General features: G+C 68.3%; 51 protein-coding genes and 1 tRNA gene (1 of these 52 only partly in view). 24 read left to right on the forward strand and 28 right to left on the reverse strand.

The window, feature by feature from the left end:
* Positions 1–191: 191 nt before the first annotated feature.
* From AC1DR7_RS08065 to AC1DR7_RS08075, 3 genes are read left to right on the forward strand one after another with little or no spacing between them, the layout of a single operon-like run.
* Positions 192–770 (forward strand): RNA polymerase sigma factor, encoded by a 579-nt coding sequence (locus AC1DR7_RS08065; protein ID WP_457321197.1) that lies wholly within the window; start codon positions 192–194, stop codon positions 768–770.
* Entirely contained in the window at positions 767–1,309 is a 543-nt protein-coding gene (locus tag AC1DR7_RS08070; RefSeq protein WP_457321199.1) for a hypothetical protein, read from the forward strand. Before AC1DR7_RS08065 ends, AC1DR7_RS08070 begins: the two co-directional genes overlap by 4 nt.
* 12 nt (positions 1,310–1,321) lie before the next feature.
* Positions 1,322–2,206 (forward strand): DUF4097 family beta strand repeat-containing protein, encoded by an 885-nt coding sequence (locus tag AC1DR7_RS08075; protein ID WP_457321201.1) that lies wholly within the window; start codon positions 1,322–1,324, stop codon positions 2,204–2,206.
* 45 nt (positions 2,207–2,251) lie between these two features.
* On the opposite strand, the gene AC1DR7_RS08080 is transcribed toward AC1DR7_RS08075, so the two are convergent.
* The 3 genes from AC1DR7_RS08080 to AC1DR7_RS08090 all read right to left on the reverse strand — a co-directional run bounded on the left by AC1DR7_RS08080 (position 2,252) and on the right by AC1DR7_RS08090 (position 4,845).
* Positions 2,252–2,431, reverse strand: a complete 180-nt coding sequence (locus tag AC1DR7_RS08080) for a hypothetical protein (RefSeq protein ID WP_256775876.1) — start codon at positions 2,429–2,431, stop codon at positions 2,252–2,254.
* Between the two features lie 17 nt (positions 2,432–2,448).
* Positions 2,449–2,742, reverse strand: a complete 294-nt coding sequence (locus AC1DR7_RS08085) for a YkgJ family cysteine cluster protein (RefSeq protein WP_345779496.1) — start codon at positions 2,740–2,742, stop codon at positions 2,449–2,451.
* A gap of 747 nt (positions 2,743–3,489) precedes the next feature.
* Positions 3,490–4,845, reverse strand: a complete 1,356-nt coding sequence (locus AC1DR7_RS08090) for an Hsp70 family protein (RefSeq protein ID WP_478052731.1) — start codon at positions 4,843–4,845, stop codon at positions 3,490–3,492.
* 115 nt (positions 4,846–4,960) lie between these two features.
* On the opposite strand from AC1DR7_RS08090, the gene AC1DR7_RS08095 reads away from it, so the two are divergent.
* A complete protein-coding gene (locus AC1DR7_RS08095; RefSeq protein ID WP_478051890.1) occupies positions 4,961–5,296 on the forward strand; it encodes a zinc ribbon domain-containing protein YjdM in 336 nt (111 codons plus the stop codon).
* 7 nt (positions 5,297–5,303) lie between these two features.
* On the opposite strand, the gene AC1DR7_RS08100 is transcribed toward AC1DR7_RS08095, so the two are convergent.
* Positions 5,304–6,440 carry a tetratricopeptide repeat protein gene (locus AC1DR7_RS08100; RefSeq protein WP_256775880.1) on the reverse strand — a complete coding sequence of 379 codons (1,137 nt, stop codon included), beginning with the start codon at positions 6,438–6,440 and terminating at the stop codon, positions 5,304–5,306.
* Positions 6,441–6,675: 235 nt separating this feature from the next.
* On the opposite strand from AC1DR7_RS08100, the gene AC1DR7_RS08105 reads away from it, so the two are divergent.
* The 4 genes from AC1DR7_RS08105 to AC1DR7_RS08120 all read left to right on the forward strand — a co-directional run bounded on the left by AC1DR7_RS08105 (position 6,676) and on the right by AC1DR7_RS08120 (position 9,576).
* The gene (locus tag AC1DR7_RS08105) at positions 6,676–7,275 is read left to right on the forward strand and encodes an HD domain-containing protein (RefSeq protein WP_478051891.1); all 600 of its coding nucleotides are present in this window, start codon (positions 6,676–6,678) and stop codon (positions 7,273–7,275) included.
* 27 nt (positions 7,276–7,302) lie between these two features.
* A complete protein-coding gene (locus AC1DR7_RS08110) occupies positions 7,303–7,488 on the forward strand; it encodes an oxidoreductase-like domain-containing protein (protein ID WP_256775882.1) in 186 nt (61 codons plus the stop codon).
* Positions 7,489–7,499: 11 nt separating this feature from the next.
* Positions 7,500–8,153, forward strand: coding sequence for a DUF998 domain-containing protein (locus tag AC1DR7_RS08115; RefSeq protein WP_478051892.1), 654 nt, complete (start codon positions 7,500–7,502; stop codon positions 8,151–8,153).
* Positions 8,154–8,232: 79 nt separating this feature from the next.
* Complete coding sequence (locus AC1DR7_RS08120) at positions 8,233–9,576, forward strand: virulence factor family protein (RefSeq protein ID WP_457319400.1); 1,344 nt, start codon at positions 8,233–8,235, stop codon at positions 9,574–9,576.
* Between the two features lie 40 nt (positions 9,577–9,616).
* On the opposite strand, the gene mprF is transcribed toward AC1DR7_RS08120, so the two are convergent.
* Positions 9,617–12,181: a bifunctional lysylphosphatidylglycerol flippase/synthetase MprF gene (mprF, locus tag AC1DR7_RS08125; RefSeq protein ID WP_478052732.1), complete on the reverse strand. Its 2,565-nt coding sequence runs from the start codon at positions 12,179–12,181 to the stop codon at positions 9,617–9,619.
* A 196-nt stretch (positions 12,182–12,377) separates the two neighbouring features.
* On the opposite strand from mprF, the gene AC1DR7_RS08130 reads away from it, so the two are divergent.
* Positions 12,378–12,725: a RidA family protein gene (locus AC1DR7_RS08130; protein ID WP_038687069.1), complete on the forward strand. Its 348-nt coding sequence runs from the start codon at positions 12,378–12,380 to the stop codon at positions 12,723–12,725.
* Positions 12,726–12,767: 42 nt separating this feature from the next.
* On the opposite strand, the gene rnfB is transcribed toward AC1DR7_RS08130, so the two are convergent.
* The 8 genes from rnfB to AC1DR7_RS08170 all read right to left on the reverse strand — a co-directional run bounded on the left by rnfB (position 12,768) and on the right by AC1DR7_RS08170 (position 21,321).
* Positions 12,768–13,184 (reverse strand): Rnf electron transport complex subunit RnfB, encoded by a 417-nt coding sequence (gene rnfB / locus AC1DR7_RS08135; protein ID WP_256775886.1) that lies wholly within the window; start codon positions 13,182–13,184, stop codon positions 12,768–12,770.
* 25 nt (positions 13,185–13,209) lie between these two features.
* The gene (locus tag AC1DR7_RS08140; protein ID WP_457319402.1) at positions 13,210–13,800 is read right to left on the reverse strand and encodes an HAD family hydrolase; all 591 of its coding nucleotides are present in this window, start codon (positions 13,798–13,800) and stop codon (positions 13,210–13,212) included.
* Positions 13,801–13,860: 60 nt separating this feature from the next.
* Entirely contained in the window at positions 13,861–15,927 is a 2,067-nt protein-coding gene (metG, locus tag AC1DR7_RS08145) for a methionine--tRNA ligase (protein WP_457319403.1), read from the reverse strand.
* 607 nt (positions 15,928–16,534) lie between these two features.
* Positions 16,535–16,978 carry a DUF2147 domain-containing protein gene (locus AC1DR7_RS08150; RefSeq protein WP_256775889.1) on the reverse strand — a complete coding sequence of 148 codons (444 nt, stop codon included), beginning with the start codon at positions 16,976–16,978 and terminating at the stop codon, positions 16,535–16,537.
* Between the two features lie 98 nt (positions 16,979–17,076).
* Positions 17,077–17,496, reverse strand: coding sequence for an SMU1112c/YaeR family gloxylase I-like metalloprotein (gloA2, locus tag AC1DR7_RS08155; protein WP_457318909.1), 420 nt, complete (start codon positions 17,494–17,496; stop codon positions 17,077–17,079).
* A complete protein-coding gene (locus tag AC1DR7_RS08160) occupies positions 17,493–18,575 on the reverse strand; it encodes a serine hydrolase domain-containing protein (protein WP_457318910.1) in 1,083 nt (360 codons plus the stop codon). The genes gloA2 and AC1DR7_RS08160 overlap by 4 nt, the downstream gene beginning before the upstream one ends.
* A 20-nt stretch (positions 18,576–18,595) precedes the next feature.
* Entirely contained in the window at positions 18,596–20,521 is a 1,926-nt protein-coding gene (locus AC1DR7_RS08165; RefSeq protein ID WP_457318911.1) for a DUF885 domain-containing protein, read from the reverse strand.
* Positions 20,522–20,643: 122 nt separating this feature from the next.
* Complete coding sequence (locus AC1DR7_RS08170) at positions 20,644–21,321, reverse strand: DUF502 domain-containing protein (protein ID WP_478076442.1); 678 nt, start codon at positions 21,319–21,321, stop codon at positions 20,644–20,646.
* A 77-nt stretch (positions 21,322–21,398) separates the two neighbouring features.
* On the opposite strand from AC1DR7_RS08170, the gene AC1DR7_RS08175 reads away from it, so the two are divergent.
* On the forward strand, positions 21,399–22,706 hold the full coding sequence (locus AC1DR7_RS08175; protein WP_478052733.1) for a hypothetical protein: 1,308 nt from the start codon (positions 21,399–21,401) through the stop codon (positions 22,704–22,706).
* Between the two features lie 40 nt (positions 22,707–22,746).
* On the opposite strand, the gene AC1DR7_RS08180 is transcribed toward AC1DR7_RS08175, so the two are convergent.
* The 5 genes from AC1DR7_RS08180 to trxA all read right to left on the reverse strand — a co-directional run bounded on the left by AC1DR7_RS08180 (position 22,747) and on the right by trxA (position 28,420).
* Entirely contained in the window at positions 22,747–23,490 is a 744-nt protein-coding gene (locus tag AC1DR7_RS08180; RefSeq protein WP_457318913.1) for a hypothetical protein, read from the reverse strand.
* Between the two features lie 24 nt (positions 23,491–23,514).
* Positions 23,515–23,994: a DUF4442 domain-containing protein gene (locus AC1DR7_RS08185; protein WP_256775895.1), complete on the reverse strand. Its 480-nt coding sequence runs from the start codon at positions 23,992–23,994 to the stop codon at positions 23,515–23,517.
* Positions 23,995–24,062: 68 nt separating this feature from the next.
* The gene (locus AC1DR7_RS08190) at positions 24,063–25,688 is read right to left on the reverse strand and encodes a CHASE2 domain-containing protein (RefSeq protein WP_457318914.1); all 1,626 of its coding nucleotides are present in this window, start codon (positions 25,686–25,688) and stop codon (positions 24,063–24,065) included.
* Positions 25,685–27,334 carry a FecR family protein gene (locus AC1DR7_RS08195; RefSeq protein ID WP_457318915.1) on the reverse strand — a complete coding sequence of 550 codons (1,650 nt, stop codon included), beginning with the start codon at positions 27,332–27,334 and terminating at the stop codon, positions 25,685–25,687. Before AC1DR7_RS08195 ends, AC1DR7_RS08190 begins: the two co-directional genes overlap by 4 nt.
* 228 nt (positions 27,335–27,562) lie before the next feature.
* Positions 27,563–28,420: a thioredoxin gene (gene trxA, locus AC1DR7_RS08200; protein ID WP_457318916.1), complete on the reverse strand. Its 858-nt coding sequence runs from the start codon at positions 28,418–28,420 to the stop codon at positions 27,563–27,565.
* A gap of 130 nt (positions 28,421–28,550) precedes the next feature.
* Here trxA and AC1DR7_RS08205 point away from each other — a divergent pair, with 130 nt between their 5' ends.
* A complete protein-coding gene (locus AC1DR7_RS08205; RefSeq protein WP_457322018.1) occupies positions 28,551–29,168 on the forward strand; it encodes a DUF998 domain-containing protein in 618 nt (205 codons plus the stop codon).
* Positions 29,169–29,181: 13 nt separating this feature from the next.
* Here AC1DR7_RS08205 and AC1DR7_RS08210 read toward each other — a convergent pair whose 3' ends face one another.
* The gene (locus AC1DR7_RS08210; RefSeq protein ID WP_256777755.1) at positions 29,182–29,406 is read right to left on the reverse strand and encodes a hypothetical protein; all 225 of its coding nucleotides are present in this window, start codon (positions 29,404–29,406) and stop codon (positions 29,182–29,184) included.
* A 328-nt stretch (positions 29,407–29,734) separates the two neighbouring features.
* On the opposite strand from AC1DR7_RS08210, the gene leuS reads away from it, so the two are divergent.
* From leuS to AC1DR7_RS08245, 7 genes are all read left to right on the forward strand, one after another.
* A complete protein-coding gene (leuS, locus tag AC1DR7_RS08215; protein WP_478052734.1) occupies positions 29,735–32,374 on the forward strand; it encodes a leucine--tRNA ligase in 2,640 nt (879 codons plus the stop codon).
* Between the two features lie 91 nt (positions 32,375–32,465).
* Positions 32,466–33,074 carry an LPS-assembly lipoprotein LptE gene (locus AC1DR7_RS08220; RefSeq protein WP_457318753.1) on the forward strand — a complete coding sequence of 203 codons (609 nt, stop codon included), beginning with the start codon at positions 32,466–32,468 and terminating at the stop codon, positions 33,072–33,074.
* A 29-nt stretch (positions 33,075–33,103) separates the two neighbouring features.
* The gene (holA, locus tag AC1DR7_RS08225; RefSeq protein WP_457318755.1) at positions 33,104–34,141 is read left to right on the forward strand and encodes a DNA polymerase III subunit delta; all 1,038 of its coding nucleotides are present in this window, start codon (positions 33,104–33,106) and stop codon (positions 34,139–34,141) included.
* A 5-nt stretch (positions 34,142–34,146) separates the two neighbouring features.
* Positions 34,147–34,812, forward strand: a complete 666-nt coding sequence (nadD, locus tag AC1DR7_RS08230; protein ID WP_457318757.1) for a nicotinate-nucleotide adenylyltransferase — start codon at positions 34,147–34,149, stop codon at positions 34,810–34,812.
* Between the two features lie 97 nt (positions 34,813–34,909).
* On the forward strand, positions 34,910–35,311 hold the full coding sequence (gene rsfS, locus AC1DR7_RS08235) for a ribosome silencing factor (RefSeq protein ID WP_256775905.1): 402 nt from the start codon (positions 34,910–34,912) through the stop codon (positions 35,309–35,311).
* Between the two features lie 83 nt (positions 35,312–35,394).
* Positions 35,395–35,865 carry a 23S rRNA (pseudouridine(1915)-N(3))-methyltransferase RlmH gene (gene rlmH, locus AC1DR7_RS08240; RefSeq protein WP_457318760.1) on the forward strand — a complete coding sequence of 157 codons (471 nt, stop codon included), beginning with the start codon at positions 35,395–35,397 and terminating at the stop codon, positions 35,863–35,865.
* A gap of 81 nt (positions 35,866–35,946) precedes the next feature.
* Positions 35,947–36,023: transfer RNA gene (locus AC1DR7_RS08245), tRNA-Asn, on the forward strand.
* Between the two features lie 573 nt (positions 36,024–36,596).
* On the opposite strand, the gene AC1DR7_RS08250 is transcribed toward AC1DR7_RS08245, so the two are convergent.
* The 3 genes from AC1DR7_RS08250 to AC1DR7_RS08260 form a co-directional block, all read right to left on the reverse strand.
* A complete protein-coding gene (locus AC1DR7_RS08250; protein ID WP_256775907.1) occupies positions 36,597–39,422 on the reverse strand; it encodes a TonB-dependent receptor in 2,826 nt (941 codons plus the stop codon).
* Between the two features lie 180 nt (positions 39,423–39,602).
* Positions 39,603–40,265: an energy transducer TonB gene (locus tag AC1DR7_RS08255; protein ID WP_457318762.1), complete on the reverse strand. Its 663-nt coding sequence runs from the start codon at positions 40,263–40,265 to the stop codon at positions 39,603–39,605.
* A 223-nt stretch (positions 40,266–40,488) separates the two neighbouring features.
* Positions 40,489–41,223: an SIMPL domain-containing protein gene (locus AC1DR7_RS08260; protein ID WP_457318763.1), complete on the reverse strand. Its 735-nt coding sequence runs from the start codon at positions 41,221–41,223 to the stop codon at positions 40,489–40,491.
* Positions 41,224–41,353: 130 nt separating this feature from the next.
* Between AC1DR7_RS08260 and AC1DR7_RS08265 the strand changes: the two genes are divergently transcribed.
* Genes AC1DR7_RS08265 through tldD form a run of 4 tightly spaced genes read left to right on the forward strand, consistent with a single transcriptional unit; the run spans position 41,354 to position 48,838 of the window.
* A complete protein-coding gene (locus AC1DR7_RS08265; RefSeq protein WP_457318765.1) occupies positions 41,354–41,935 on the forward strand; it encodes a Maf family nucleotide pyrophosphatase in 582 nt (193 codons plus the stop codon).
* Positions 41,928–43,415, forward strand: coding sequence for a ribonuclease G (rng, locus tag AC1DR7_RS08270; RefSeq protein ID WP_478051352.1), 1,488 nt, complete (start codon positions 41,928–41,930; stop codon positions 43,413–43,415). The genes AC1DR7_RS08265 and rng overlap by 8 nt, the downstream gene beginning before the upstream one ends.
* 45 nt (positions 43,416–43,460) lie before the next feature.
* Complete coding sequence (locus tag AC1DR7_RS08275; protein ID WP_478052735.1) at positions 43,461–47,339, forward strand: YhdP family protein; 3,879 nt, start codon at positions 43,461–43,463, stop codon at positions 47,337–47,339.
* Between the two features lie 53 nt (positions 47,340–47,392).
* The gene (gene tldD / locus AC1DR7_RS08280) at positions 47,393–48,838 is read left to right on the forward strand and encodes a metalloprotease TldD (protein ID WP_256775913.1); all 1,446 of its coding nucleotides are present in this window, start codon (positions 47,393–47,395) and stop codon (positions 48,836–48,838) included.
* A gap of 80 nt (positions 48,839–48,918) precedes the next feature.
* Here tldD and yjgA read toward each other — a convergent pair whose 3' ends face one another.
* Complete coding sequence (gene yjgA, locus AC1DR7_RS08285; RefSeq protein ID WP_478051354.1) at positions 48,919–49,518, reverse strand: ribosome biogenesis factor YjgA; 600 nt, start codon at positions 49,516–49,518, stop codon at positions 48,919–48,921.
* Positions 49,519–49,586: 68 nt separating this feature from the next.
* On the opposite strand from yjgA, the gene pmbA reads away from it, so the two are divergent.
* Both pmbA and AC1DR7_RS08295 read left to right on the forward strand, forming a co-directional pair.
* Positions 49,587–50,954, forward strand: a complete 1,368-nt coding sequence (gene pmbA / locus AC1DR7_RS08290) for a metalloprotease PmbA (RefSeq protein ID WP_256775915.1) — start codon at positions 49,587–49,589, stop codon at positions 50,952–50,954.
* A 76-nt stretch (positions 50,955–51,030) separates the two neighbouring features.
* On the forward strand, positions 51,031–51,408 hold the full coding sequence (locus AC1DR7_RS08295; RefSeq protein ID WP_256775916.1) for a DUF4870 domain-containing protein: 378 nt from the start codon (positions 51,031–51,033) through the stop codon (positions 51,406–51,408).
* 616 nt (positions 51,409–52,024) lie between these two features.
* Here AC1DR7_RS08295 and AC1DR7_RS08300 read toward each other — a convergent pair.
* From AC1DR7_RS08300 to AC1DR7_RS08320, 5 genes are all read right to left on the reverse strand, one after another.
* Entirely contained in the window at positions 52,025–52,903 is an 879-nt protein-coding gene (locus AC1DR7_RS08300; protein ID WP_457319596.1) for a polyprenyl synthetase family protein, read from the reverse strand.
* Positions 52,893–53,153, reverse strand: coding sequence for an exodeoxyribonuclease VII small subunit (locus tag AC1DR7_RS08305; protein WP_256777517.1), 261 nt, complete (start codon positions 53,151–53,153; stop codon positions 52,893–52,895). The genes AC1DR7_RS08300 and AC1DR7_RS08305 overlap by 11 nt, the downstream gene beginning before the upstream one ends.
* 36 nt (positions 53,154–53,189) lie before the next feature.
* Entirely contained in the window at positions 53,190–54,476 is a 1,287-nt protein-coding gene (gene tilS, locus AC1DR7_RS08310) for a tRNA lysidine(34) synthetase TilS (protein WP_457319595.1), read from the reverse strand.
* 66 nt (positions 54,477–54,542) lie between these two features.
* Positions 54,543–55,103 carry a WG repeat-containing protein gene (locus AC1DR7_RS08315; RefSeq protein WP_457319597.1) on the reverse strand — a complete coding sequence of 187 codons (561 nt, stop codon included), beginning with the start codon at positions 55,101–55,103 and terminating at the stop codon, positions 54,543–54,545.
* Positions 55,100–56,316: the 3' portion of an alkaline phosphatase gene (locus AC1DR7_RS08320; RefSeq protein WP_478051872.1), read on the reverse strand. The gene runs 493 nt beyond the window's last position; the window shows 1,217 of its 1,710 coding nt (coding positions 494–1,710); the start codon falls outside the window, past its right edge; it ends in the stop codon at positions 55,100–55,102. The genes AC1DR7_RS08315 and AC1DR7_RS08320 overlap by 4 nt, the downstream gene beginning before the upstream one ends.

Here is a 56,316-nt window from a genome sequence, read left to right on the forward strand (position 1 = left end):
GGCGTCGGCCTGCGGCCGCCCCCTCCCCCTTTATTTCGCCTCCAAGGGCATGGGCGCCCAGCGCCCGACCCACCAACGGCCGCGCCTGGAAAGGTCAACGCACGCTTCCACTTGTCCCGCATAGGGGCGAAGAACCACAAAATCGCCCGGGGCCGTTTAAACCTTTTCGATGGACCGCGCATCCAACGGATATGCTCAACGCCACCATGCCCGCATCCCGCGCCCCGACCGACGCTGTCGACGACCACGCCCTGGTCCGCGCGGCGGTCGGCGGTGATATGGCCGCCTATGAACGCATCTACCGACGCCACTCGCCGCGCATGTATGCGGTGCTGTGGCGGTTGTGCGGCGGCCACGCGGCACGCGCCGAAGATGCGTTGCAGGAAGCGTTCCTGCAGGCCTGGAAGGCACTGCCGGGCTTCCGTTTCGACAGCAGCCTGGGCACTTGGCTGCATCGGCTGGGGGTCAACGCGGCGCTGATGGAACTGCGGGCCAATTCCGTCGAGCAGGCCTGCGACGCCGGCGAGGCGGGCTGGGACAGCGTGGCCACGTTGGCCTCGGTGGACCGTTGCGCGGGCACCAGCATGGACCTGGAGCGCGCGCTGGAAACACTGCCGCCGCGCGCCCGTGCGGTGCTGGTGCTGCACGACATCGAAGGCTGGAAACACCATGAGATTGCCGAGCAGCTGCAGATGGCCGTGGGCAGCTCGAAGGCTCAGTTGCACCGTGCGCGTGGACTGTTGCGCGCACGCTTGGGAGAAACCGCATGAACGACCGTATCGACAACGTCAACGACAACGACAACGACAACGACGGACTGCAGGCGCAGCTGCGCGCACTGCCGGGCGAACGCCTGCCGCCAGCGCGGGTGTGGCAGGGCATCGCCGCGCGCTTGCCGGCCATGCCGTTGCCGGTCGCTGCACCACTGCCGGCCGCATCGGTGACGGCGATCGTGCCGCGCCGGCGCTGGCCGCTGCACATCGGACTGGGTCTGGCTGCGGCATTGGGCCTGGTCATGGTGGTGCCGATGCCGGCACCGCAGACGCCGCCACCCACGCTGGTGCAGCGGCAGGCCGATGCCATGGTCGCCGAGTACCAGCAGGCGATGGCCGCGTTGCCGGCCGCGCAGGTGGGCGGGGATTGGCAACCGGCGCTGCGTGAGCTGGACAGCAGTGCCGACCACATCCGCGCGGCGATCGCCGAAAACCCGCGCTCCCGTTCGCTGCTTGCGCAGCTGCAGCGCACCTATGCGCTGCGTCTTGAACTTACCCAGCAGGCGGTCATGGCCGCCGCTGGCCTGCCATCCTGAAGGAGATACACCATGCACACATCACTACGTCTGATCGCCGCCCTGGGCCTGCTGCTGCCGCTGGCGGTGCAGGCTGCCACCCGTGTCGATGAGCGTGCGCCGCTGGGCGCGGGCGGTCGGGTGGAGCTGAGCAACATCGCCGGCAAGGTCAGCGTGCGCGGCTGGGACCGCAACGAAGTGGCGCTGAGCGGCTCGATGGCCGACGGCTTGACCCTCAAGCAGGACCGCAGTACCAACCGGGTGCGTTGGGAAGTGGTCTATCCGCGCAACAGCAACAACGGCGGGGCCACGCTGGAACTGCGTGTGCCGCGTGCGGTGGAGGTGCAGCTGGGCACGGTGAGCGCGGACATCGACGTGGCCGATGTGGATCTGCGCCGGCTGCAGGCCAATGCGGTCAGCGGCAGTGTGTCGGCGGCCGGCCGCAGCGGCGAGACGACGTTGAGCACGGTCAGCGGCGGGATCCGTTCGCAGGTGCAGACGCCACGCCTGGACCTGCGCGCAGTCAGCGGGTCGGTGCAGGCCGCTGGCGGGGTGTCGGGCGAGGTGGCGGTGGAAACGGTGTCGGGCAGCATCAAGGTGGACGCGGGCCGGGTACAGCGTCTGGCCGCCGAAGCGGTATCGGGCAGCTTGAACATCGCCGCATCCGGCGTGGCGCCGGGCGGGAAGGTGACGTTGCAGACGGTGAGTGGTTCGATCGGGCTGCAGTTGCCGCGGTCGGTGTCGGCACAGCTGAGCGTGAAAACGTTCAGTGGCGATATCCAGTCCGATGCGGGTACGGTGGAGCGGCCGCGTTATGGGCCGGGCCGTACGCTGGATACGAAGCTGGGCGGTGGCGATGGGGACATCGCGATCAATGCCCATTCGGGCAATGTGCGGGTGGGGCTGGGCGGACGTTGAGTGCGGCCACCGCACCGGCACAGGGCCGGTGCGGACGGCTGCAGGTCAGCCGGCTCTCTTCAGTGCCAGGGTGTTGCCGAGCACTTCGATCTTGCCACCACTCTTGCGGAACGCGGCCAGGTCGGCTGCGATGCTGGCGCTGTTGACTGCGGTGCTGGAACCTTGCTTGCGGTCAACGCGAACGGTGTTGCCTGCCTTGGGGGAGGTCTTTGGCGTACGGGCCATGGATGCTCCTGTCATGGTTAACACGTGGATAAAATCGCCGACAGGTCGTGCTGTTGTCGACGGTAGTCCTGCCGCACATGGCGGCAGTCATCGCCGCCCATGTCAAACTGGCGGCAGATGGCGGGACGCTGCGAATAGATCGTGCAGCGCAGGTGATAGGGGTCGATGGCGGCACACCAGCCTTCGTCGTTGCGCGCCATGACGGTGCGCCCGGCCTCGTCGCGGTCCAGCAGGTAGCCGGGAACGGCGTCGCTGGGCATGACGGTGACCGACATCCGGCAACACACCGCGTCACAACGGCGGCAGTCGATGGGGTCGGGTTCGGCAGCGGAAACYGGGGCTGGTACAACCAGGCGTTCGCCCAATCGAATCTCTCTTGGCGGCTCAGGGGCGGTGCGCTGGGAACGAGCCGGATCACAGCGTAAAAGCGATCCCGGCGCCCGGGACGGATCCGAAGGCGGCAGCATCGAGAAGGACGGTGGCCTGTACCAGGCCCGGGATGACATGCGCGTTGCGCACTGAAGCAGAAAGATGATAGCGCTTTTGGCGTAACGTTTTGTTAATGCCGTCCCGGAATGGGGCGGAAAGCCTTGTGCCGCCTGGATTTCCCGCTACTGCCGAGGTCTCTATCTGGGGCCGAAAGGTCGAAGTTCAAGTGCACAACCCAGGGCCCAGGCTCTGGTCCAGCCACCGTCATCAGGGAACGTTCGGGACGGGCGCGCCACAGGGCCGGAGCGCACCGACCATCAAAAACCGGTGAGCCGACCGTTGGTCGGCTGCGGCGGCGCAGCCATCTGCGGTACAGAGCCAAGCGCTGGACGTTCTGCGCTGCCATCGGTAGTGCCGAGCCACGCTCGGCACCTCTCCATCCAACCAGAACGGCGGCGCTTTCCATGGGAACCGACGCACTGTCGAGGGGCGGGGGGTGTGGGGGCCGGGACCGTCAGGCGCCAGGGATGGCGCCTGCGAGCTTACAGGGACGTACGTGCAGCGTGTCCGGGCCACCCACACCCCCGCACCATGCCAGCGAAACCAACGGCTCCAGACGCGCCTCGGATTCAATCAGCCGCCGCCCACGCCAACCCATGCACCACGCCGAAGGACGGATTGCCACGCACCAGCGTCGCGCCCGGGAATGCAGCGGCCACCGCATCCTGCAGATAACCGGCGCGCGACATCCCGCCGGTGAGGAACACCGCCGCCGGATCGTGGCCGATGTCGGCACGGACCTGCTCCAGCAGCGTCCGCAGTTCGCCCAGGTAGTTGCCCGCAGAGGCTTCCAGGCGTGCGCGCTCCACCTGCACGGCCATGCCGCGCTCGATGAAATCCAGCGCACTGTCGTGCGCGGCGGTGCTGCTCAGCGCGATCTTGCAGCGTTCCACCTCGCGGTACAGGCGCGCCGTGTTGCCGGTGTCCTGCAGCGCCTGCATGCGCTTGCCCCACGGCTGCTCGGCGTCGCGGTAGCTGTGCTGGCGGAAATCGCGTTGCCGGGTCATGTCCTGCACCATCGCCGCCTCCACGTAGTGGTGGGCGGGGATACGGCTCACGCCGCGACCGAACAGCGGCATGTATGCGCCCAGACTCAGGGCCAGGTCGATATCGGTACCGCCGCGCGCGATGCCCCAGGCGCGATGGATCTTCGGTGCCTGCGTGCCGCCCACGCGCGCATGCGCGATGTCGGTGGTGCCGCCGCCGATGTCGACCACGATCGCCTCGTGTTCCTGCGTGCTTTCGGCGTGGTAATGCATCGCCGCCGCCGCCGGTTCCTCGAGGAAATCGACGTCGTCGAAACCGGCGGCGATCGCCGCGGTGTGCAGGATCTCCAGCGCCTGGTCGTTGCCGGCTGCGCCGATCGAACTGCGGAACTGCACCGGCCGGCCCAGCGTGGCCGTGCGTACCGGCCGGTCGAGCTGGCGTGACGCGGTCAGGCGGATGTGTTCGAGGATGTGGGTGGCGATGCCGGTGATGGTCTGGCGCGCGCGCGGATGCAGGTTGTAGCCGAGCATCGATTTGGGGCTCTGCACCAGGTTGCCTTCGTTCTCTTCGAAGTAGGCTTCCAGCGCATCGTCGCCGTAGACGGCGTTCTGCAGCAGCTTGGTGGAGGTGAGCGGGGCGCGCATCTGCTCTTCCATCCACTGCCGGCGCACCACGCGCAGGGCTTCGCGGCGCAGCGCATCGGGCGCGCGCTCCTGGCCGGCGGCACGCGCATCGCGTGCGGCCGCGTCGATCAGGCGGGCCAGCTCGTGCTCCAGCGCCGGGGTCAGCTCGAAATCGTTCGGGTCGCGCATCACCTCCGGGAAATACACCGTGGTGCGGAACTGCTCGGCCTGGCCGAACTGGATCGGCACCACCCTGCCGTCCACCACCGCAGCGGCGGCGGAGTTGCTGGTGCCAAAGTCGATGCCGATTTTCATGCAGGCCGGGCCGGAGGTCAGGGGGCGCGCACTTTGCGGCAAGCGGGCCAGCGGTGCAAGGGCCGGGGGGCCGGGCGGTTACAATAGGGGTTGTTCAGTTTACGAAGGCCTCACCATGTCCACCGCTCCTGCCTGCCCGCAATGCTCCCTGGAAAACACCTATGCCGATGGCGCGCTGTGGATCTGCGCCGACTGCGGGCATGAGTGGACCGCGGCCGAGGCCGGCGGTGAGGCGCTGGTGGTGCGCGACAGCAATGGCAACGTGCTGGCCGGCGGCGATACGGTCACGGTGATCAAGGACCTGAAGGTGAAGGGCTCGTCGATCCCGCTCAAGCAGGGCACGGTGATCCGCAACATCCGCCTGGTCGACGATGACGCCGAACACATCGAAGGCAATTCGGACAAGATCAAGGGTCTGGTCCTGAAGACCTGCTTCCTCAAAAAGGCCTGAAACCGGCTCAGTTGACCGCGGCGCTGCGCTGGCGCCAGCGGTTCAGGCTGTCCAGCTTGGCCTGGTACTGGGCCTTGAGCACATCGGCGTTGTCGCCGGCCAGGTCGCGTGCGCGGGCCATCTCCTTCGACGCCCGTGCGTTGTCGCCGGCCAGGAAGTACGCCCGCGCCAGCCCGAAGTGGAACGGGTGCGCGGTGGGATACAGGCTCACCGCGCGGCGGTAATAGCCGACGGCCGCCGCGTAGTCCTGGCGCTGCTCAGCCTCGTTGCCGAAGCGGAACTGTGCGAACGGATCGCCGCGTTGCACCTGCTGCAGGCGATTGGCCAACTGCGCGGCCTGGCGGGTGTCGCCCAGGCGCCGATACAGCGCGCTGGCATTGGTCAGGCTGGCGGCGTTGCGCGGCTGCAGCGTCAGCGCGGTGCGGTAGTCGCGCTCGGCCTCGGCGAGATTGCCGCTGCGTGCGTCGAGTACGCCCAGATTGTTCCAGCCGGCGACGAAGGTGGGGTCCAGCGCCAATGCCGCCTGCAGATAGGTGCGGGCCTGTGCCAGATCGTCGGCCATCCACATCGCGCCGCGATTGTTGTAGAAGTGCGCCAGCGCGCGCTTCTGCTCGATCGGCTGCGGACCGTAGCGGTCGTAGAGCACGTTGCGGTCCAGGTCGACGACGGCGGTGTTGCCATTGAGGGTCACCCCCGCGTTGACGTGCCCCACGTTGTAGATCACGCCCTGGTCCTCGTACCAGGTGACCACCTGGGCCACTTCCTGCACGCGCGCGTCGATGCCGGCCGCGCGCGCCAGGGTCACGAACAGCAGGGTGAAAGACAGGCAGTTGGCGCGGTGGGTCTGCCAGGTTTCGGTCAGGGTGTGGGTGGCGTAGGGGTCGTAGGACAGCTGCATGCCGTCGTCGTCGAAGATCAGATGCACCAACCGCTGTACGCGCTGTTCGCGCGAGAAGCTCGGGGCGATCACCCGTTGTTGCAGCAGTGCGCGCAGTTCGGGGGGAATGGCAAGAATCTGTTCCGGGGTGGGGGGCGGCGGGGGCGCAGGCGACACCGCAGCGGCCGGTTCTGCCGCACCGGCTGACAGCGGCACCACCGCCGCTGCCAGCAGGGTCAGCACCAGCAGGAATCTCCAGGCGGACATCGCGTTTACCTCGCAGGGATACCGACGTAGCCGCCCCAGTCTAGGCCTGGGCCGGGAGGATGGGGTGCCGCTTGTCGGCCCGATCGGCCATCCACAGCCGGTGTGGATCAGCCCCGGGCAAACCTGTGGATAAGCACGCGCACGCGCCGTACAACAGGCGTGGCGCGTGGCTGGTCAAAAAACCGCCAATGACGATCCGCTTGCCAGTTGCCGCGGCGGCCGTCACTGTTTGCCCATGCGCTTTGAACCGATGCCCCTGCCGGCGGCGATGCAGGCCGACCTGGAAGCCGCCTACGCGATGCCGCCGCGGGCATACCACAACTTTTCGCACGTGCAGGCGGTGCTGCAGCATTGCCAGGCGGTTGCCGACGGCCCGGGCTGGCAGCAGCCGCGCGAGGTGCAGCTGGCCGCGCTGTACCACGATGCGATCTACGACGCCGGGCGCAGCGACAACGAAGCGCGCTCTGCCGCATTGGCGCGCGAAGCGATCCTGCGCTGGCTGCCCGCCGAGGGCATCGACGTGGCGCGGGTGGTGCAGCTGATCGAATTGACTGCCCGGCATGGCGCGYTGGCCGCAACCGACATCGACGCCGAAGCGGCGCTGTTCCTGGATTGCGACATGGCCATCCTCGGCGCGCCGGCGGCGGTGTTCGATGCCTACGACCAGGGCATTGCGGAGGAATATGCCGGCCATGTGCCAGGATTCCTGTTCCGGCTCAACCGGCGCCGCTTCCTCAAGCAGCTGCTGCTGAAGCCGCGGATCTTCCTGAGCGGGTTCTTCCACCAGCGGCTGGACGGCGCGGCGCGCGCCAACCTGCGCCGCCGCATTGGATAATGGTGGCTCTCCGCCCCCTTGATGCCCATGTCCGAGCTCGTCGCGCTTCCCGACCCCGATCCACGCCCGCAGCCACCGGAAGAACCCGGCCCGAACGAGTGCTGCGGCAGCGGCTGCCCGCTGTGCGTGCTGGATCTGTACAGCGATGAGCTGCAGCGTTACCGGGCCGCACTGGCGGCGTGGACGCTGCGTCATCCGGATGCGATCGACTGAGTACGGCGCCGATGAATGATGGCGCCTCGGCACGCTCGTCCACGCGGCCGCAGGCCAGGGCCGCGCTGCTGGCCATGCTCGCGTTGGTGGTGTTCATCGCCACGGCGCTGTGGACCCAATGGGTCCGCCAGGACCTGGATTGGGTGCAGGCCACGCTGAGCCTCTACCTGCACGGGCCATGGGGCCTGGCATTGCGGTGCGCCTATGGCGCGCTGGCACTGGCGATCATGCTGCTGGCGTACGCGCTGCACGTCGACAGTCGCTCGCCACGGCGCAGCGGGGCGGCGCCGGGGCTGTTCTGGGCGGGCGCACTGGGCCTGCTGGGTGTGGCCATCGGCGACAGCTGGCTGCCCCAGCGGGCGCCGCTGCTGGCCCCACTGGTGCATGGGCTGGCGGCGAACACCGCCTTCCTGTGCGTAAGCGTGGCGATGCTGCTGCAGAGCTGGTACCTGCGCGCCGACCCCCGCTGGTCGCGTTGGGCCGGCCTGGCCTGGGCCTGGGCATGGCTGTGCTTCGTGCTGCTGTGGCTGCACGTGCTGTGGCGTGGTCCGCCACGCGGCGCGGGGCAGAAGCTGGTGATCGCCGTGCTGGTGCTGTGGCTGCTGGCGGTGGCCGGACGGCAATGGCGGACGACGCGGGAGGCCCGGGTCGCTTCGCTTGGCTGAGCGGTGCTGCCAGTCTGTGTACATGCCGTTGGCGGGGGACCGGCGTATCGTGGGCGGGACTCTTTTGGGATGCGTGACGATGCGGCGAGCCGGGTGGGGGAAGGTACTGGGTCTGGTGATCGGTGGATGGGCGTCGATGGCCGCGGCCGCGACACCGCAGCAGGTCAGCCATGGGCGGTTCCAGCAGGTGCCGGTGTTCCTGCCGGAAGGACACCTGCAGCGGGTGGTGGTGTGGTTCGACGGCGGCCGCGAGCACGAACGCACCCGTCAGCGCATCGATGCGCTGCGTGCGCGGGGCGCGCTGGTCGCCCAGGTCGACGTCGCCCGGCTGCGCAAGGAACTGGCCCGCGAAGGCGGCGGTACCTGCGGGTTCGGCGCCGGCGATGTGGAGAATTTCTCGCGCTGGTTCCAGGCCTACCTGCATCTGCCCGGCTACCGCCTGCCGCTGATCGGCGGCGACGGGGAAGGTGCCGAGCTGGCCTATGCGGTGGCTGCGCAGGCCGACACCCAGGTCTTCGCCGGCCTGCTGACCACCGACTTCTGTCCGGACCGGGCGCGCGAGCGCATGGTCTGCGGGGCCGGCGTCAGCCACGGCCGACTGCAACCGGCCGACCTCAATTTCCCGTGGCTGAACGCTGCCGGCGACGCACGCTGCAAGGTCGGCGATGCAGCCGCGTTCGTGCGCAAGGTGAGCATGGGCCGACAGTTCGAGCGCAGCGCAGAGGGTGGCGACCTGCCCGGGCTGCTGGCGGCGGCGCAGGTGATCGGTGCGCAGAAGGGGGTGAGCCTGGCGCCCCCGCCCGATGACCTCAAGGGCTTGCCGGTGATCGAAGTGCCGTCCAGCAAGCCGGGCGACACGTTTGCGATCTTCGTGTCCGGTGACGGCGGCTGGGCCGGGCTGGACAAGGAAGTGGCCGCCGCCCTCAGCGAGGGCGGGGTGTCGGTGGTGGGCGTGGATTCGTTGCGCTATTTCTGGACCGCCCGTGATCCGCAGGGCTTCGCCCGCGACCTCGAGCGCATTGCCGCGCATTACAGCCGGCAATGGCAGCGCAAGCGGGTGGTGCTGGTCGGCTTCTCGCAGGGCGCCGACGTGCTCCCGGCGGCGATCAATCAGTTGTCACCGGCGATGCGCGACAGCGTGGCGATGATCGGGCTGATGTCGGTGGGCAAGACCGCCGATTACGAGTTCCATGTCAGCAACTGGCTGGGCGGCGGTGGCGACGGCCTGCCGATCGCGCCGGAGATCGCCAGGTTGCCGGTCGGCAAGACGCTGTGCCTGTATGGCGAGGACGACGATGATGCGCTGTGCCCGGACCTGCCGGGAGGCAATGCGCAGGTGGTGAAACTGCCGGGCGACCATCATTTCAAGGGCGATTACGATCGCTTGGCGCAGACGTTGCTGGAGCATCTGCCGGCGCGGTGACGCGTGCGGTGGGGGATCCATGCCGGATCCCCCACCAGGGTCAATCGTGGCGGCGCGGATCCAGCGAGATCAGCCGGGTGGCATCAAGCAGTGCAGCCGGCAGGTGCACGCCGCCGGGCGCGGCCAGGTAACGGGCACGCCACTGCGGGGCGAACTTGGACTTGAAGCGGCGCAGACCGCTGAAGCCGTAGAAACGCTCGCCATGCCGGGCCACGATATTGGCAAAGCGGTTCCAGCGCCCGGCCAGGCGATGCTGGGCCAGTCCCGACAGTGGCGCCATGCCGAGCGAGAACCGGTGGAAGCCGTTGGCGCGGCCCCACAGGAACAGCTCGATGAACAGGAAATCCATGGTGCCCTTGGGCGCATCGTCGATATGTCGCATCAGATCCACCGACAACTCGTGCCCGGCCGGCGCCTGCCACAGGTTGGCGAAGGCGACGATGCGGCCCTCCGCTTCCACCAGCGCCATCGGGAAGCGCACCAGGTAGTCCGGATCGAAGCTGCCCAACGAGAAGCCCTTTTCATCGCCGGCCTTGTCATCCAGCCATTCCTGTGAGATCGCTTCCAGCGCCGGCAGCAGGGCGGGCACCTCGGCCGGGGTGGCCACGCGGAAGCTCAGGCCGCTGCGCTTGCCGCGGTTCCAGGCCTGGCGCAGGTCGGCACGCTCGCGTCCTTCCAGGCCGAAGTCCTGCAACGGCACCATCGCCTCTTCGCCGAGCTTGACCAGGGTCAGGCCGAGGTCGAGGTAGGTCTGCCAATGCGCTTCGCCGACCTGGTAGAACACCGGGCGCAATCCGAGCCGGTCGGCTTCCTCGCGGAAGCGCCAGATCAGTCCGCGCACCACCTCCGGCGGACCGACCGGGTCGCCCATCGCGATCAGCGAGCCGCCGTAGCGCTGCATCATCACAAAGCCGCGCTGGTCGGCATCGCGCAGCACCGCCTTGTCGGCGGTGAGGACCAGGCACGCCTGGGTGTCTTCGGCGGCAGCCAGAATCGGGGCCAGTGCGTCCAGGGTCGGGGCGTCGGCGGCCGGCAGCGGGCTGCGCGTGCTGTGCAGCAGCCGGGCCAGGCCGAAGATGGTCAGCGCGATGGCCACCACCAGCAGCGCCCGCAGCGCACGCGGGGCGTTGCCCTGCAGCGCGAACTGCCACCACAGCTCGTTCTGGTATTCGACGTGGCTGTAGACGAAGAACAGCAGCCAGATCACCGCGACCAGGACCAGGCCGAGATTGCGGATCCACGGCCACGACCAGGCTTCGTCGAGCAGCGCCCCTTGGCGGTAGAACTCACGGCGCGAGGCCCACAGCGCCATCGCCACCAACAGTGCCGACAGCGCGATCAACACCTGGCCGCCGCGCAGCCAGATCGGCAGCGGCGCGATCACGCAGATGCCCAGCGCGAGCATCCAGGCCGCGTGGCTGCGTCGTTGCAGTCCCTGCCCGATCAGCAGCAGGGCCACGCCACCAAGACTGCCGAGCAGGTGCGAGGTTTCCAGGATCGGCAGCGAGGCGTTGACCAGGTGCCGGCGCGGGGTCGGCAGGGTGCCGTCGATGACCAGTGCGGCACCGACGCTGAACACCGCCAGCGCGATGATCTGCGGCAGCCACGGACGCAGCGCGGTCCAGCCGGCGCGGGTGGCCCCGGCGCCGACCCGCAGCGGCTTGCGCATTGCCGGGCCCAGGGCCAGCAGCGTGGCCAGCAGCAGCGGCAGCACGTAATAGGTGACGCGGTAGATCAGCGCGGCGGCCAGCACCGACGCCGGTGCCACCTGTGGCAGCAGCTTGAGCAGGCTCCACTCGAACACGCCCAGCCCGGCCGGCACGCTGGAGATCAACCCGGCCAGCACCGCCACCAGGTACAGGCCGACAAAGCCGGGCAGGCCGGTGGGGGTATCCATCGGCAGCAGCACGTAGAACGCGGCGCTGGCCAGGACCAGTTCCACTACGCTCAGCGCGGTTACGCCAAGCATGGTGCGGCGGTCGGGCAGCCACAGGCTGTGGCCACGGATCTGGAAGGTACGTCCGTCGCGACCGACCAGCAGCAGCGTGCCGAGGTAACCGAGCAGGCCGACAATGCCGAACACGCGCACCGCCTGCACCGACACCGGCAGCGCCAACGCGGCCGCACCCGGTTCGAGGATGAAGGCCAAGGCCAGCAGCAGCCACGCGCCGAACACGAAGCCAAGCGTGCTCATCAGCACCACCTGGCCGATTTCGCCCAGGCTCAGCCCGGCCCCGCCATAGCCGCGCAGGCGCACGGCGCCGCCGGTGAGCGCGGCAAACCCCAGCGTCTGGCCGAGCGTGTGGGCCAGGAAGGCGGTGATGCCCACACGCGCCGGGTGCAACTGCTTGCCGCTGCGACGCAGGCCAATGGCATCGAAACCGATCAGGCAGGCGTAACTGGCCAGGCCGAGCACCACGGTCAGCGCGATCTGGCCGGCACCGAGGTGGCGGAACGCTTCGCGGATGGCGCGGTAGCCGTGTTCGTCGAACTCGTTGGCCAGCCCGCGCAGCGCCAGGGCCAGGATCGCCAGGCTGAAGATGACGGTGGCGGCGCGGCGCCAGGCCAGGCGTGCCGGGGCGGGAGCAGGGGTCGTTTCGGTCATCGGTGTAGCGTGCTCCGTGGGGGGGCGATGAAAGAGTCAAGGCAGGAGGCGGTGCAGGGTGCGGGCGCATCGTGCGCCTGATGCGCACGCTTGCCAAGGGTGCGCGCTGTGCACGCCGTGGCGGCAAGGACACCGGGCACGGACAGGCGCACACCGCATCGGTGACAATGTCCCTTCATCCAGAGGAGAAAGCGCCATGTTGGAACGTTTCGATGTCGGTCCGCGCATGTCCGAAATGACCGTGCACAACAAGGTCGCCTATCTGTCCGGGCAGATTCCCGAAGACACCAGCCAGGACATCACCGGCCAGACCCGGCAGGTGCTGGAAGAGATCGACAAGCTGCTGGCGCTGGTGGCCAGCGACAAGCAGCACGTGTTGCGTGCGGAAGTGTTCCTGGCCGACATCAACGATTTCGCCGGCATGAATGCCGCGTGGGATGAGTGGGTGGTGGCGGGCATGACGCCGGCACGCGCGACGGTGGAGGCCAAGCTGGCCGATCCGAGCTGGAAGGTGGAGATCGTGATCACCGCGGCACTGCCGTAACGGGCCGAATGGCAGCCGGGCATATCGCTCGGCTGCACGGCATCAGCGCGCTGCGATCAGGTCGATGCAATCCACCGGGCACGGTGGAATGCACAGCGCGCAACCGGTGCACAGGTCGGCGATGACGGTGTGCATGTACTTGGCACCGCCGACGATGGCATCCACCGGGCAGGCCTGGATGCACTTGGTGCAGCCGATGCAGTCCGCCTCGATGATCAGCGCCACCTGCGCGGGCGTATATTCGCCCCGGCTGCGGTCGAATGGCACTGCAGGTACACCCAGTACACGCGCCAGTGCCCGCGCGCCGTCATCACCGCCGGGTGGGCAGTGGTCCACGCCGGCCTCGCCGCGGGCCATGGCCTCGGCATAGGGACGGCAACCGTCATAGCCGCATTGACCGCATTGGGTCTGCGGCAGCAGGCGGTCGAGGCGTTCGGTCAGGGACGTTGGGGTGATCATGCGTGGCGTCGGCTGCGCGGGGTCTTCATTTCAAGGGTTTGCCGCGATACCAGCGATCGTGGGCGAGGGCCAGCATCGGACGGTCTTCCGCGCTGTCGCCGTAGGCGTGGATGCGCTGGAAGCGTGACAGGTCGTAGCGCTGGCGGATGTGTTCGACCTTGCGTGGGCCACAGTCGCCATCGGCGTAGCGGCCGGTGAGGCGTCCATCGCGACTTTCCAGACGGTTGCAGATCAGGCCCAGACCAAGCGATTCGCACCACGGGCGCAGGTACAGATCCAGCGAGCCGGACACGATCACCACGGTATGCCGTTGCTGCAGGTGCCAGTGGATCTGTTCCAGCATCTGCGGGCGCACCACGTCAGGCAGCACATCGCGCGCATAGCCGGCGGCCTGGGTGGCGATGTCATCGCTGTGACGGTTGCTGAAGGTCAGGCGGGTGACGCGGGCGCGGATGCGCGCGGCCGATATCAGCTTGAGCCGGTAAGCCAGCAGCCACGGCCCGACTTTCCACCAGGCCTGGGCGAGCTGCTCCGGCGTCGCCACGCGGCGCAGGAAACGGCCGTACGTGTCGCAGGTGGTGACCGTGTGGTCGAAATCGAACAGGGCCAGTTCCAAACCGCAGCTTCCTCCGTGCAGGCCAGCAGGACGGGGCGGCAAGGCCGCCCCTCGTTGCGATCAGCGCACCGGCATGCCGGGCTGGGCGCTGCTGTCGGCATCGAGCAGGGCCAGGTCGCCGCCGTCGAAACCGGCCGAGAGGATCATGCCCTCGCTCAGGCCGAAACGCATCTTGCGCGGGGCCAGGTTGGCGATGAACACCACGCTGCGGCCGACCAGTTTTTCCGGCTCGCCGTAGCTGGCGCGGATGCCGGAGAAGATCTGGCGCTTGCCGAGATCACCGGCGTCCAGTTCGAAGCGCAGCAGCTTGTCCGAGCCTTCGACGAACTCGCAGGCCAGCACCTTGCCGATCCGCAGGTCGAGCTTGGCGAAGTCGTCGATGCCGATATAGGCCGTGCCGTCGGTCGGGGCGGCGGCTACCGCCGGTGCGGGCGCCGGCTTGGCAGGCTTCGCCGGGGCGACGGGGGGTGCGGCGGCGAGGGTGTCTTTGGAGGCGTCGGTCATGGCGTCGATCATTTTCGGGTCGATTCGGGTGAACAGCGGTGCGTACACCGCGATGGTGTGTGCGGTCAGCGGGCGGGCGATGTCGGTCCAGTCCTGCACCGGTGCGGCGAGGAAGGTTTCGGCCTGCGCGGCGGTGGCCGGCAGGATCGGCCGCAGTGCGGTGACCAGCACGCGGAACAGGTTCAAGCCCTGGGTGCAGACCGCCTGCAGCTGCGCGTCGGCGCCGTCCTGCTTGGCGATCACCCACGGCTTCTGGTCGTCGATGTAGCGGTTGGCTTCGTCGGCCAGGGTCATGGTCAGGCGCACGGCGGCGGCCGGGTCGTTGCGCTCGTACGCCTCACGGATCGGGGCGAGGGCGGCGACGAAGCGGTCGTACTGGGCGGCATCGGGCAGGCTGTCGGCCAGGCGGCCATCGAAGCGCTTGCTGATGAAGCCGGCGCAGCGGCTGGCCAGGTTGACGAACTTGCCGACCAGGTCGGCGTTGACGCGCGCGATGAAGTCGCCCAGGTTGAGGTCGAGGTCTTCAACGCCGCCGCCGGACTTGGCGGCGAAGTAGTAGCGCAGCGCTTCGGCTTCCAGGCCGACATCCAGGTAGGTACGCGCCATGACGAAGGTGCCGCGCGACTTGGACATCTTGGCGCCGTCGACCATCAGGTAGCCATTGACGTGCAGGCGCGTCGGCGCGCGATGGCCGGTGCCGTGCAGCACCGCCGGCCAGAACAGGCCGTGGAAATTGACGATGTCCTTGCCGATGAAGTGGTGCAGTTCGGTGCTGGAACCGGCGCGCAGGTGGGCGTCGAAATCTTCCCCGTTCTTGGCGCACAGGGTCTGGAAGCTGGACAGGTAGCCGATCGGCGCATCCAGCCAGACGTAGAAGTACTTGCCGGGCTGGCCGGGGATTTCGAAGCCGAAGTACGGCGCGTCACGGGAAATGTCCCAGGCGCGCAGGCCGCCTTCGGCATTGAGCCATTCGCCGAGCTTGGCCTTGACGCCGGGCAGGGCGACGTCGCCGGCCAGCCACTCGCGCAGGAAGCCTTCAAAGCGGCCGACTTCGAAGAAGAAGTGTTCGGAGTCGCGCATTTCCGGGGTGGCCCCGGAGATGACCGAGCGCGGGTCCTTGAGTTCAGTGGGGCCGTAAGTGGCGCCGCACACTTCGCAGTTGTCGCCGTACTGGTCAGGGCTGCTGCAGACCGGGCAGATGCCCTTGATGTAGCGGTCGGGCAGGAACATGCCCTTGGCCGGATCGTAGAACTGGGCCACGGAGCGGCGCGCGATGTGGCCTTCGGCCTCAAGCTTGAGGTAGAAGGCTTCGGTCAGGGCTTTGTTGGCGGCCGAGTTGGTGGAGTCGTAGTGGTCGAAGGCGACGCCGAAGGCGGCAAAGTCGCGTTCGTGACTGGCCTGGATGTTGGCGATGAAGGCTTCCGGGCTGACGCCGGCCTTTTCGGCGGCGAGCATGATCGGGGTGCCATGGGTGTCATCGGCGCAGACGAACCAGGTCTTGCCGCCGCTCATTCGCCGCGCGCGCACCCAGATGTCAGCCTGGATGTAGCCGACCAGGTGGCCCAGGTGGAGCGGGCCGTTGGCGTAGGGCAGGGCGGTGGTGACGAGAGCGGTGCGGGTCATGGTCTGCGTTGTTGCTTTGGGGACTGGGGATTATCGCATGGAGGGGGTGGGCGCCTGCGGCGGGCTTTTTTTCGAAACTGGAGCCAGGGCCACAGCCGAAGCCGAAGCCGAAGCCGAAGCCGAAGCCGAAGCCTATTGACCGGTCTGCTGGGGGAGGGCTGGGGTGGGTGAGGCCGCGGGGCACGCTGCAAGTCCCGCTCCGCGGCCCGGCCCAGCCGCTGGCGGCTGTGCGTTCGGACGCATGCGAGGCAGTGCCTCGCAAGCAATGCGCCCTCACCCATGTAAGCTCCGCCACCGCATCCATGCGGTGGAGGGCCCCGCAACCTCAACCACCCCAACCCTTCCACAGTTGGCTGGTATGCATGGGAACGGCGGGGGCAGAGGCCGACGCCGACGCCTAAGCGAGGCGAACTTGGCCGAACGAATCGAACCGAAAGGAGCTTCTTCCTGCCGAGACCGAAGCCAGAGCGGTTTGGTTCGGGGTGTGGGGGGAGTTGAAATGCAAAAGGCCGAAGCGGCGCAGCCGCTTCGGCCTTTCTCTTCCTCCCAACCGGCGATGCACACGCCTCGACCACACCGGAGCAATGACTAGACAAACAGCGCCAGATTACTCACGCACCCATGTCTGGGAGCGGCAGATGAAGGCGATGCAGCCGGAGACGTCGAGCTTGGCGCCGCCGGTCTGGAGCTTGGCCTTGGACTTGTAGGTCTTGCCGTTGCCCGGGTCCAGGATGGTGCCGCCGGACCAGGCGTTGGCGCCGTCGGCCTTGAGGTTCCACAGGATCGTCATGCCCTTGACCGGCTTGTTCTTGTTGGCGCCTTCGCAACCGTCGCAGACCGGATTGGGGCCCTTGTCCGAATGCAGGATCTCCACCACCTTGCCGGTCAGGGTGCCGTTGGTGGCCTGGGTGATCTCCACGATCGACTTTACCTTGCCGGTCTTGTCGTCGATGGTCTTCCAGCGGCCGACCGCACCATCGGCCGCACTGGCCGACATGGCGGCCAGCATCAGCGGCAGTGCCAGCAGCAGGGTCTTCAAAGTCTTGCGCATGTTTCCCCTCCCAGGGAGTTCGTGAATGCCGGCGCAGGGCCGGTACAGCCCGACTGTATACCCATTCGCTCCGGTACGGAACGCACCGCCGACCCTGTTCAGCCGCCCTCGGCCGGGATCTCGTACAGCTCCAGCGGCAGTCCGTCCGGGTCGGCGAAGAAGGTGAAGCGGCGGCCGGTGTATTCGTCGGTACGGATCGCCTCGCAGGCGACATCGGCCGCGGCCAGGCGCGCGATCATCGGCTCCAGCGCCGCTACCCGGAACGCGAGATGACGCAGCCCCTGGGCTTCCGGGCGGCTTGGGCGGGGCGGGGCGTGCGGGAAAGAGAACAGCTCCAGCTGGCTGCCGTCGGGCAGGGCCAGGTCGAGCTTCCAGGAATCGCGCGCGGCGCGGTAGTTTTCGTCCAGCACCCGCAGGCCAAGGACCTCGGTGTAGAACGCCCTGGAGCGCGCGTAGTCCGAACCGATCAGCGCCACATGGTGGACGCCGAGCAGCGGGGTGCCGTGGTCGTGGGTCATTGCAGGGTGTCCAGCCAGCGTCGTGCGATCTGCAGCGCCAGCGGATAGGGTTCGGGGCCGTCGCGGTTGCTCAGGATGATCACCGTCAGGCGGTGTGCGGGATAACGCAGGATCACATTGCGGAAGCCGATGCTCTCCCCGCTGTGCCATTGCGCCTGGCCGTTGAGGCGCCAGCCGAAGCCGTAGAACGGCACGTCCGGTTCCTCGGTGGCGGTGGCCGGCGCGAATGCCTGGCGCAAGGACGCTGCCTTCAGCAGACGCGTGTCGTACAGTGCCGCGTCCCATTTGGCCAGGTCGGTCAGCGAGGAATAGATGCCGCCGTCGCCGAGTACCGCGCTGGTGGGGCTCTGGTCCGTGCGCTGCCAGCGTCCGTCGATCTGGCTATAGCCGTACGCGCGATGCGCCACATCGTCCACGCCGTCCTGGTGGGCGACGCTGGCATCCATCCCCAGCGGGCTGAAGATACGCGCCTTCAGAAAACTGGCGAAATCCTGCCCGGACGCCTTGGCCACCACCAGCGCCAGCAGCGCATATCCGCTGTTGCTGTAACGGTAGCGGCTGCCGGGGGCGAAGCGCGTGCGGTCCTGGGTTTCCAGCAGGTGCAGCACGTCGTTGTCGTGCACCTGTGCCGTCGCACCGGGCGGCAGCAGGTCTTCGTAGTCGAGCAGGCCGCTGGTATGGCTGAGCAGTTGGCGCAGGGTGATCGCATCGGCGGCGCGCGGCAGCGAGGGCAACCAGCGCTTGAGCGGGTCATCCAGGGTCAAACGGCCATCCTCGGCCAACAGCAGGATCGCCGCCGCGGTGAACTGCTTGCTCAGCGAGGCCAGGCGGAAGTTGCTCTGTGCGGTCACCGAGGTGCCGTCCTCGAGGACGGCCAGGCCGTAGCCGCGCTGGAACACCGGCTGTCCGTCGTGCAGCACCAGCACCGCCGCGCCGGGCACCTGGCCGTCGTAGCGCTGCAACAACGCATCGATGCCCGGGTCCGGCGGCGTCAGCACCGGCGCGGCGAAGACGTTGCCGGCCGCGAGCAGGCCGATGCACATCGCGTTGATCCAGCGCGGACGCGGTGTCATGTGCATGGCCGGCTCCCGGGGCGAGGTCAGGGACTGGCGGCGGGCGCCGGCGTGCCGGCGGTTTCACTGGCGATCCAGCGCTGCAGCTTGGCATCGAGGATATCGAGCGGCATCGAACCGTCGCGCAGCACTTCCTCGTGGAAGCGACGCAGGTCGAAACGCGGCCCCAGTGCAGCCTTGGCACGGTCGCGCAGCTCGAACATCTTCAGTTCGCCCAGGCCATTGGGCAGCGTCTGCCCGGGCAATGCCATGAAGCGTTCCACTTCAGCCGTGGCATCTTCGGCCGGGATGTCGGCGGTCTTGACCAGGTAGTCCACCGCCTGGCGCTTGCTCCAGCCCTGCGCATGCAGGCCGGTGTCGGCGGCCATGCGCGCGGCGCGGGTCAGCGCGGCCTGCAGGTAGCCGATGCGTTCATAAGGATCCTGGTAGACGCCGAGTGGGTCACCCAGCGATTCGGCATACAGGCCCCAGCCTTCGATGAAGGCGATGTCGCCGCCCAGGCGACGGAAGCGCGGCAGCTTGTCCAGTTCCTGCTGCAGGCCCAGCTGCACGTGGTGGCCCGGGATGCCTTCGTGCAGGAACTGCATCGGTGTGGCCCAGCGCCGCCGGCTTGCCAGGTTGCCGGTGTTGACATACAGGATGCCCGGGCGCAGGCCATCCGGCAGCGGCTGCTGGTAACTCACCGCCGAGGCGGCTGCAGCGCGCTCGGGTTCGACCGCGTGTATTTCCATCGGCGCCTTCGGCAGCGTGCCGAGCAGGGCCGGCAGGCGGCCGGCGACCTGGGTCTGCAACTGCCGGTAGCGGTTGAGCAGAGCCTCGCCATTGGCGTACTGGAAGCTCTTGTCCGTGCGCATGTTGCGCAGCACTTTCTGTTGCGAGCCGCGGATCCTGTTGTCCTTCAGAATGCCCGCGATCTGCGCCTGCAGGGTGGCCACGCGTTGTTCGGCCATGCGGTGGATCTGCTGCGCATCCAGGGTGGATGCGGTGCTCTGCACGATGTTCTGCCCATACCAGGCCTGGCCCTTGGGCAGCGCGCCCAGGCCATCGCTGCTGCGCGTGGCAGGCAGGTATTCGGTGGCGATGAAGCCGCGCAGGGCGCGGTAGGCCGGCATGATCCGGTACTCGATCATGCGTTTGTATTCGGCGGTGATGCGGGTCTTTTCCGTGTCGGCAATGTCGGCGGGCAGGTTGCGCACCGGCGCCCAGAACAGGGTTTCCTCGGCAGTGGGCTTGATCACCGCATCCAGCTGCGGCAGCACCTTTTCCATCAGGTCGCGCGGCTGCACGACGCCGGCGGCCATGCCCTGGCGCATGTTGGCGATGGCCTGGTCGAACAGCGGGCCGATGCCCAGCGAACGCTTGGACCAGTTGTCGTAATCCTTCACCGTGTTGAACGGCTGGGCGCCCGAGCCGGAGCCGAGGATCGCCATGATGCTGCCCAGGTTGTAGTACTGGCTGACCGGCAGCATCCAGCTGGGATACTGCTCGGCGGCGACGGACATGCGCGCGTCGCGTACGAAAATCTCGTAGCTCAGCAGGTCCTGGCCGGTGAGGCCATCGGGGCCGATCTTCTCCACTTTGCCCAGCCATTCCACGGTGAAGTCGTGCGACTGCTGGCGGTAGGCGGCCGAGAGAATGTTGGGCAGTTGGTCGTTGTGGCGGCTGTCGCCCTGGAAGGTGGCCTGCAGCGGATTGAGCCGCATCGAGGCATCCCAGTATTCATCGTAGATGCGGTTGAGCTGGGCGGCCTTGGTCTGCTGGCGCACGAGGGGCTGGCGGGCCGGCGCCGCGGCGGGGCGCGCGCGCGGTTTGGCCTTGGGTTTGGCGGCCTGCCGGGTCTGCGCGGCGGCCGGCCGGTTGGCCTTCTTCTTGGCGGCTTCTGCCGGTGCGGCGGTGCTGAACACCAGCAGGGCGGCGATGGCGAGCGCCAGGGCGCGGGCGGGGTGGGGCATCGGCGGTATCCGTAACACTACACAGACCGGGGAGCTTGCCCGATCCGCGCGCGTACGGCCAGCGCCGCACCACCGCGCGTCAGCAGGGGTAAAGACCCGCTGCCGTCACTGGTGGCGCGCCTCTAGCGGTCTCCGGCGCGGGTGAACGGCACGGTTTCCGGGGCGACGGCGCCGCCGGAGATGATGAAGCTCATGGCCTGGTCGACGGTCCAGTCGGTGGGCGTGAGCAGTTCCACCGGCACGATTTCCAGGTAGCCGGAGGTCGGGTTGGGCGTGGTCGGCACGTACACCGCAGCCAGCTCGCGACCGGTGCCCTGTTCGCGGATTACCCGAGTGACCAGCCCGACCGATTTCATGTCGCGGTGCGGGAAATCGATCAGCACCACGCGCTGGGTGCTGCCCGGCTCGGTCTGAAGCATGTCCAGCAGCTTCTTGGCGCTGTCGTAGATGATGCTGGCCAGCGGAATGCGCTTGATCACCGCGCCGAACCAGCGCAGCAGGCGCTGGCCGATCACCCGGCGGCYGAGCACGCCCACGCTGAGGATCACCAGCAGGGTGGCGGCCAGGCCGATCACGTTCTGCATCCACTCGACCTTGACCCAGCCCAGGTAATGGGGGAACGAGGCGGCGATCTGCTCGGACAGGGGCACCACCACCGGGCTGGAAATGCCCGACAACAGCACGAAGACGAATTTGACCACCACCCAGGTTAGCCAGATCGGCAGCAGGGTCAGCAGGCCGGTCAGGAACAGGCGCTGCAGGGAGGGGCGCGGGACGAGTTGGGGGGCTTCGGGCGACATGCCGCATTGTAGCGGTGCCGCCGCCCGGATTACCCTGCCGGCCACCGCAGGAAGCGGCGCGCTGGAGGAATGCTGTGTTGAACGGAGTGAAGTGGGTGGGCATGGCCGTGCTCGGGATGGGCGCGCTGCTGCTGGTGGTGGTGCTGGTGTCCTGGCTGCTGCCGGTGCCGGCCGCCGAGCGTGCGGCGCTGGCGGCGATGGAGGCCGCGCCGCGCGACCAGGTGCCCGAGCGCAATGCGTTCCCGCCGCTGTGGCTGTTGCCCTATGACGGCATCGATCCTGCTCGGATGCGCGCGCTGACCACACGCGATACGCAGGCGTTCGCGCAGGCGATTGCCGCGGAAACCTCGCAGCCGTGGACGGCCAGCGTCGCCGAAGGGCGATACCCGAAGGCCACGCCCGCCCACGGCTGGTGCGGGCGCGCCACCGACAGTTGCCTGGACGACGTACGCGCGCATGCGGCGGAGGTGGCCCAGGCGCATCGCGGGCATGACGGGCTGCACGCGCGCATCAGCGCGTTGGGCCGTAACGACCATTACCGCAATCTGTTCGCCAGTGACGTGTCGATGCCGTTTCCGCCGATTCAGGCGTTGATGGAGCGGCTGTCGCTGCACGCGCTGGAACAGGTGCGCGGCAACAGCAGCCAGGCCCTGCAGGGCGTCTGCGAGGACATCGGCACCGGGCGCATGTTGATGCGCAGCAGCGACAGCCTGCTGGTGGCGATGGTGGGCGGTGCCATGGCCAGTCGCAATGCGTCGCTGTTCACCGAGATAATGTCCGAGCTGCCGGCCGATGCATCTCTGCCGACGATCTGCCAGCAGGCCTTGGCCGCACCGACGGTGGCCGAGCTGGACCTGTGCGTGCCCATGCGCGGGGAGTTCGCCTTCCAGCGCGCTGCAACCGCACGCCTGCCGGACGGCCAATCGCGCTGGCTGTACGACACGGAAAAGACCCAGGCACGCAGTGCCGCGCTGCTGTCTCGCAGTTGCGCGACCGAGGTGCAGCAACAGATCCGCGACGACCGCAGGGTGACGCTGGCCACGCCGCCGTCGGTGTGGTCGTTGCAGTGCGTGGCCAATGCGGTGGGCTGCATGCTGCAGGACATCGCCGGGCCGGCGTATGACGAGTACAACTGGCGCATGCAGGACGCGGGCGCGCAGCTGCGGCTGGCCGCGGCGATGCTGTGGCTGCGTGGGCAGCCGAACGACGGCGAGGGTGCGATGGCCACGCTGGCACGATTGCCCGATCCACTCCGCAGCGCGCACCGCCCGCTGCAGCCCAGCGCCGATGGTCGAGGCGTGCAGGTGCGATGCTTTGCGCGGCCTTCCACCGACGCGAGCGCGATGATCCGCGCGCGGCTGCCGTTGGCCTGGCAGCCGCAGTAACGCATGACGTCGGCGCCACGCGGGCGCCGGGCGTCCGTGGCTAGGGCAACGGTTGAAACGCTGCCCCATCACCAATGCTGTTCAGTGTCCAGCGTTTGGCCGACGGTAGCGCTTCCCACTGCACCTGGTCGCGGTCGTCTTCGATGCTGCCATGCGCGCGGCGCAGCTTGCCGGTGGAATAGTTGATGCTCAGCGCCTCGGTTTCCCCGGCGTTGCGCATCAGCGACTGGCTGTCGTAACCGATCAGCGCGAAGGCCTGGTCCTGCCAGCGGAAGGTAAAGGTCGTCGAGCCGGTGGACCAGCTGCCGGCGTTGGAGAAGAAATACAGCTGCACCTGCAACGTGCCGCGCACGATCGATACGCCGCCGGAACCGTCCTCGAATACATCGGACATGTTCGGGTATTCGTGGCGTGGGATGAGGGTGTGGTTCTGCGCTGCCAGCGCATAGCTGCCGTCCGGGTTGGACCATGCGACGGCAAGCAGGCGTGGATTGCTGTCCAGCGGGCTGATGCCCAAGCCCTCATGCTCGACCACGTTGTGCCGGTCCTGCTGACGCAGCACCAGCACCAGGTCGGCGCGCTTGTCCGCGTTGAGGTCGCCGTCCAGGCGCTGTTCGATGCGCCACCCGTCTGGAACGAAGCCTTCAGCACTGCTGGCGACAGTCGGCAGACGCGGATACGCCACCGGCGGAACCTCCAGGGCCAGCGCAGGCATGGGCAGGCACAGCAGGGGCAGGGCAGCAGACAGCAGGCGCATGAGGTCGTCGGTGAAACGCAGGGGCACCGAGAATAGCAACCACGTGCCGGATCAACCCTTGCTGTCGGGCGCCTTGGGGCTGCGCGCGTCAGGCTTGAGCCGCAGGTAGACCTGCTTGCGCACGCGTGCGACCACCTCGCCCTGCGCATCGAGGATGTCGTTGCTGAACCAGTGCAGGTACTTCTCGCCACCGGCGGTCGCCGCGCGCAGCTGGTCGAGCAGTGCATCATCCAGGCGGAACTCGGCCGTCACCGTGCCACGACCGGGCTTGATGAACTCGATGGCACCGGCGCGGTCCCATACGTAGTAATCGCGGCCCAGGTTCTGCATCACGGTAAGCATCCAGAACGGATCGGTCATCGCAAACAGGCTGCCGCCGAAATGGGTGCCCACGTAGTTGCGGTTCCACGGGCGCATGCGCAGTTCGACGCGCACGTGGCGGTAGTCGTCGCTGACCTCGGTGACGTGGATGCCGGTAAACAGGAATGGCGGCCACAGGTTGATGCCATGGCGGAAAACGGTGGCCTTCATCGGGACGGGCTACGCAGGGGAAGGTGGCCGGAGTCTAACATTCGCCTGCGTATGGTGTGCGCGTGGGCTCAGCCGCCGTCATCGGCCGCATAGCCGTCGCGGCCTGCCGCCTTGGCCCGGTACAGCGCCGCATCGGCGCCTTCAAAGTAATGGCGCGGCTCGCTGTCGCTGGCAGGTACGCGGGTAAAGATGCCCACGGTCAGGGTGATCTGCAGGGTCTGCCCCGGCCCGGCCGGGACCTCCATGGCCCGCGTCCGCGCCAGCAGATCCTCGACCACCTGCACGGCGCCCTCGGCGCTGGTGTCGGGCAGGATCAGGGCGAACTCGTCACCGCCGAAGCGGGCGGCCATATCGCGCGGGCGGCGTGCATGGGCGCCGATTTCGCCGGCGATCTGGCGCAGCACACTGTCCCCGGCATGGTGGCCGTAGAGATCGTTGTGGTGTTTGAAATGATCCACGTCGATCAGCACCAGGCTGAGCGGGCGGCCACTCCGGCGGCCGGCCTCGTGTTCCTGCTGCAGGGTCTGCTCGAAGCGCAGCCGGTTGCCCAGCCCGGTCAGTGCATCGCTGTTGGCCTGGCGTCGCCATGCGCTGATGCGCCACAGCACCCAGGCGGCAATCACCGCGAGCATGCCGGTGAGTGCGGCGGCCGGGGCGAACCACACGTTGCCGGCACGCAGCGCCACGAAACTGATCAGCAGGGTAACGGGCAGGGCGAGCAGGGCGCTGGCCGCCGCCCGCGGCAGGGTCAGGCCGAGGCAGCACAGCGCCACCAGCACCCCGCTGAGCAGGTCCTGCCACAGCGTGGGCAGCAGCCGGATGACCTTGTCATCGAGCAGCATCGAGGCCACGTTGGCCTGGTATTCGCTGCCGCTCATCCAATGCTCGCGGGTGGTCGGGGTGAGCAGGCGCGGGGCGATGCCGCTGGCGGTCATGCCGACCAGCACCCGCCGCCCATGCAGCAGTGCCGGATCGACCTCGCCGTTGAGCACGTCCACGTAGGACACCTGCGGGAAGGTCTCCGGTGGGCCGGCGTAACGCACGCGCACGTAGTGGTTGCGGCGCCACTGGTAGGGCGAAAACTGCGCCGGATCGGGATCGCGCAGGCCCGGCAGCGGGCCGGGCGTGTCGGCCAGCGCCAGCCCCAGGGCCGGCCAGTGCGGTGAGCCGATCCCGGCGGTGAGGTACAGTCCACGCGCGACGCCATCGGCATCCACTTCGACGTCGCTGTGGCCGAGCGTGGCCGCGTTGGCGGCAATCAGCGGGATCGGCAGCAGTTCCTCGGCCATGCGTGGGCCACTGGCCGGGGCGGCCAATACCGGCAACACGACATGCCCGTTGCGGCGGATCGCCGCGGCCAGGTCGGCGTCCTGCGCCGCATCCTGGCGGTCCGGTTCGGACAGCATCAGATCCAGCACCACCCGCGCGCTGCCGGCTTGGGTGAGACGGTCCAGCAGTTGGGCGTGGGTGGCGCGTGGCCACGGCCATTGGCCGATCTGCTGCAGGCTGTTGTCGTCGATCGCCACGATCAGCAGGCGTGGGTCGGGACGGTATTCCCAACGGCCGACGTAAGCGTCGTACACCGCTTCATCCTGCTGCCAGAACCACTGCAAATGACTGGCCGCCGCCGCCAGCGCGCCGACCAGGGTCGACAGCACGATGCGTTGCGGCCAGGACAGCAGCAGGGGTTTCACAGCAGCAACCACAACAGCAGCGCGCCGCCGCCAGCGCCATAGCAGGTACGGCAGGGCAATTTGATCTGCTGCGCCGGCGAGAACGGGCCGGCGTAGCCATCGTCGTCGATGTACTGCACGCGCACGTGCAGGGCACCGTGCCACGGACGTTTGAGCGAGACCTCGGGTTGATCGACGTCGCGGTCCAGCAGCGGCTGGGCGAAATCGCCCTTGCGGTCCAGCTGCACGCGATAGCGCTGGCCGGGCGCGCCGGCCTGCCAGCGCAGCGTCAACTGGCCCTTGGCGGCCTGCGGCGGCTGAAGTGCCGGATCGACCGGGGCATCACTGAGGGTGAGCGCCACCGTTTGGCCGAAACGGCCGCGGTGGCCGGCGGCATCGCGCGACGCCACGCGCCAGAAATAGGCGCCCGGCGCCAGCGCCTGGGTCGGGCGCAGATGGGTGCCGCGGCTCTCCTGCTCCAGCACCGGTTCGAGGAACTGCGCATCGCGCGCGATCTGCAGCACGGTGGCCTCGGCGTCGCTGACCTGGCTCCATTCGAATCGCGGCCGCGCGCTGTTGACGGTTTCCTGGTTGACCGGGCGCACCGTCAACGGGGCCACCGGCTGGTCGGGCACCACGAAGTCGCGCTCGGCATCCAGGCCTTCCACGCCATCGGCACTGACCGCGCGCACCAGCAGGCGCAGCTCGCCCGGGGGCAGGTCGGGTACGGTCAGGGTGGTGGCGGCAGTGTCCCGGGCGAACAGCAGGATCTCCGGCTGGTCGGCACGGACCACCTCGACCCGGTACTGAGCGGCGCTACTCACCGCCGACCATGACAGCTGCGCCGGCAGCGGATCCAGGTGCAGCCGCGCGGGGTCCAGCACCGGTCGGGGCAGCAGGGCTTCCACGTCGCCCGGACGTGCATCGGCGGACATGCTGCGGCTTGCCTGGCCACGCGTGACCAGGCGCTGGCCGCGGCGATTGCCGACCTGCACCTTGCCTTCGATCACCTCGGTGGACGCGTTATGGGTGGCATCGCCCGCGCTGACCCGGAACACCGTGCCGCGCACGCTGCTGGTCGCACTGGGGGCGTCGATGATGTACCGCGACGCCGGGCCCTTGGCCGGCGTCACCCGGCTGCTGGTGCGGCCCTGTTCCAGGCGCAGGCGTGTATCGACCATGCCGGTGCGACCGTAGCGGCTCAGCTGGTCCAGGCGCAGGTGCGAGTTCTCGCGCAGTTGCAGCCGCGAGGCATCGGCGAAGGCGATGGTGACACTGGCGTCGGCGCCGGTGACCAGTTGCTGGCCGATCGTCAGCAGCTCACCTTCGATGACCGCACGCAGCGTCGTCCGACCGGCATCGCCAACCTGGACCCGGCCGCGGACGGCCAGCACACGCGCCGGCGCAGGTTGCACGGCCAGCCAGGGGATGGGAAAGCGCAGCTGGGTGCCCGGCGGCAGGCGATACGGATCGGCCACGTGGTTGTGCGCCTGCAACTTTTCCCAGGGCACCGACGGTTTGAGATAGCGCGCGCCGAGGTCCCACAGGGTGTCACCCGGACGGACCCGGTAGGTCCAGTCCTGGGCCAACACGGGCAGGGCGGTCAACAGCAGGGCCGCCAGCATCAGCAGGCGGCCGCTCAGGGAGGGAACGTGTGGCAAGCGCATCGAACTCACGGTCATCTGGCCCAGCAGGGCGGGGCGTAGCCCTGCGACCCCGATGGGCCCRGACCTCATCCCCCCGAATGAATCGCGACGTCCAATACGCCGCGCCGGCATTATTGCCCGGGCGTCGTGCAGGGTTTCTGAACGTGACCGGGATCACGCCCAGGACACGTGGAATCCGTTAGAAGTCGGTGTCGCATCCGGCATCTCCCGGGCGACACCGCGCCGGGATCAGAACAGCAGCGAGGCCATGCGCCGGCGGTAGCGGCCGATCAGGTCATCGTCCCCGATCACCTTGAAGGCATCGATCAGCAGCTTGCGCGGCAGGCCTTCGGCGAAACCGCGGTCGCGGCGCAGCATCTCCAGGAAATGCTCCAGCGCGGCCTCGTCCTGCCCGCCCAGCAGCAGCTGCACACCGCGCAGGTGGCGGGCCTGCAGGTCATCGCCGTTGGCAGCAATGCATGCGTCCAGCACCTCAGGCGCGGGCGCATCCTGCAGGGCAATCGCGAAATCCAGACGCGCACGGGCGCGCACCGCACGGTCGTCGGTGGCCAGGTTGGCGGGCAGCGCGTCGATCAGCGTGCTGGCTTCGGCGCTGGCGCCGGTCTGCAGCAGGGCCAGGGCGAGGTCCAGCTTGAGTTCGTCCTTGTCCGGCTCGGCGGCGATCGCAGCACGCAGCACATCCACCTGGGCCTGGGGATCCAGCGGCTCCGGTTCGGCCACCGCCTCGGTGACCGGCTCGGCCGGGGTAACCCCGTGCTGGGTCAGGAACTCGCGGATCTGGCCTTCCGGCAGCGCGCCGGGGAAGCCGTCGACCAACTGGCCGCCCTTGACCAGGAACACCGTCGGCACCGAGCGGATCTGGAAGGCGGCCGCGATCTGCTGCTCCTGGTCCACATCGACCTTGGCCAGCTCGAATGCGCCGTGGTATTCGCCAGCCAGCTTTTCCAGCATCGGGCCGAGTGTTTTGCAGGGCTCGCACCAGGGAGCCCAGAAATCCACCAGCACCGGCGTCTGCAGGGACTTCTGCAGGACCTCGGCTTCGAAGGTGGCGGTGGTGGCGTCGAAGACGTGCGGCAATTCGCTCATGGTCGGCAATCAACGAGTAAAGATGTACGCAGTGTATGGGTGCGCCGGTTGCGGGACGCAACCCCGACGCACGGGATCGGCGCAAACCGGTGACAATGCGCGGCGTTCCCTTGGGCCCAGGCAGACCTTCATGCACATTTCACCCCGTATCGATCGCGGCATCGGCGCGCTTGCCGCGTTTGTGTTCGTTGTGGCGGTCGCCGGCTTCGGTGCGGCGCTGCCGGGGTACCGCGCGCTGTCGCATCCGGTAGCGCTGCTGGGCGCAACCGGGGTGCCGCATGCGCAGGCGTTCAATTGGCTGGCGCTGGTGCTGCCGGGGGCGTTGGCCTGCGGCGTGGCGCTGCGCCTGCTGCGGCGGGTGCCGCGCACGGCGCCCTGGACGCTGCGCGTGGGCGTCCAGTTGCTTGTGCTGGCCGGGGCCGGCTTCGCCGCGATGGGGCTGCTATCGCTGGATGCCAGCGATATCGAAAGCCCGGCCAGCCAGTTCCACGCCAGTGCGTGGATGGTGTGGGTGCTGGCATTCGCGCCGGGCACACTGCTGTATGGGCTGGGTGCGCTGCGCGTGCCGGGCTGGCGCGCGCAGGCGTTCCTGCACCTCGGCTGCGCGGCGGGGATGGTGCTGGCCGCGTTCGTGCTGCAGGCATGGATGCCGGCGCCGCTGGCGCAGCGGCTGGCCTTCGCCGTCTGGGCGATGTGGCTGGTGGCGGCGCTACCGGTAGCGTTGCGCAAGGTGCGGGGCGCGATTTAGCGCCCCGCTGGTTTCAGTCTTCGTGGCACTGAAGGGTGAAGCCGGCCGTTGGATGGTCCCGACGGATCAGCACAATGGCCTGGTTGGTGGCATCGGTGCCATCGGCCGCCTCCACCGGGTACATCCCGAAACTTCCGTCATCGAGCGTGTAGGCACAATTGAAGCTGGCGGCATGGGCCGAAGCAACCCCGCCGATGGCCATGCCGACGGCAAGAGCCGCCTGAGCAATGCGCTGCATGATGTGTATCTCCTTGATCGGCTCCGAAAGGGCGGCCTTGGCCGTGCAGGGCCGGGAGCCGGGCAACCCCTGCGCCACAAGGCTGCTGCAGGCGGCGGTCGGCCCGGGATAGGGAATCTCCTGTGTCCTTGGCGGGAAAAGCCGCGTTCCAGTCTGAGGTTCTTACCGTGCGGGCGCCCCTGGCACGGCGTCCCGCCCCCCCCGATCAGCGCACCGTGGGGCTTGCGCCGGCGGGAGAGCGAGGCGGGCCGGGCGTTCCGGTGCTCGATTGGAGCGCCTTGCCGCACTGCGGTATCCTCTCCCGCTTTGCCGCCGCACTAGCGTTTCCATGACCAGCGTCGAACCCAACGTTTACGATCCGCAGCAGGTTGAATCCGCCGCCCAGAAGTTCTGGGATGCCACGCGTGCCTTCGAGGTCACCGAGACCTCGGACAAGCCGAAGTACTACTGCCTCTCGATGCTGCCGTACCCGTCCGGTGCGCTGCACATGGGCCACGTGCGCAACTACACGATCGGCGACGTGATCAGCCGCTACAAGCGGATGACCGGGTACAACGTGCTGCAGCCCATGGGCTGGGACGCGTTCGGCCTGCCGGCCGAGAACGCGGCGATCAAGAACAAGACCGCACCGGCCAAGTGGACCTACGCCAACATCGAGCACATGCGTGGCCAGTTCAAGTCCATGGGCTATGCGATCGACTGGTCGCGTGAGTTCGCCACGTGCACGCCGGAGTACTACGTGCACGAGCAGCGCATGTTCACCCGGCTGATGCGCAAGGGCCTGGCCTACCGCCGCAATGCGGTGGTCAACTGGGACCCGGTCGACCAGACCGTGCTGGCCAACGAGCAGGTCATCGACGGCCGCGGCTGGCGCTCGGGCGCCCTGGTGGAAAAGCGCGAGATTCCGCAGTGGTTCCTGCGCATCACCGATTACGCCCAGGAACTGCTGGACGGCCTGGATGAACTGCCGGGCTGGCCCGATTCGGTCAAGACCATGCAGCGCAACTGGATCGGCCGCTCCGAAGGGCTGGAAATCCAGTTCGACGTGCGCGATGCCGACGGCAGCGCGCTGGATCCGCTGCGCGTGTTCACCACCCGTCCGGACACCGTGATGGGCGTGACCTTCGTGTCGATCGCCGGCGAGCACCCGCTGGCCCAGCATGCGGCCAAGACCAATCCCGCGCTGGCCGCGCTGCTGGCCGAGATGAAGCAGGGCGGCGTGTCCGAAGCCGAACTGGAGACCCAGGAAAAGCGTGGCATGGATACCGGCCTGCGCGCCGTGCATCCGGTCACCGGCGCCCAGGTGCCGGTGTGGGTGGCCAACTTCGTGCTGATGGGCTATGGCACCGGCGCGGTGATGGCCGTGCCCGGCCACGACCAGCGCGACAACGAATTCGCCAACAAGTACGGACTGCCGATCCGGCAGGTCATCGCGCTGAAGACGCCGCGCAAGGACGAGGTGGCCTACGACGCCACCCGCTGGCAGGACTGGTACGGCGACAAGACCCGCGATACCGAGCTGGTCAACTCCGAAGAGTTCGATGGCCTGGACTTCCAGGGTGCCTTCGAAGCCCTGGCCGAGCGTTTCGAACGCAAGGCCCAGGGCCAGCGCCGCGTCAACTACCGCCTGCGCGACTGGGGCGTGAGCCGCCAGCGGTACTGGGGCTGCCCGATCCCGGTGATCTACTGCCCCAAGTGCGGCGCGTTGCCGGTGCCCGAAGAACAGCTGCCGGTGGTGCTGCCGGAAAACGTCAATTTCGTCGGCACCGGTTCGCCGATCAAGGCCGACCCGGAATGGCGCAAGACCACCTGCCCGGACTGCGGCGGCGCGGCCGAGCGCGAGACCGACACCTTCGACACCTTCATGGAGTCGAGCTGGTACTACGCGCGCTACACCTCGCCCGGCGCCCGCGATGCGGTCGACAAGCGCGGCAACTACTGGCTGCCGGTGGACCAGTACATCGGTGGCATCGAGCACGCGATCCTGCACCTGATGTACTTCCGTTTCTTCCACAAGCTGCTGCGTGATGCGCGGATGGTGGACAGCAACGAACCGGCGCAGAACCTGCTGTGCCAGGGCATGGTGATCGCGGAAACCTATTACCGGCCCAACCCGGATGGCTCCAAGGACTGGATCAACCCGGCCGACGTGGACGTGCAGCGCGACGAGCGCGGCCGCATCACCGGCGCCACCCTGATCGCCGACGGCCAGCCGGTGGTGATCGGCGGTACCGAGAAGATGTCCAAGTCGAAGAACAACGGCGTGGATCCGCAGGCGATGGTGGGCAAGTACGGGGCCGACACCGTGCGCCTGTTCTCGATGTTCGCCGCGCCGCCGGAACAGTCGCTGGAGTGGAACGAAGCCGGCGTGGACGGCATGGCCCGCTTCCTGCGCCGCTTGTGGGCCCAGGTGCAGAAGCATGCCGCCGAGGGCGTCGCCCCGGCGCTGGACGTGGCTGCACTGAGCGCCGAGCAGAAGGTACTGCGTCGCAAGACCCATGAAACCATCGGCAAGGTCAGTGACGACTATGGTCGCCGCCACAGCTTCAACACCGCCATTGCCGCGGTGATGGAACTGATGAACGCCCTGGCCAAGTTCGACGATGTCAGCGAGCAGGGCCGCGCGGTCCGCCAGGAAGCGCTGCAGGCCACCGTGCTGCTGCTCAACCCGATCACCCCGCATGCCAGCCATGCGTTGTGGCAGGTGCTGGGCCATGGCGAGACGCTGCTGGAAGACCAGGTGTTCCCGCAATCCGATCCGGCCGCGCTGGTGCGCGACGCGGTGACGCTGGCGGTGCAGGTCAACGGCAAGCTGCGCGGCACCATCGAGGTGGCCGCCGACGCCGCGCGCGACCAGATCGAAGCGCTGGGCCTGGCCGAGCCGAACGCGGCCAAGTTCCTGGACGGCCTGACCGTGCGCAAGATCATCATCGTGCCCGGCAAGATCGTGAACATCGTGGCCGCCTGACCGCGGCCGTCTGTCTCAAGTCACGTTCACGCGGCATCGGGCATCTTCTATGCCTGTTGCCGCGCCCGCCCGGCTCCCCCAGACTGTGCCCATGACCCGATTCCTGCTTGCCCTCGTTCTGACCGCGACCCTCGCCGGGTGTGGCTTCCATATGCGCAACAAGCTGATGCTGCCGGCCGACACCGCCGCGGTGCAGGTGGTCTCCAGCGCCCCCTACAGCGAACTGGCCAAGCTGCTGCGTCGCGGGCTGCAGGCGTCGGGCGCGCAGGTCGCCGAGCCGGACAGCGCCGCCGAACCGGGCAGCACCGGCAAGGTCGCGCAGCTGCAGGTGATGTCCGAGCGTTGGGGTGATCTGCCGATCGCCATCGATGCACAGGGCCGCGCCCAGGAATACAGCCTGCGCTACGCGGTGATCTTCAAGTTCCTGCGTGAGGATGGCAGCGAGCTGGTGCCGCAGCAGGTGATCGAGCTCTCGCGCGATTACGTGTCGCCGCCCACCGACGCCACCGGTACCACCACCGAGCGCGAAATCCTGGCCGACGAACTGCGTCGTGAGATGTCGGCGTCGATCATGCGTCGTATCGACAGCGTGGTGCGGGCCGAGATGGAAGGCCGCGTGCCGGCCAAGCCGGCCGCCCCGGCCACCGCACCGGTCGAACCGCCGGTGCCGCCGCCGGCCGCCCCCACCCAGGGGCACTGACCGGTCCGCCCGCGGACCGGCGCGCCAGGATGGAACTGCGACCCGAACAACTCGCCAGTCAACCGGCCAGCCAGGGGCTGTCACCGGTTTACCTGATCGCCGGTCCGGAAACCCTGCGCGTCCTCGAAGCGGCCGATGCGGTGCGTGCCCGCGCGCGTGCCGATGGCATCGACGAGCGTGAGGTGTTCGATGCCGATGGCCGCGATTTCGATTGGGACCAGGTCGGTGCCAGTTTCAATGCGCCCAGCCTGTTCAGCGCCCGCCGGCTGATGGAGCTGCGCCTGCCCAGCGGCAAGCCGGGCAAGGACGGCGCCGAGGTGATCAGCCAGTTCTGCGCCAACCCGGCGCCGGACGTGATCCTGATGATCACCTGCAACGAATGGAGCAAGGCCCACCAGGGCAAGTGGGCCGAGGCGGTCAATCGCGTCGGCGTGCTGTCGGTGGCCTGGGCGATCAAGCCGCATGAACTGCCCGACTGGATCGAGCGCCGCCTGCGCGCCAAGGGCCTGCGTGCCGAGCCGGCCGCGGTGCAGCGCCTGGCCGAGCGGGTGGAAGGCAATCTGCTGGCCGCCGCGCAGGAGATCGACAAGCTGGCGCTGCTGGCCGCCGGCCAGACCCTGGACGTGCAGACGATGGAGTCGCTGGTTGCCGATGCGGCCCGTTACGACGTCTTCCGCCTGCTCGAAGCCAGTTTCTCCGGGCAGCCGGCGGCGGTGCTGAGGATGCTGGCCGGGCTGCGCGGGGAGGGTGAAGCGGTGGCCGCCTTGATGCCGATGGTGATCCGCGAGCTGCTGTCCACCGCCGGACTGGCGCGGGTGCAGGCGCGTGGCGGAAACGTGGCCGCAGAGATGAAGAGCCGTGGCATCTGGGAATCGCGCCAGGCCCCGTTCAAGCGCGCCCTGCAGCGTCATCCCGAGCCCAGGCGCTGGGACCGTTTCGTGGCCGAGGCCGGGCTGGTCGACCGCATGGCCAAGGGGCGCGCCGACGGCGATCCCTGGCTGGGCGTGGAACGCCTGCTGCTGGCGGTGTCCGAAGCCCGCGCGGTGCGCCTGCTGGCCCGCGCCTGAGCGGCATGGGCCTGCGCATCCATTACGGCGGCACCTTCGATCCGGTGCATCTGGGGCACCTGGCCATCGCCCGCGCCGCGCGCGACCAGCTGCAGGTCGCCGTGCGCCTGCTGCCAGCCGCCGACCCGCCCCACCGCGCCCCACCGGGTGCCGATGCTGAACAACGCGCCCACATGCTGGCCCTGGCGATCGGCGAGGAGCCGGGCCTGCTGCTGGATCGCCGCGAGCTGGCGCGGGCGGCACGCCAGCCGGGGGTACCGTCCTACAGCGTGGACACCCTGCGCGAACTGCGCGCCGAGCTGGGCCCGCACCAGCCCCTGGCCTGGCTGGTCGGCGCCGACAGCCTGCTTGGCCTGACCGGCTGGCATGAGTGGGAGGCACTGTTCGGGCTGGCCCACTTCATCGTTGCCGACCGTCCCGGCAGCCCGCTGGAGAAGGACCTGCCGCCGGCCCTGGCCACCGCGCTGGAGGGCCGCTGGGCCCGCCACGAACGCGAGCTGCTGGGCGCGCCGGCCGGGCGCGTGCTGCGGCTGCAGGCCCCGTTGCGCGAGGAATCGGCCAGTGCGGTACGCCAGCGGATCGCGACCGGCGGCGACTGGCGGGCGCTGCTGCCGGCGGTGGTGGCCGACTACATCGCCGAGCGCGGCCTGTACGGCGCCCCTTCACCGTGAATACGCTCGGGCGCCCGGGCCCGTATAATCGGCCCCACATTTATCGAGTCCACCCGCTTTGAGCAACCAAGCCCAGCCCCAGACCATCAAGGTCCAAATGCCGAATCCGGCGCCGTCCACCCTCCAGCTGCTGGAGTGCGTGCGCAAGGCCACCGAAGAACTGAAGGCCAAGGATCTCGTCGAAATCGACGTGATCGGCAAGTCCAGCGTCGCCGATTACATGGTGATCGCCTCGGGCACCTCCAGCCGGCACGTGAAGTCGATTGCCGATGAGGTGGTCAAGTTCGCCAAGCAGCTGGGCATGATGCCGCTGGGCGTGGAAGGCGAGCGCGAAGCCGAGTGGGTGCTGGTCGATCTGGGCGACGTGGTGGTGCATGTGATGCTGCCGCGCGTGCGCGAGTTCTACGCGCTGGAGCGTCTGTGGACGGTCGGCGATCAGCCGCCGAGCCTGCTCGACGACGCTGATGAAGGCGACGAGTACAACCACGACGCGCGCTGAGCGCTCGCGTTGGAGTCACGATGACGGCGCCGATGGCGCCGTTGTCATTTCAACGGCATCGCCCCGATGCCGGGAGAGTGCAGATGAAGGCCAGGTTGATCGCCACCGGCGAGCGCGCCCCTGCGTGGGTGGCGCAGGGATTTGCCGAGTACCAGAAGCGCCTTTCGCACTGGTTGCCGTTCGAGCTGGTGGAGATCGAGCCGGGCCTGCGCGGCAAGGGCCGCGATGCGCGCCGTGCCACCGATGAGGAGGGCAAGCGGGTGATCGCGGCATTGCCGAAGAATGCCTACGTGGTGGCGCTGGACGTGCCGGGTCGGCAGCTCAGTTCGGAGCAGCTGGCGCAGCGTCTGGAGCACTGGCGCGGGCAGGGCAGGGACCTGGCGTTCCTGATCGGCGGGCCGGAAGGACATTCGTCGGAGGTATCGGCACTGGCCGACGAGAAGTGGTCGATCGGTCCGCTGACGCTGCCGCACATGCTGGTGCGGCTGGTGGTGGCCGAGCAGCTGTACCGCGCGGCGGCGATGCTGGCCAACCATCCGTATCACCGGGCCTGATCGCACGCGTTGCAACCTGTGTGAAGAATTTCGCGGGAAACGGGTTACATCCTGTAAAAAACGGGCTACAATGCGCACCCCGCCCGAATAGCTCAGCCGGTTAGAGCACTTGACTGTTAATCAGGGGGTCGTTGGTTCGAGTCCAACTTCGGGCGCCAAGTTTTAAAAGCCTCGCAGCGATGCGAGGCTTTTTTTTTGCTTTTTTCCCCTGCCAAGCAGGACGTGTGCGCTGGACGTTTTCTGACGCGGTAGTCGGTGGGTCGGACGCTGGGCCSCCATGCCCTTTCCGGCGACGCCCCCGGCCGCGGAGCGGCCTCCTCCTTTATTTCGCCTCCAAGGGCATGGCGGCCCAGCGCCCGACCCACTGACCAGCGGCAAAACAGCCTGGCTTCCACCTGCTTAACGCAGCCGAGCCCCRTMGCGGGCGGTAGGCTCCTGGGCAAAATAAAGGAGGAGGCCGCCAGGCCGGGGGACATTTGCGCCAGGGGCCTACCGGCCGCTACGGGGCCCTCACGCTCGCGATAGCCGCAAACGAAGACACCGCCGGATCACGGTGCGCCTTGACCACCGACCACGCGCGGTCGCAGTGCGCAATCTGCTGCATACCTCGGAACAAGACACTGCCCTCCATTGATGGAAGGATCTTGCAGATCGGGTTGGTCACGCAGTGTTGAACCCAAACAAAAAGCCCGGGCAATGCCCGGGCTTTTAGTTCCCCAATGACGGTTACATCAATTGAAGGTGTACTTGGCCCCCACGGTGAAGTAACGGCCGATCGCGCCGCTGAAGTGCAGCGGGTTGTAGTTGACGCCGCCGTAGGTGGTCGGATCCAGCGGAGCGATGCGGTCGAACAGGTTCTGCACCGACGCGTTCAGTTCGAAGGCTTCGGTCACGTTCCAGCGACCGGACAGGTCGAAGGTGGTGAAGGAAGAGATCTTGGTAACGTCGGTACCATCGGCGTAGGAGAACTGGTACGAACCATCCGGACCGCGGAAGTCGGTGTTGTCCATCTTGGAGATGTAGTTGGCCACGCCGCTGACGCTCCACGGGCCCTGCTTCCAGGTGGTGCCGAAGTTGATGCGATCCTTCGGCGTACCGATGCAGTTGGTGACATCGCAGTTACCGTGGGTACCTGCGTAGTCCACGGTCACGTCGGCATCGGTGCGCTCGAACTTGAGCACATGGCTCCACTGCAGGTCCATTTCCAGCTGGCCCGGACCGATGTCGAAGGTCTGGCGGATGTCGGTATCGATACCGCGCACGCGGGTCGAGGCGGCATTGATGTAGTCCGTGTTGACCGCCAGGATGGTGCCGGTGCCTGCGACGCCATTGATCAGGTCGATATCGCGCAGCACATTGCCGGCTGCGATCGCATCCGCAGTGGCACCCTGAGCGATTTCATTGGTGCGCTTGATCTGCCACGCATCCACCGTCAGCGAGGTGCTGGAGGTGGGCTGCAGCACGACACCGAACGAGTAGCTCTTGGATTCTTCCGGCTTCAGGTCCTTGTTCGGACGGGTGATGATGGCCACCGGACGCGAACTGCAGTTGGTGCCGACATCGGCGATCGGGCTGGCGGCGCAACGCACCGGATCGCGGGCGTTGGAGAAGGCGGCCAGGCCACCGTCGCCGTTCTCGGCCGGGTTGGGCGCACGGAAGCCTTCGGCGTAGCTGCCGCGCACCGCGATCCAGTCGGCCGGGGTCCACTTGATGCCGACCTTCGGGGTCGCCTTGCCTTCGCCGCTTTCGTACTTGTCGTAGCGGACCGCGCCGGACAGTTCCAACTGCTCCAGCACCGGCGCGGACAGTTCGACGTAGCCGGCATACACGTTCTGCGTGCCATCGTAGGCCGAGTAGCCCAGGCCGATGATGTCGCCGGCATCGGTATAGGTCTGCGGAGTCAGGCTGTTGCTGGTCTTGCGCCATTCGGTACCCAGCGCCAGGCCAAGCGGACCGCCCTTGAGGTCCATCAGGCTGCGCGAGATGGTGAAGTCGAACATATCCAGGCTGGACTTGGCGCGCGCGCTGATGTCCGGCGAGATGTAGTCATACAGCGCCTGCGAGTTCAGACCGGCGTTGTCGCCGATGCGCCACACGCCGCCCGGGCAGGCCGGGTTGCCGAGCGCGCATTGCACGGCGCTGTAGCGCAGGAAGCCGGTGCGCTTGTTGACCAGATCGGTACCCGAATGCAGCAGGGCGGTGTCGTAGCTCCAATCGCCCCAGTTGCCCTTGACGCCAACCAGGAAACGGTTGAATTCATTGGTGTTGTTGGTGACGCGCGGACCCACGTCCCATGCCGAGTAGCGCAGGCGCGACGCCTGGCCCTGGATCGGGTTGTCCGGATGGGTCGGGCTCAGGACGACGGCGCCGGCGCCGCTGCTGGCGTTGCGCGGGCCTTCCGGATACCCCCAGCTGCCGGACACGCCCGACGGCGTGTTGCTGAAGGTGGTTTCCTTCTTGGAGTAACCGATCTCGGTGTAGATCTCACCGCCTTCGCCGAAGGCGAAGCTGGCGCGACCGAACACATTGACGTACTTCTCTTCCGGGGTCAGGTCACGGTACTGCTGGTTTGGATCCCAGAGGCAGCCCTGCTGCTGTGCGGTTGCGTCGCTCTGACCGGGAATGGTGGTCAGGCCTGCGCAGCCCGGCAGCGCCACCAGCGTCGGCGTGACGCCCGTCGGCACGCGATCGTCGAACACCGAGCCGTTCGGGCCGGCGCCGCCGCTGGTGCCGCCATTGAGGAAGGCGCCACCGAGGAACTGCGCGTTGTTGCCGTAGCCATAGCGCCGGATATCGCCGGTGCCGATCCACTTGCGGTCCTTGCGGTCGCTGATCTTGATCGCATCGGTCTTGCCCACGTCCAGGCTGAAGAACGCATTCCAGCCATCGGTGGCCAGGTCGCCGGTACCGGCGGTCAGCGTGGCCTTCTTGGCATCGCCGTCGCTGTCACCGGACAGGCCGTAGGAGGCGCGCAGGATGGCGCCGTTGAAGTCGCTGCGCAGGATGATGTTGACCACGCCGGCGATGGCATCCGAACCGTAGATCGCAGAAGCGCCGTCCTTGAGGACTTCAATGCGCTCGACCGCATCCAGCGGGATGGTGCTCAGGTCGGTGAAGACCTTCTGCCCGTCATCGGCCAGGCCATAGGTGGCCATGCGGCGACCGTTCAACAGCACCAGCGTGGAGCCGGCGCCCAGGCCGCGCAGCGAGATGCCGGCGCCGCCACCGGCAAAGCCGTTGCCGAACGTCTTGGGAATCGAGCCGGAACCGTCGGCGGTCAGGGTCTGCAGGTATTCGGCGACCGTGGTCTTGCCGGTGCGGTCGATTTCCTGGCGGGTGACCACCTGGACGGGGGAGGGCGTTTCGGTATTGGTGCGGGGGATGTTCGACCCGGTGACCGTGATGCGGTCGAGGTTGGTGGCCTGCTCCTGGGCGAACGCTGCGCCGGAAGCCAATGCGCCGGCCAGCAGCAGCACGCTGCCGGTGAGGGCGAGGGACACGGAATGGGCCAGGGTGTTGCGGCGGCTGCTGGTGAGCCGTTGGATCGGGTGTTTCACAGCTTCTCTCCTGACTGGGAAAACCAACGATGACGATGGATCGGCACGAAAATGAGTGACGACCGCGACAATCTAGGTTTACGGCAGGTGACGTCGCTGTGAAAAATTGCTTAATTCGTAACGTTCTGTATCAGCCGTTCCAACACGGGGAGTCTGAATGGACTCCCCGTGCCGAAGACCTCACTCCGGCAGCGAGAAGCTGACCGGGACCAGCCCATCGGCGGGCACCACCTTGCCGTCTACCATGGCCGGTTCGAAGCGCCAGTGGCGCAGCACCTGCTGGCGTGCGGCGGTATCCAGCGCCCGCGAGCCGCTGCTGCGCTCAATGACCACGCTGGAGGCCTTCCCGTCCGCCTCCACCCGCACCCGCAGCAGCACGGTGCCCTGCTCGTGGTTGCGCAGGGCCGCGACCGGGTAGGCCGGCGGTGGCGCGCTGCGGTACTGCAGTTGTGCGCCTGCACCGCCGGCGGCGGGCGTGGGCACGGCCGGGGCCAGGCTCGGGGTCTGCACGTCGCTGGCCGGCAGCGGCGCTACGGCCAGCGCGTCGTCGGCGCTGGCGGTCGGCGGCGGCAGCGGGGCGACCTGCGGCTTGGGCACGGTGGTCTGCGGCTGGACCAGCTTGGGCGCTTCCTTTTTGACCTCCGGCGGGGTCGGCGGGTTTTCCGCGGCGGGCTCCAGCAGGCGCACCTGCGTCCGCTCCCGTGGCAGCGGCGCGGCCACGTACGCGGCCGGGATCAGCAGCAGCATCAGGGCCAGTACGTGCAGGGCCAGCGCGGTGCTCATGCCAAGCACGCGGGAGGCGTCGATGTGCAGCGGGACTACAGGGGGATGCGTACGGACCATTCGCCACTCTCCTTGCCAGATGTGCGGGAACATCAACGTGCGGGCGCGGCCGATGGGGTTGAGGCGGGGGTGACGACGGGGCCGCGCAATGACAGCAATACCCGAGCCGGGCACGGGCCGGAAGTCAGGGGGCGTGTCGGTGTTTGGCTGGCGCTCAGGAAACCAGCCTGGACAGGACGACGGCGCCCGCAGGCGCCGTCGTCAGGGGATGCCGGGACCGGACTCAGCGGCCCAGGTCGAACACCACGTCAAGGTTGACCGACACCGCCGATTCGCCCGGCGACACCGGGGTGGACACGTCGGCGGCCATCGGCGCGGCTGCGGCGCGCATCATCACCGGGCGGAAGTTGCCGCCGCCGTTCTCGGAGATGCTCACGATGCGGCGCACGCGCAGGCCCAGCGACTTGGCGTAGGTTTCGGCGCGGGTCTGGGCCTTCTTCAAGGCGGCCAGGCGGGCTTCGTCGTAGACCGGCTCGGGCTGGTCGATCTCGAACTGCGGGCCGTTGATCTGGTTGGCGCCCTGCGCGGCCAGCGCGTCGAGCACCTTGCCCAGCTTGGCGATGTCGCGCACCTTCAGGCTGACCGTGTTGCTGGCCTGATAGCCGGTGATCTTCGGCGGCTCGTTGTCCACGTAACGGTACTGCGGGCTGAGGTTGACTCCACTGGTCTGCACGTCACGCTCGGCAATCCCGGCGGCCTTGATCGCGGCCAGTACCTTGACCATCTGCTCGGCGTTCTGGCGCATGGCGCTGTTGCCGTCCACGGCCTGGGTGACCACGCCGGCCGACAGCGTGGCCACGTCGGGCACGCGCTTGGCCTCGGCGTTGGCCGAGATGTTGAGCAGGGTGCTGTCGGCGGCGACGGCAGCGGCAGGCTGGGACTGGGCGTGGGCGGTCATGGAGGTTCCCAGGGCAAGGGAAAGGGCGAGCAGCAACGGGGACAGGGACGGGTGGCGCATGTACATCTCCTTGTGAAGACGTTGAGGTTGGTGTCGGGGCGATGAACGCGTCGTGAGGTTTGACGGGGTTGATCACGATTCGAACGGGTTGCTCGCGATTCAGACAGTGGGCTCAGGTTATGCTTCCTCGATGCTTTATCTTGCCTCTCGATCTCCCCGACGAACCGAACTGCTGACGCGCCTGGACCGACCGTTCCACGCGTTGGACCTTGAGGTGCCTGAAGTCCGTGCCGCTGGCGAATCGGCCACCGCCTATGTGCAGCGGGTGGCCGCCGACAAGGCGCGCGCCGGGCTGGCCCTGGTTGGCGGCGACGCCGACGCGGTGGTGATCGGTTCGGACACCGAAGTGGTGCTCGATGGCCGGGTATTCGGCAAGCCGGTCGATGCCGCCGATGCGGCGGCCATGCTGGCGACCCTGTCCGGGCGCACCCACCAGGTGATGACCGCCGTGGCCGTGGTCGCCCAGGGGCGCCAGGACAGCGTGCTGGTGATTTCCGAGGTGAGCTTCATCGATATCGGGCAGGACGCCATCGCGGCCTACGTGGCCAGCGGCGAACCGATGGGCAAGGCCGGTGCCTACGCCATCCAGGGCGGCGCCGAACGTTACATCCGCCACCTGGCGGGAAGCTATTCGGGTGTGATGGGTTTGCCCCTGCAACAGACCGAGCAGTTGCTGCAGACGTTTGAACTGAAGGGAGTCGCCCATGTCTGAAGAAATCCTGGTCAATGTCACCCCGCGGGAAACCCGTGTCGCGGTCATCGAAAACGGCATGCTGCAGGAACTGCATATCGAACGTGGCTGGCGTCGCGGCGTGGTCGGCAACATCTACAAAGGCAAGGTGCAGCGGGTGATGCCGGGCATGCAGGCGGCCTTCGTCGAAGTCGGGCTGGAACGCGCGGCGTTCCTGCATGCCAACGATGTGATCCGCCCGGCCCCGGTGGCCAGCCCCGATACCGAGGGCACGACCCTGCCGCCGCCGTCCTCGGTGCCGATCGTGGAGCTGCTGCGCGACGGCCAGGACATCGTGGTCCAAGTGGTCAAGGACCCGATCGGGACCAAGGGTGCCCGCCTGACCACCCAGATCAGCATTCCCTCGCGCTACATGGTGCTGCTGCCGCAATCCAAGGTGGTCGGGGTATCGGCGCGGATCGAAGACGAGGCCGAGCGCGCCCGGCTGAAAAGCCTGGTGACCGAATTGTCGGCACAGCACGGCGGCTACGGTTACATCGTGCGCACCAACGCCGAGGGCCAGCCGGCCGAGGCGATCGCCGAGGACGTGGCCTACCTGTCGCGGGTATGGAACGTGGTCGAGCGCCGTGGTCGCGATGCCGCCCCGCTCAGCGTGATCTATGAAGACCTGAGCCTGCCGCTGCGGTCGGTGCGCGACCTGATCCGCAAGGACGTGGACAAGGTCAAGGTCGACTCCAAGGAGACCTTCGGCCAGCTGCAGGCCTTCGTGGCCAAGTACATGCCGGTGCTGGCCGAGAAGATCGAGCTGTACAGCGGCGACCGCCCGATCTTCGACATGTTCGGGGTGGAGGACGAGATCGGCCGCGCGTTGGACAAGCAGGTGCCGCTCAAGTCCGGTGGTTACCTGGTGATCGACCAGACCGAGGCGATGACCACGATCGATGTGAACACCGGTTCGTTCCTGGGCCAGCGCAACCTGGAAGAGACGGTGTTCCGCACCAACCTGGAAGCCGCGCAGGCGGTGGCGCGCCAGCTGCGGCTGCGCAACCTGGGCGGCATCATCATCATCGACTTCATCGACATGGACGATGCCGAGCATCGCCGCCAGGTGCTGCGCACGCTGGAAAAGGCGCTGGCCCGCGACCATGCCAAGACCACCGTCTACGACTTCTCACCGCTCGGCCTGGTCGAGATGACCCGCAAGCGCACCGTGGAAAGCCTGGAGCGGCAGCTGTCCGAGCCGTGCCCGGAGTGCAGCGGGCGCGGCTCGATCAAGACCGCAGAAACGGTCACCTACGAGATCTTCCGCGAGATCACCCGCGCGGTGCGCCAGTTCGATGCGGCACGCCTGCTGGTGATCGCCTCGTCCAAGGTGGTGGCGCGGATCACCGATGAGGAATCCTCGGCGGTGGCCGAACTGGAGGAATTCCTCGGCAAATCGATCCGCTTCCAGGCGGACGAGCAATACCTGCAGGAGCAGTTCGATGTCGTGCTGCTCTGATCTCCACGCGTTGGCGCGCTCGCGCGCCGATGCTTTCGCGTCACGATGAGCACGCCGCTCCGACTGCGACTGCGAAGGATTCGCCGCCATGCCGTATATGCATTGGCGATCGTGCTGGTATGTGTGGCGGTGCTGGTGGGCACCGTCAGCCAAGCGTTGCCGTTTGCCGAGCGTCATCCGGACAAGGTGGCGGCCTGGTTGAGCGCGCGGGCCGGGCAGCCGGTGCGTTTCGATCACCTCGATACCGCCTGGACCCGGCGGGGTCCGTTGCTGCAGCTCAAGGGGCTGCGCATCGGCGAAGGCCAGGGCATCGCCATCGGCGAGGCCGAGGTGCTGGTGTCGATGTACACCGGGTTGCTGCCCGGACATTCGCTGACCGAACTGCGCCTGCGCGGGTTGGCGCTGGTGCTGGAGCGTGCCGACGATGGTCGCTGGTCGGTGCGCGGTCTGCCGCAGTCGGGCAGCGGCGATCCGCTGGACGCACTGCGCCGGCTGGGCGAGCTGCAGGTGATCGGCGGGCGGCTGCGGGTGGATGCGCCGTCGCTGAACCTGCAGGCCGAGCTGCCGCGCATCGATCTGCGCCTGCGCGTGAATGGTCAGCGCCTGCGCGTGGGGGCACGCGCCTGGGCCGATCTCAATGGCTTGCCGCTGACCGCCGTGCTGGATTTCGAGCGCAATCGCGGTGATGGACAGGCCTGGCTGTCAGCCGACCCGGCCGATTTTCGCGCGTGGTCCAAGTTGTTGCAGTTCGCCGGCGTGTCGCTGCAGCAGGGCACCGGTGAATTGAACGCGTGGGTGGACCTGCGCGACCATCGGCCGGTGATGGTCACCGCCGATGCCGACCTGAAGGGCCTGCAGCTGCGCGGCGCGCCGTTGGCCGATGGCACCCGCCCGGCGTTGACGCTGGACACCCTGCAGCTGCGCGCGCGCTGGCGCTGGGTGCAAGGGGGCTGGCGCGCCGATGCGCCGCAGCTGCGCATCGGCCTGGCCGGCACTACAGACATACAACGCCTGGACGGGCTGCTGTTGGCCGGCGGCCAGCACATGGCACTGGCCGGGGACAACATCGATGCCACCGCGCTGCTGCGTGGGCTGGCGCTCAGCGACCGGGTCGAACCGGGCCTGCGCGAGTGGCTGCAGCACGCCGCCCCGCACGCGCGGATGACCCAGGTGCGGATCGCCGCCGAGCGCGACGGCCCGGTATCGATCCAGGGCGAGCTGGCCGACGTCGGCTTTGCCCCGTCCGGGCATGCGCCGGGCCTGAGCGGGGTAGGCGGGCGCTTCAGTGGCGACGCCGATGGTTTCCAGCTGGCGCTGCAACCGACCCGCACCCTGCACTTCGATTGGCCGAGCGGCTTTGGCGTGCGCCACGACGTGCGCCTGGCCGGGCAACTGGTGGGCTGGCGCGACGAGGCCGGCGGCTGGCGCTTCGGCACCCCGGCGCTGCGCGTGCAGGGCACCGACTATGCCGCCGACGTGCGCGGCAGCGTCTGGTTCCAGGGCGATGGCACCCGCCCGTGGCTGCAGCTGGCTGCGCGCATCGACGATGTGCCGATGACCGCGGCCAAGCGTTTCTGGATTCATTCCAAGATGACCAAGGGCGCCACCGACTGGCTCGATGCCGCCTTGGTGTCCGGGCAGGTACGCGGCGGCATCGGCCTGGTCACCGGCGACCTGGAAGACTGGCCGTTCGACCGCAACAACGGCCGCTTCGAGGCCACCGGGCACATCAGCAACGGCACCATCCGCTTCCAGCACGACTGGCCGGCGATGGGCAAGGTGGATGCCGATATCGCCTTCATCGGCCCCGGCTTTGAACTGCATGGCAGTGGCGACCTGGCCGGGGTGGCGGTGAACCATTTCGATGCGGGCATCGTCGATTTCGGCCAGACCCCGCTGTACGTCAAGGCCACCACCCAGACCGACACGGGCACGTTGCTGGCGATGCTCAAGCAGAGCCCGTTGCACGCCACCTACGCCGACACGCTGGACAACCTGACCGCCAAGGGGCCGGCAGCCGTCACCTTCGATCTGCTGCAGCCGCTCCACCACGACCAACCCGGCGGCCACCTGCAGGGTACCGTTGATCTCAACGGCGTGGCCCTGACCGAAAAGCGCTTCGCGCTGACCTTCGACAGCATGCGGGGGCAGGCCCGCTACAGCCGCGACGGCTTCGGCGCCGACAGCCTGAGCGTGCGCCATCTCGGCCAGGACGGGCAGCTCAGCCTGCGCGCCGGCGGCTATGTGCGTGACCCGCAGCAGGCGTTCGAATCGGAACTGAGCGCGGCGCTGGATGCGCATGCGCTGCTGGATCGTGCCCCGGAGTTGAGCTGGCTCAAGCCGTACATCCAGGGCAATTCGCGCTGGACGATCGGGGTGACCCTGCCCAAGGTCGCCGCGGGCGCCAAGACCGAAGCGCCGACCCTGCTGACCCTGCGCTCGGACCTGGTGGGCACCCGCTTGGACCTGCCAGCACCGCTGGACAAGGTGGCCACCATACCGCTGGCGACCACCGTCAATGCGCAGCTGCCGATGGGCAGCGGGCGCGTGGATGTGGCGTTCGGGCAGCGTCTGGCGTTGACCGCGCGGACCCACAACAACCAGACCGGCGTGCAGGTCACGCTGGGCAGCGACAAGGTCGACCGCGAGCCGCCCGCCAGTGGGCTGGCGGTCAATGGCCGCAGTGGTTCGCTGGACGCTCTGGAATGGATCGGCCTGGCCCGCGCACCGGGTGGGGGCGATGACAAGGATCCGATGCCGCTGCGCCAGGTGGATGTGCAGGTGGGGCAGCTGCTGTTGGCCGGCGGATTGTTCGCGCAGACCCGTCTGCAGCTGCGGCCGAGTCCCTCGGCGGTCGAGGTGCGGCTGGATGGGCCGTCGCTGGCCGGCACGCTGAGCGTCCCCAATGCCGACGGCGGCACCATCGTCGGCAAGCTCAGTCGTGTGCACTGGCAGTCGTTGCCCACCCCGGTCAAGGTGCCCTCCGGTGGCGCGCCGATCCTCCTGCCGGCCGACGCCACGCTGCCCGCACGGGTACAGGCCAGCGCCAACGACACCAACCCGGCGAAGATTCCGCCGCTGGCGCTGGACATCGAGGACCTGCAGTTCGGCAAGGCCAAGCTGGGCCAGGCGGTGCTGCGCACGCGTCCGTTCGGCAACGGACTGAGCGTGGACCAGCTGCAGTTCCGGGCGCCCAAGCAGGCCATCGACATCCAGGGCCGCTGGTTGGGGATGGGCGATACCGCCCGCACCCAGGTGACCGTTGACGTGAAAAGCGAGGACCTGGGCGGGCTGATGCAGAACCTGGATTACGGCGGCCAGCTGCGCGGCGGTCAGGGCCAGATCACGCTGGATGCCGGTTGGCGGGGTGGCCCATCGGACTTCCAGCTGGGCGCGCTGCAGGGCCACATGCAGGTCAATGCCCGCAATGGCCAGCTGCTGGAACTGGAGCCCGGGGCCGGTCGCGTGCTCGGGCTGCTCAGCGTGACCCAGCTGCCGCGCCGGTTGATGTTCGACTTCCGCGACTTCTTCTCCAAGGGCTTCGCCTTCAACCAGATCGACGGTGCGCTGGCATTCGGCAACGGCATGGCCACCACCGACAAGGTGTTGATCGAAGGGCCGGCGGCCAATATCAGCATCCGTGGCCAAACCGATCTGCGCCGCCAGCAGTTCGACCAGACCATCGACGTCAACCCGCGCTCGGGCAACCTGCTGACCGTGGTCGGCGCGGTGGCCGGCGGGCCGGTCGGCGCGGCGGTCGGCGCGGCCGCCAACGCTGTGCTGGGCAAGCCGCTGGGCGCGATCGGCGCCAAGACCTACCGGGTCACCGGACCGTGGGCCGAGCCCAAGGTCGAAGTGATCGACCGCGAGGACGCGCCGCCGCCGCGTGCCGCTCCCGCCGCGTTGCCGCCTCCGGTACGCTGACTCCTTTCCCGCGCCCGGCTTGCGATGGCGGCCGGCGCCCTCAGATAGATGACATGACCGACAACGCACTCACCCTTGCCAACGAACGCCTGCTCCTGCCCGCCGGGCTCGATGCCGGCGGCCTGGAACGCACCTTCGGTACCCTGCTGGGACCGGGTATCGACTTTGGCGACCTGTATTTCCAGCACGCCCGGCGCGAGAGCTGGAGCGTGGAAGACGGCATCGTCAAGGACGGTGCGCACTCGATCGAGCAGGGCGTGGGCGTCCGCGCCATCGCCGGCGAAAAGACCGGGTTTGCCTACTCCGACGACATCCATGCCGATGCCCTGCTGTCCGCGGCGCAGTCGGCGCGGGCGATTTCGCGCGAAGGCGGGGCACAGCAGGCGCGCTCGCTGGTGCGTGGCGGCGGGCGCGCGCTGTATCCGGCGCTGGACCCGATCGACGGCATGGGCAATGAAGCCAAGGTGGAGATGCTCAAGCGTCTGGACCGCTACCTGCGTGCCGCCGACCCGCGCGTGCAGCAGGTGATGGTGAGCCTGTCCGGCGGCGTGGACACGGTGCTGATCGCGCGCAGCGACGGCGTGCTGGCCGCAGACATCCGCCCGCTGGTGCGCTTGAACGTGCAGGTGATCGTCGAACAGCACGGTCGCCGCGAGTCCGGTTACGCCGGCGGCGGTGGTCGCTACAGCTACGAGGAATTGTTTGCCGACGGGCGCCCGGAAGGGTTCGCGCGCGAGGCACTGCGTCAGGCGCTGGTGAACCTGGAGGCGATTCCGGCTCCGGCCGGGGTGATGACCGTGGTGCTGGGTCCGGGCTGGCCCGGCGTGCTGCTGCACGAGGCGGTCGGCCACGGCCTGGAAGGCGACTTCAACCGCAAGGGCACCAGTGTCTACGCCGGCCGCGTCGGTGAGCGCGTGGCCGCGCCGGGCGTGACCATCGTCGACGACGGCACCCTCGATGGCCGTCGGGGGTCGTTGAACATCGATGACGAGGGCCACCCGACCCAGTGCACCACGCTGATCGAGGACGGCATCCTGGTGGGTTACATGCAGGATTCGCTCAATGCGCGGCTGATGGGCGTGGCCCCGACCGGCAACGGCCGCCGCGAATCGTTCGCGCACATGACCATGCCGCGCATGACCAACACCTACATGCGCGCCGGTCAGCACGATCCGGAAGAAATGATCCGCTCGGTCAAGAAGGGCCTGTACGCGGTCAACTTCGGTGGCGGCCAGGTCGACATCACCAGCGGCAAGTACGTGTTCTCGGCTACCGAGGCGTATCTGATCGAGGACGGGAAGATCACCGCGCCGGTGAAGGGCGCCACGCTGATCGGCAACGGCCCGGAAACCATGCAGAAGGTGCGCATGATCGGCAACGATCTGGCTCTGGACGAGGGCGTGGGCATCTGCGGCAAGGATGGCCAGAGCGTGCCGGTCGGCGTGGGCCAGCCGTCGCTGTTGATCGATGGCATCACCGTGGGCGGCACCCAGGCCTGAGCACGATGATGCACCTGTCGTGCAGCCCGCCGCGCGCGGCCGCCAGCCCGAGGCTGGCGCCGTCGCGTGGGCACTGCGGCTCAGTCGTCGGCGTTCTCGTCGCCGTCGTCCTGCGCGTCGAGGTCTTCGTCGGAGGTGTTCAGTCCTTCCAGGCCCAGCGCGGCCGGCAGCAGCAGCGTGCGCAGTACCTGGAAGATCTCGCGGTAGGCGCGCGGCGGCTTGTTCTTGGCTTTTTCGGCCTGGGCGTTGCGCACCAGCGTGCGCAGCTGCTGGCGGTCGGCGTGCGGATACTCGTCCAGCAGCGCGCCCAGCGCCTTGTCGCCGTCCCTCAACAGGCGCTCGCGCCAGTCTTCGACGCGGTGCATGGTGGCCACTTCACGACGCGAGGTGTCGCTGTTGGCATCCAGCGCATCGCGGATCGCATCCAGCACGGCGTCGTCTTCGCGGCGCATGTGCTTGGCCAGGAACGCCAGCTGGCGCTTGTGGGCGATATGGGCGGTGATGCGCTTGGCCTCGGCGATGTGCGGCAGCAGATCTTCGGGCACCGGCAGACGCGCCAGCTGCGCAGGGGTCAGCGACACCAGCTTCTCGCCCAGGGCCAGCACGTCCAGTGCAGCCCGGCGGTTCTGGCTACGGCTGATGTCAAGGAATTCACCGGTTTCTTCGTCGCGTCCGCGCATCGTCTTATTTCCACATCCAGAACTGTGCCCGGCGTTGCGCCAGGCACTCACCCGTACAGGATAAAGCATTGAACGTGATCTCCCCTGAAGTCTCCCCGGCCGACGACAGCCTGCAACGCCTGGAGCAGCTGGCTGACATCTCCCAGCGCCTGCTGGAGCGGGCCAAAGCCCTGGGCGCCACCCAGGCCGAGGTCAGCTGCAGCGACGAGCGCGGGCTGGATGTGAACGTGCGCCTGGGCGAGGTGGAAACGGTCGAATCCACCCGTGACCGCGGCATCGCGGTGACCGTCTACTTCGGCCAGCGCAAGGGCAGTGCCAGTACTGCCGACCTGCAGGAGGGCAGCCTGGCGTCGACCGTGGCCCAGGCGTGTGCCATCGCCCGGCACACCGAGGACGACGCGGCGGCCGGGCTGGCCGACGCCGCGCTGATGGCCCAGGACTTCCCCGACCTCGATGGCTGGCACCCGTGGGCGCTGGGCGCCGACCAGGCGCTGGACCTGGCCCTGGCCTGTGAAGCGGCCGGCCGCGAGGCGGACACGCGCATCAGCAATTCCGATGGCGCGTCGGCGGCGACCTCGCAGAGCCTGTCGGTGTATGCCAATTCGCACGGCTTCATCGGCCGCGAGCGCAGCAGTCACCATTCGATCGGCTGTGCGCTGATTGCCGGCCAGGGCGACGGCATGCAGCGCGACGGCTGGTACAGCAGCGCGCTGGCCCGTGAAGACCTCGAGTCTGCCGCGGCGATCGGGCGCCGTGCCGCCGAACGCACCGTGGCGCGCCTGCAGCCGCGTTCGATGGCCACCGCGCAGATGCCGGTGCTGTTCTCGCCGGAAGTGGCGCGTTCGCTGATCGGCCACCTGCTGGGTGCGGTTTCGGGGGGGGCGCTGTATCGCCGCGCCAGCTTCCTGCTGGACAGCGTCAACACGCGGCTGTTCCCGGACTGGTTCCAGATCGAGGAACTGCCGCTGCTGCGTCGCGGCCTGCGCTCGTCCGCGTTCGATGGCGACGGCGTGGCCACGCGCAATTCGGCCCTCATCACCGATGGCGTGCTGCAGCGCTACATCCTGGGCAGCTATTCGGCCCGCAAGCTCGGCCTGCCCACGACCGGCAATGCCGGTGGCGTGCACAACCTCAAGGTGGCCGCCAACGCCGGGGACCTGGCCAGCATCGCGCGGCAGATGGGCCAGGGCTTGCTGGTGACCGAACTGATGGGGCAGGGCGTCAACGGCGTGACCGGCGACTACTCGCGCGGCGCCGGCGGCTTCCGGGTGGAGAACGGTGAGATCAGCTATCCGGTGGACGGCATCACCATCGCCGGCAACCTCAAGGACATGTTTGCCGGGATCGAGGCGGTGGGTAGCGACGTGGACCGTCGCTCGCACGTGCAGGTGGGTTCCATCCTGGTCGGCCGGATGACCGTTGCGGGCAACGATTGACGTATTCTATGGCCGCTGCCCTGGCAGGCGGGGAGCCTGCCGCGCAATACCCACACACCGAACAAGGAGTTTCACCGTGAGCGAATTCGACAACGTCACCGCACCGCCGCCGGCACCGGCCGGCACCGCCCCGGCCGACCAGCGCACCATGGCGCTGGTGGCGCACATCCTGGGCATCTTCACCGGTTTCATCGGTGCGCTGATCATCTGGTTGATCAACAAGGACGACACCACCAAGCCGTTCGTGATCGATCAGTCCAAGGAAGCGCTGAACTTCCAGATCACCGTGGCCATTGCCTACATCATCTCCAGCATCCTGGTGGTCGTGCTGATCGGCACGCTGATGCTGGCTGCCGTGTGGGTGGCCAACCTGGTGCTTTGCATCATGGCCGCAGTGAAGGCCAACAACGGCGAAGCCTACCGTTATCCCTTCACCCTGCGCCTGATCAAGTAATCCGCGCCGCAGGTGTGGCGACAAAAAACGCCCGGCAATGCCGGGCGTTTTTTTATTTCTTCGCCGCGGTGGGGGGTAAGCAAGGGCGTGCTTTGATCCTTTCAAAAGCGGGTGGTCGGCGGATCGGGCGGTGGGCCCCCATGCCCTTTCCGGCGACGCCCCCGGCCGCGGGGCGGCCTCCTCCTTTATTTCGCCTCCAAGGGCATGGGGACCCACCGCCCGACCCACCGACCAGAGCCAAAAAAGCTTGGCGTCCACCTGTTACCGCAAGCCGAGCCCCGTAGCAGCCGGTAGGCCCCTGGGCAAAATAAAGGAGGAGGCCGCCCGCGGCCGGGGGACATTTGCGCCAGGGGCCTACCGGCTGCTACGGGGCCCTAACGCTCGCGGAAACCCCAAACGGAGACACCACCCGACCCACACGTCGCCGGCACTTCCCGTCCAAGCGTGTAGCGTCGTACTCACCCTGCGACGGCCCTTGCAACAAGCCGCTCCCCTCAGAGGGGAGAAAAACCTTTTTTTCGTAGGCGTGTCTCGCGAGCGAACCTACCGCAGGCCGACGCCGGAGGGACATTCGCCCGCAGGGGACGCATGGCCCGACGTTCGACCCACCCGCGGTTCAGTGATCGCGTTCGACCGCCAACCGTCCGAGTGCACGCAGTGCATCGGCGCGTTCGTCGTACCCGGCCAGACTGTCGTGCATGCGTTCGCTGAGTGCGGCCAGTTCGGCCTTGGCACCGTCCATGCCGAGCAGGGCGGGGAAGGTCGACTTGGCCTGCGCGACGTCCTTGCCGGCGGTCTTGCCGAGCTGCTCGGAGCTGGCTTCCACATCGAGAATGTCATCGCGGACCTGGAAGGCCAGGCCCAGCGCGCTGGCGAATGCGTCCAGCTGCAGCAGATCGGTCTGCGGTGCGTCGCCACACAGCGCGCCCATCCGCACCGCCGCGCGGATCAGCGCGCCGGTCTTGAGCGCATGCATCCGCTGCAGTGCGGCCAGCGGCTGGGCGTGGCCGGTGGCGTCGATGTCCAGCGCCTGGCCGCCACACATGCCGGCCGCACCCGAGGCATGGGTCAGCGCCTGCAGGCAATGCACGCGCAGCTGCGCCGGCAGCGCCGCATCGGCGAGCAGGCCGAACGCGCGCGTCTGCAGGGCATCGCCGGCCAGGATCGCGGTGGCTTCGTCGAAGGCGATATGGGTGGTGGGACGGCCGCGGCGCAGGGCGTCGTCGTCCATGGCCGGCAGGTCGTCATGGACCAGCGAATAGGCGTGGATCAGTTCCACCGCCATCGCCGGCGCATCCAGGCTGTGCTCATCGGCGCCGACTATCTGGCCGCTGGCATACACCAGCAGTGGGCGCATGCGCTTGCCGCCGCCCAGCACCGCGTAACGCATCGCCTGGTGCAGGCGCTGCGGGGCGTCGTCGGGGGAGGGCAGGCTGGCGTCGAGCTGGTTTTCGATGCGGTCGCGCCAACGCGCGAACGTGGACTCAACCGTCATGGCTGGGCGGGTCGAAGTTCTCGGCGGTCTCAGGGCGGGCAGGATCGCTGAGCAGGCGCACGCGCAGTTCGGCCTGCTCCAGTGCCTGCTGGCACTGGCGGTACAGGCCGACGCCGCGCTCGTAGGCGCTGAGCGATTGTTCCAGGCTCAGATCGCCGGCTTCCATCTTCTCCACCAGCTGCTCCAGTTCTTCCAGCGACTGCTCGAAGTGGGCGACCGGGGAGGTTTCGTTGGGGGACTTCTTGGGCATGGGACAAGTGTGATGCGCCAATCCAGCCGGGTCAATTCACGCCACGCCCGGCGTCCAACGCAGCTGCGCGTCGTGTTCATCCAGCCAGTGCTGCAGCGCTGCGGCGATGATCCGGTCACCGGCGGCCATCAACGCCTCCCCGTCGAACAGCAGTGGCAACTGGCGGCGCTGCCACGGGGGCAGGCCGCGCTGCTGCAGCAGGTCCTTGAGCGCATGCGAATGGGTGCGCCCAGGCAGCTGGATGCGTTCGCCGCCACGCCGTGCGCGGACCTGCAGGGGCACCGCCAGTCGTGGCGCGCCCAGCAGTTCAAGTTGGCCGCCATCGGGCAGCGCCAGCGGCGCGCGGCCGTCCCAGTGCGCGCTCCAATGCGGCGGCAGCGCCAACGTGGTGGAGAGCAGGTGCAGCTCGCCGCGCCAGCGCCGGATCCGCGCCCCTTGCCAGGCGAACTGGGCATCGCCGTCGTGCGCGGCCGGCAGCAGCTCGCGTTCGATCGCCTCCACCCCGGCGGCCGGCAACGGCGGCAGGCCGCAGTTGCGCACCCATTGGCGCAGCAGCCGGGCGCGGCGTTCGTGCGGTTGCCGCAGCAGGCGCGCGCAGTCCAGTACGCCCGGGGCGACGGTGCAGCGGCGCAGCGCCTCGTGGTCGGTGTCTTCGAGCAGGCGTTGCGACTGCGCACACAAGGTGGCACTGCGTGCAAACGCCGCATCGGCCTGCGGCCAGCGCTGCTGGAGCAGTGGCATCACGTGCAGGCGCAGGAAATTGCGGTCGGCCGTATCGCTGGCATTGCTGGGGTCCTCGATCCACGCCAGCCCATGGGTCTGGGCGTAGGCCAGCAACGCACTGCGCGGCACCTGCAGCAACGGGCGCCACACGCTGCCGGCGGCGAACGGCGCCTGCGCCTTGATCGACGCCAGGCCATCCACGCCGGAGCCACGCAGCGCACGCAGCAGGAAGGTCTCGGCCTGGTCATCGCGATGATGGGCCAGCGCCAGCTGCTCGCCGGGGTGCAGCGCGCCGGCAAAGGCGGTGCGGCGGGCGTGGCGGGCGGCCGCCTCCAGGCCTTGGCCGCTGTCGCGCGCGACCTCCACCGGGATCACCTGCAGCGCGATGGCCCATGCGGCACAGCGTGCGGCGCAGTGTTCGGCCCAGCCGTCGGCGGGTGCCTGCAGACCGTGGTGCACGTGCACCGCGCGCAGACCCGCGCTCCGTTGCGCCGGGGACTGGGCCAGCCAGTGCAGCAGCACGGTGGAATCCAGGCCGCCGCTGAAGCCGACCAGGACCGGAGCGGGTGTAGCCGGAGGCGGTGGCAAGGAGATCTTCATGAGGACGGCAGAATGAGGCAGGAGGGCAGTATCGGCGCAGTCGCGCGCCGATGCCATGCGCGGCCATCAGGGCCGGTCGATCTGATACACCGGCTGCCCGGCGCGGTCGATGCGGTGCCAGGTGCCGCCGACCATGGCCACATGGCCATCCGCGTCCGGGGTGCCACGCGTGCAACCGTTGCAGACCCGGGCCACGCCATCCTCGAAGGCCCAGCCGAAATCGAAGGTGGCCGGGAAGGCTTGGCGGAACTCGGTATCGAAGTAGCCGATGCGTTGACCGACACGGCCACGGACCAGCCCTTCAACCACATAGTCCGGGCCGTTGTCGAAGGTAATGACCGGCAGCTGCCGACCGTCGGGTTTGACGTAGTGGAAGCCGCCGCCGGCGTGCAACGGTGCCAGTCCGTTGGCGTCGAAGGACAGCGCGGCCAATGCCCTGGCCTCCAATTGCAGGCGGCCGTCGACGAACTGGCAGCCGGCCAACGGCTGCAGGCCGTCTTCTTCGGTCAGCACCAGGCAGGGCGAACCGTCCGCCCACGCGCTGCCGGCGGCAAACAGTCCGGCCAGCAGCAGGTGCCGCGTGTGGCGGCCCCTGTGCTTTACGGCGCGGATCGGCGTTGCCATCAGTTGGCGTCGGTCTTGCGCTCGAAGGCGGTCGGCTTCGGCAGCTCCACCGGCACGCCGCTGGCGTCGCAGGTGCCGGCCTCGCACAGACGCTGGCGCAGGCGCGGGGTGGCCTGGACGATCATGTGGTAGATCGTGTTCTGCTCCATGGTGCCGCGGATGGCCTTGCTGCCCGGGCCACGCGCCCAGATGCCGACGTCTTCGCCACCGTGGGTTTCGCTCTTGGTCGGCACCAGCGCTTCCTGCATGTAATCGGGATGCTCGGTATCGACGTGGCTCAGGTCCGGGCGACCGCTGGCGGGGTCGAAGCTGCTTGGATTGTGCGGGTAGGTCTTCGGGCCGGCCGGCTGCTGGTTGGTCGCGCCCGTGTAGCCGGGGCCATTGGCGTAGCTCAGCGTGGTGTAGGGCAGGCCGAGGCCGTCACGGGCAACATCCAGGCCGCCGGTGCCGTCTTCGCCACCCTTGTCCTTGACCTTGCCCAGGATCGGGTTGCCACGCGCCGGGTAGCCGACGAAATTCAGGGTGTGCGAGTGGTCGGCGGTGACGATGATCAGGGTGTCCTGGTCGGAGGTCGCCTCCACTGCGGCGCGCACCGCATCGGACAGGGCCACGGTATCGCTCAGGGCGCGGTAGGCGTTGCCGCTGTGGTTGGCGTGGTCGATGCGGGCGCCTTCGACCATCAGCACGTAGCCCTCCTGGTGTTTGGCCAGGTTGGCGATGGCTGCCTTGGTCAGCTCGGCCAGGCTGGGTTCGCCGGCCGGGTCGTCCTTGCGCTCGATTTCATAGCGCATGTGGTCCGGCTCGAACAGACCCAGCACCGCCGGGGCATTGGCCGCGGCCTGCAGCTGCCTGGCGTTCCAGACATAGGCGCCGCCCGGATGGGTCTGCTGCCACTCGGTGACCAGGCTGCGCCCGTCCAGGCGCTGGCCGACCTTGTCGTCGTATTCGGGATCGCGTTCTTCCACGGTGGTGAACTGGGCGCGGCCGCCGCCGAGGGCGACCAGCGGACCACGGCCATAGCGCGAGGTGGACAGCAGCTGCTGGGCGATGTCGGTGCAGCCGGCGGCCTTGGCCGCCTCGGGCACGTCGGCGTCGTTTTCCCAGTTGCGCTCGGGCGAGTGGGCGTAGGTGGCGGCCGGGGTGGCGTGGGTGAGGCGGGCGGTGGTGACCACGCCGGTGGCAAGGCCAGCGCTGTCGGCCAACTGCAGCCAGGTGA

It is taken from the genome of Stenotrophomonas sp. P5_A9 (genome assembly GCF_056400525.1).

Bases quoted from the DNA above. Each gene is read 5' to 3' on its own strand.
- AC1DR7_RS08065 (WP_457321197.1), top strand. From the start codon at position 192: ATGCTCAACGCCACCATGCCCGCATCCCGCGCCCCGACCGACGCTGTC.
- AC1DR7_RS08070 (WP_457321199.1), top strand. From the start codon at position 767: ATGAACGACCGTATCGACAACGTCAACGACAACGACAACGACAACGAC.
- AC1DR7_RS08075 (WP_457321201.1), top strand. From the start codon at position 1,322: ATGCACACATCACTACGTCTGATCGCCGCCCTGGGCCTGCTGCTGCCG.
- AC1DR7_RS08080 (WP_256775876.1), bottom strand. From the start codon at position 2,431: ATGGCCCGTACGCCAAAGACCTCCCCCAAGGCAGGCAACACCGTTCGC.
- AC1DR7_RS08090 (WP_478052731.1), bottom strand. From the start codon at position 4,845: ATGAAAATCGGCATCGACTTTGGCACCAGCAACTCCGCCGCCGCTGCG.
- AC1DR7_RS08095 (WP_478051890.1), top strand. From the start codon at position 4,961: ATGTCCACCGCTCCTGCCTGCCCGCAATGCTCCCTGGAAAACACCTAT.
- AC1DR7_RS08100 (WP_256775880.1), bottom strand. From the start codon at position 6,440: ATGTCCGCCTGGAGATTCCTGCTGGTGCTGACCCTGCTGGCAGCGGCG.
- AC1DR7_RS08110 (WP_256775882.1), top strand. From the start codon at position 7,303: ATGTCCGAGCTCGTCGCGCTTCCCGACCCCGATCCACGCCCGCAGCCA.
- AC1DR7_RS08115 (WP_478051892.1), top strand. From the start codon at position 7,500: ATGAATGATGGCGCCTCGGCACGCTCGTCCACGCGGCCGCAGGCCAGG.
- AC1DR7_RS08120 (WP_457319400.1), top strand. From the start codon at position 8,233: ATGCGGCGAGCCGGGTGGGGGAAGGTACTGGGTCTGGTGATCGGTGGA.
- mprF (WP_478052732.1), bottom strand. From the start codon at position 12,181: ATGACCGAAACGACCCCTGCTCCCGCCCCGGCACGCCTGGCCTGGCGC.
- AC1DR7_RS08130 (WP_038687069.1), top strand. From the start codon at position 12,378: ATGTTGGAACGTTTCGATGTCGGTCCGCGCATGTCCGAAATGACCGTG.
- rnfB (WP_256775886.1), bottom strand. From the start codon at position 13,184: ATGATCACCCCAACGTCCCTGACCGAACGCCTCGACCGCCTGCTGCCG.
- metG (WP_457319403.1), bottom strand. From the start codon at position 15,927: ATGACCCGCACCGCTCTCGTCACCACCGCCCTGCCCTACGCCAACGGC.
- AC1DR7_RS08150 (WP_256775889.1), bottom strand. From the start codon at position 16,978: ATGCGCAAGACTTTGAAGACCCTGCTGCTGGCACTGCCGCTGATGCTG.
- gloA2 (WP_457318909.1), bottom strand. From the start codon at position 17,496: ATGACCCACGACCACGGCACCCCGCTGCTCGGCGTCCACCATGTGGCG.
- AC1DR7_RS08160 (WP_457318910.1), bottom strand. From the start codon at position 18,575: ATGCACATGACACCGCGTCCGCGCTGGATCAACGCGATGTGCATCGGC.
- AC1DR7_RS08165 (WP_457318911.1), bottom strand. From the start codon at position 20,521: ATGCCCCACCCCGCCCGCGCCCTGGCGCTCGCCATCGCCGCCCTGCTG.
- AC1DR7_RS08185 (WP_256775895.1), bottom strand. From the start codon at position 23,994: ATGAAGGCCACCGTTTTCCGCCATGGCATCAACCTGTGGCCGCCATTC.
- AC1DR7_RS08195 (WP_457318915.1), bottom strand. From the start codon at position 27,334: ATGCGCTTGCCACACGTTCCCTCCCTGAGCGGCCGCCTGCTGATGCTG.
- trxA (WP_457318916.1), bottom strand. From the start codon at position 28,420: ATGAGCGAATTGCCGCACGTCTTCGACGCCACCACCGCCACCTTCGAA.
- AC1DR7_RS08205 (WP_457322018.1), top strand. From the start codon at position 28,551: ATGCACATTTCACCCCGTATCGATCGCGGCATCGGCGCGCTTGCCGCG.
- AC1DR7_RS08210 (WP_256777755.1), bottom strand. From the start codon at position 29,406: ATGCAGCGCATTGCTCAGGCGGCTCTTGCCGTCGGCATGGCCATCGGC.
- leuS (WP_478052734.1), top strand. From the start codon at position 29,735: ATGACCAGCGTCGAACCCAACGTTTACGATCCGCAGCAGGTTGAATCC.
- AC1DR7_RS08220 (WP_457318753.1), top strand. From the start codon at position 32,466: ATGACCCGATTCCTGCTTGCCCTCGTTCTGACCGCGACCCTCGCCGGG.
- holA (WP_457318755.1), top strand. From the start codon at position 33,104: ATGGAACTGCGACCCGAACAACTCGCCAGTCAACCGGCCAGCCAGGGG.
- nadD (WP_457318757.1), top strand. From the start codon at position 34,147: ATGGGCCTGCGCATCCATTACGGCGGCACCTTCGATCCGGTGCATCTG.
- rsfS (WP_256775905.1), top strand. From the start codon at position 34,910: ATGCCGAATCCGGCGCCGTCCACCCTCCAGCTGCTGGAGTGCGTGCGC.
- rlmH (WP_457318760.1), top strand. From the start codon at position 35,395: ATGAAGGCCAGGTTGATCGCCACCGGCGAGCGCGCCCCTGCGTGGGTG.
- AC1DR7_RS08255 (WP_457318762.1), bottom strand. From the start codon at position 40,265: ATGGTCCGTACGCATCCCCCTGTAGTCCCGCTGCACATCGACGCCTCC.
- AC1DR7_RS08260 (WP_457318763.1), bottom strand. From the start codon at position 41,223: ATGCGCCACCCGTCCCTGTCCCCGTTGCTGCTCGCCCTTTCCCTTGCC.
- AC1DR7_RS08265 (WP_457318765.1), top strand. From the start codon at position 41,354: ATGCTTTATCTTGCCTCTCGATCTCCCCGACGAACCGAACTGCTGACG.
- rng (WP_478051352.1), top strand. From the start codon at position 41,928: ATGTCTGAAGAAATCCTGGTCAATGTCACCCCGCGGGAAACCCGTGTC.
- AC1DR7_RS08275 (WP_478052735.1), top strand. From the start codon at position 43,461: ATGAGCACGCCGCTCCGACTGCGACTGCGAAGGATTCGCCGCCATGCC.
- tldD (WP_256775913.1), top strand. From the start codon at position 47,393: ATGACCGACAACGCACTCACCCTTGCCAACGAACGCCTGCTCCTGCCC.
- yjgA (WP_478051354.1), bottom strand. From the start codon at position 49,518: ATGCGCGGACGCGACGAAGAAACCGGTGAATTCCTTGACATCAGCCGT.
- AC1DR7_RS08300 (WP_457319596.1), bottom strand. From the start codon at position 52,903: ATGACGGTTGAGTCCACGTTCGCGCGTTGGCGCGACCGCATCGAAAAC.
- AC1DR7_RS08305 (WP_256777517.1), bottom strand. From the start codon at position 53,153: ATGCCCAAGAAGTCCCCCAACGAAACCTCCCCGGTCGCCCACTTCGAG.
- tilS (WP_457319595.1), bottom strand. From the start codon at position 54,476: ATGAAGATCTCCTTGCCACCGCCTCCGGCTACACCCGCTCCGGTCCTG.